The following is a 57671-nucleotide window of genomic DNA, read 5'->3' as shown; positions in this document are numbered from 1 at the left end:
GGGGCCGCCGAGGACCGATCGCCGAGAGTCGTTCACGTTCGAACGGAACGAGCAGGTCACCGACCCACGTGACGCTCGATCCAGGGGTGAGCGCTCGCTTGTCGGCGACCGAGGTCAGGAGCCTCCGGGCACCGCTCTACGATCGCCGCCATGGCCGAGTTCATCTACACCATGAAAAAGGTGCGCAAGGCGCACGGTGACAAGGTCATCCTCGATGACGTCACGATCATGTTCTACCCCGGCGCGAAGATCGGTGTGGTCGGTCCCAACGGCGCCGGCAAGTCGAGCGTGCTCAAGATCATGGCGGGGTTGGACCAGCCGAACAACGGCGAGGCGTACCTGTCGCCCGGTTACACCGTCGGGATCCTGCAGCAGGAACCGCCGCTCAACGAGGAGAAGACCGTCCTCGGCAACGTCCAGGAGGGCCTGGGCGAGATCAAGGTGAAGCTGGACCGCTTCAACGAGATCGCCGAGCTGATGGCGACCGACTACTCCGACGAGCTGATGGAGGAGATGGGCAAGCTCCAGGAGGAACTCGACCACGCCGACGCGTGGGACCTCGACTCCCAGCTGGAGCAGGCGATGGACGCCCTGCGCTGCCCGCCGGCGGACGCCGAGGTCACCAAGCTCTCCGGTGGTGAGCGCCGCCGTGTCGCGCTGTGCAAGCTGCTGCTGAGCAAGCCCGACCTGCTGCTGCTCGACGAGCCCACCAACCACCTGGACGCGGAGAGCGTCCTCTGGCTGGAGCAGCACCTCGCGCAGTACGCCGGCGCCGTGCTCGCCGTGACCCACGACCGGTACTTCCTGGACAACCTGGCCGAGTGGATCCTCGAGATCGAGCGCGGCCGCACCCACGCGTACGAGGGCAACTACTCGACGTACCTGGAGAAGAAGGCCGAGCGCCTCGCTGTCCAGGGCAAGAAGGACCAGAAGCTGCAGAAGCGCCTCAAGGACGAGCTGGACTGGGTGCGCTCCGGCGCCAAGGCCCGCCAGGCCAAGTCCAAGGCGCGTCTCGACCGCTACGAGGAGATGGCGGCCGAGGCGGAGAAGACCCGCAAGCTCGACTTCGAGGAGATCCAGGTCCCGCCGGGCCCGCGTCTGGGCAGCGTCGTGGTCGAGGTCGACAAGCTGAAGAAGGGCTTCGGCGAGCGGGTCCTGATCGACGGCCTGTCGTTCACGTTGCCGCGCAACGGCATCGTCGGCGTCATCGGTCCGAACGGTGTCGGCAAGACGACGCTGTTCAAGACCATCGTCGGTCTCGAGCAGCCCGACGCCGGCGGCGTGAAGGTCGGCGAGACGGTCCTGCTGTCCTACGTCGACCAGAACCGCGGCGGCATCGACCCCAAGAAGAACGTGTGGGAGGTCGTGTCCGGCGGACTCGACTACATCCACGTCGGCAACGTCGAGATGCCGTCCCGCGCGTACGTCAGCGCGTTCGGCTTCAAGGGCCCGGACCAGCAGAAGCCCGCCGGTGTGCTGTCCGGTGGTGAGCGCAACCGCCTGAACCTGGCGCTGACGCTCAAGATCGGCGGCAACCTGATCCTGCTGGACGAGCCGACGAACGACCTGGACGTCGAGACCCTCGGTTCGCTGGAGAACGCTCTTGAGCAGTTCCCCGGCTGCGCCGTGGTCATCTCCCACGACCGGTGGTTCCTCGACCGCGTCGCCACGCACATCCTCGCGTGGGAGGGCACGGACGAGGACCCGTCGAAGTGGTACTGGTTCGAGGGCAACTTCGAGGGCTACGAGAAGAACAAGCTCGAGCGCCTGGGTGCCGACGCCGCGAGGCCGCACCGTGTCACGTACCGCAAGCTGACACGGGACTGAGAGGGCAACGGCGACGTCGTGGCGGCGAGGGGCGAGACGCAGGCGAACGTCGAGGTGAGCACGCTGGTCGTGCCCGCCTGGATGCTGCGTTGGCGCGCACCGGAGCTCGCTCTGGTGCTGGGTGAGCGCGCTGTCGCGCTCGCCTCGACCCGCCGCGACGAGGCCGACCGCCTGAGAGCGGAGTCGCTCGTGGTCTTCGCGGGCAACCGCGTGGGCCGCGAGGTCCGCATCGCCGACAGGGCGCTCGACGCCCTGAAGGCGGCGCAGGCCGCCGGAGAGCACGAGACGGGGTGGCTGCTGCGGGTCGAACTCGCGGCGTGCGCCCGGTCCGTCGGAGCACCTCTGACGGGGTTCGCGGCGGTCACGCCGGTGCTGGAAGCGCCGGACGTGCCCGCGGAACTGCGGGCCTCGGCTCTGGTGCAGGCCAGCGAATGCCTCGTCACCGTCGGCCGCGGCGACGAACCCGCACGGGCGCTCGCCGAGGCCGATCAGCTCTACGTCGCCGACACGACGCTCGACGAGGACACGCGTCTGTTGCTGCGCGGTCACATCCGCGCGGTGCAGGCCGCCCAGCACCGGCGGTGGGGCGACCTCGCCGCCTCCATCGGTGCCGCCCGCGAGGGCCTCGACCTGCTGAGCCGGTTCTCCGATCCGTGTGCCGACAGCGGCCAGGGCGTCGGCCGGCTCACGCTGGAACTGGCGCTCGCGCTGATGGACGCGAACCGCCTGCTCGACGCGAGCGACGTCGGTGCCCCGCTGCTCGACCGCCCCGTGCGCGCGCCTTCCGCGTCCACCATCGGCTGGCTGCGCCTGGCCCTCGCCACGCGGGTGCACCTGCCCGCCGGCAGGGTCGGACTGGCCCGCGAAATGCTGCAGGAAGCCGCGGCGAGTGCCGAACGCCATCAGCTCGACACGTTGCTGGCGGAAAGCCTGCTCGCGCTCGCCCACGTGCACGAGGTGTCCGGCGACCTGGCCGACGCGCTGACGAACCTGCGCTCAGCCCACGCCGCCGAACGCCGCCGTGCCCGCGCCGTCTACGCGGTGCGCGCCCGGCTCGCCGCGGAGTTCTCCGGTGTGCACCGCCAGCCGGCAGACCTGCACCAGCAACTCGCGAGCGTGCTCCGGCCGGTCGAGGGCATGCAGGTGGTCACCGACGGCGTGTTGTCCGCCGCTCTGAAGCAACAACTCCGGCAGTGGCGTCCGGTCCACGTCCGCAAGGGCGACGGGCTGAACGTCAAGCGCGCCCGCCGCGCTGCCGAAGACATGACCGTGGAAGGTTTGTCCGCGGCACGACAACACGCCGCCGACCGGTGGCGCATGGTCCAGCCGTTCGGCGAGCCCGACGACAACACCCCGGAAGCCGTGGAACCGCCACCCGCACCCCTGCCTTCTTCCTCCCCTTCCCCCTCCGAACGCACGGTTCCCGCCTCGGGCCTGATCGCCTCCGCGGGTGCCATGGTGAGCGGCCGGCGTCGCGCCGCCCGCGTGGCCGCCGGTGAGATCGACGACCGGCCCACCACCATCGCCGAAATCCCCATCACACCAGCGGCTCCCGAGCCCGAGGCCCAGCCGGCGCCAGAGCCGCAGCTGACCGTCGAGCAGGAACGCAAGCGCAAGGTCGAGCAGCAGCTCATGGAGCTGCAGCGCGAGGCCCGCCGCCAGATCGAGGCGGAACGCCAGGTCCGCGCCGAACAACGCGCCCAGGCCGAACGCGAGGCCCAGGCCGCCGAGGAAGCCGCGCGCGAGGAGGCCGCCCGTCAGGAAGCGGCCCGTCAGGAAGCCGCGCGTCAGGAAGCGGCCCGCGAAGAGGCGGCCACGCAGGAGGCCGCACGGCAAGAGGCCGCCCGCCAGGACGCGGCGCGAGAAGCGGCCGCCCGCCAGGAGGCTGCTCGTCTGGAAGCCGCGCGAGAAGAGGCCGTCCGTCAGGAGGCCGCGCGCGAGGAGGCGGCGCGTCAGGCTGCCGCTCGTGAAGAGGCCGCCCGGCAGGAGGCCGCGCGTCAGGAAGCGGCTCGCGAGGAGGCGGCGCGCCAGGAAGCGGCCCGTCTGGACGCGGTCCGTGAAGAGGCGGCGCGGCACGAGTCCGCGTGGCAGGACGTCGCGCGCCAGGAGGCGGCTCGCCTGGAGTCCGGGCGCCAGGAGGAGGCCCGCCGCGAGGCCGCGCGTCAGGAAGCGGTGCGCAGGGACGTCGCCCGACAGGAGGCGGCGCACCAGGAAGTCGCCCGCCTGGCCGTGGAACGCGAGGAAGCTGCCCGCGCGCAGGCCGCCGCACGCGATGACGCGCCGGAATCGCAGCAGGAGAGCGTGCTGGACATGCTCAAGGCCCAGGGCCTGCGGGCAGGCGGTCGCCGCCGGGCGCGCGACGCCGAGTCGCAGTCCGACACCCCGTCGTGGCGCGTCGAACCCCCGTCGAACTCGCGCCGCGACGACCAGGCGGCGGACCCGTCGCCGAACTACTTCGGCGACTCCAGCACGCGTTCCCGCTCCGAGCGCCTGGCAGACCAGGGCATCGCGGACGGCGGGGCGCGGTCCGGTCTGGCCGCGGCGTTCTCGCGTCCGCCGGAGGCTCCGGACTTCGGTCCTCACCTCGACGAGCCCGCCTACCCGCTGCACACCCCGGCCGAGGGTTTCCCGGCGGCCGCGGCCGACCCGGACGAGCGCAGGCTCCCGAACCTCGACTTCAGCGGACTGGACTTCGGCGGCCTCGACTTCACCACCTCGAAGTCGAAGCCCACCGAATCCGTCCCGGCCTCACCGCCCGAGGAACGCCCGGACCCCGCGGAGCCGGAGAAGAAGCCGCTCCCGGACCCTGTCCCGGCCGTGCCGGTCCCGGACGAGATCCCGCAGGCCCCCGAACCGGACCTGGTGTCGACCAGCTTCCTCAGCTCGGCGGACGTCGACGACGACCCGTCGGACGTCCCCACGACGCCGACGCGCGCACAACCGCAGGCCGAGCACGCCCAGCCCGCGTTCGGCGGCCAGAGCGGCTTCGGCGCGCAGACCTCCTTCGGCACGCAGTCGAGCTTCGGCACGCAGACGTTCGGTGGCAGCCCGACGTTCGGCACGCAGCCGGGCTTCGGTGAGCAGCCGGGTGCCGGTGAACAGCCCGGCTACGGGTTCGGGGCCGCCGCGTTCGACACCGCGCCCAGCAACGGCACGGACTTCGGCCTCGACGCGAAGCCCGGTCAGCCCGCATCACCCGGCTCCGCCTCTCCCACAGACCCCACCGAGCCGAGCGGGCAGGACTCGCCGGAGTCCGCGTCGACGACCACGCAGACCGACTCGGCCGCGTCGTACGACTTCTTCGCCACCAAGCCGGAAGGCGGAGACCCGGCCACCGAGAAGATCAGCCGGCCCGATCCCGAAGACCCGGCGGGCCGCCCGAGCAGTCGCCGCAGACCGAGCGAGATGAGCCTCGCCGACCTGCTGGCCGAAGCACTGGTCGCCTACGAGACGGGCCGCCGTTCCGACGAGGAACAGCTCGACGCCTCCGACCTGGCCGCCTCGGACTGGTCGGCGGCCGAACCCGAGGCCACTTCGGCGGGCCTGTCGGAACGTGCCACCGAGGCCGCTGCGGCGGGCCAGTCGGAACTTGCCGCCGAGGCCGCGCCGGTCGACGCGGACCCGGTGTTCCGGCCGGGCGAGTCGTTCGGCGCGGGCGCGGAGCGGCAGACGGGGGTGGATCCGGCGGCGGGGACGGCGTTCAGCTCGGACGCGTTGTTCCGGACCAGCCGGCCCCCGAACGACTGGTCGGAGAATCCCGACACCTCCGCCGAGGAGATGTTCGGGTCGGGTGCCTCCTACATCGTCCAGCTGAACAGGCCCGCCGGGGTCACGTCCTCGTCGGAGGCGCTGCCTTCGCAGGAGGCCGCGCCGGGGTCGGAGGCGTTGTTCCGGTCAGGGCTGCCCTTCGGGACGCACCAGGACTCCGCGTCGTCCTCGGACGCGCTGTTCGGGGGGCCGGGGAACACCCGGCAGGACCCGGCGGCGGGGAACCCTTCGGAGGCGTTGTTCGGAACCGGCCGGCCGGAGTCGGAGCAGGAGAAGACCGGGCCGATCACCCCGGTGGCGTCGGACACCGAGACGACCGGTCCGATTCGTCCTTTCCGGGCGGGCGGGCCTCCCGGTTGGACGCTGCCGAGCATGTGAGGGTGGTCAGCGCCACACCTCAAGCCTTGCCCAACTGGGGCGGGTCGGAGATCGCGCGAGCGGCCTGGCGATGACCATTGGCGTACAGGCCGGTGAGGTTTCGACGGTTCCACGGTGGTCATGCCGTCGTGGGGCCCATGATCGGATGAACGTGTGGAGCGACGGGGTGTCGGGGCCGGCGGTGACAGCCGGCGTCCCGTCGTGTCCGCGGATGTGGAAAGCCTTGTCCCCACTGATGATGTGACTCGATTCAGCCCACGATTCAGTGGTCAGTCAGTGCCCCTCCTGTTGCCGGTGACGGCCGCCACCCCATCTATGGTGGGGCCGGACCCGGCACACAGAGGTGCCGGATAGCGTGGAGTCGCCTGAACATGACCTCGACTGGAGCCCCGACCCGAACCGACGACGTCTCCGCGGCCCCCGCCGCGGGTGATGGCAGTCGAACGGCCAGTCCTGAGCAGGTCCGTGACGAGTTGATCGAACGGGCCGCCGCCAATGCCCCTGAACTCGCTGATCTGATCCGCCTCTTCTACCGCCACGTGCCCGCCGAGGAAGTCAACGACGACGACCCGGTGGACCTGGTCGGAGCGGTGCGGTCGAACTACCAGCTCGCCGAGAGCCGCGTCCCCGGACGCGCCGCGGTGCGCATCCTCAACCCGACGCGCGGCGCCGACGGGTGGCAGTGCCCCGTCACGGTGGTCCAGGTCGTCACGGACGACATGCCCTACCTCGTCGACTCGGTCGCGTCCGAGCTCACGCGCGGTGGTCTGCAGGTGCAGCGCGTCGTGCACCCGATCGTCGTCGTGCGGCGTGACCCGGTCACGGGCGAGCGCACCGAGGTGCTGCCGACCGCCGATCCGGCCGATCCGCCAGTGGACGCGCTGGCCGAGTCGTGGATGAACATCGAGGTCGACCTCATCACCGACCCCGATCGTGCCCGCGAGCTCGAGACGCGCCTGCTGACGGTGCTGACCGACGTCCGCGAGGTCGTCGAGGACACCGACCGCATGGTCACCACGGCGCTGCAGCTGGCCGACGAGCTGGAGAAGGACTCGTCCGAGGCCACCGCGGACGGCTCGAACCTGCTCAAGTGGCTCGCGGACGGGCACTTCACGTTCATGGGCTACCGGCAGTACGAGCTGGTGCGCGAGGACGGCGAACCGGCGCTGCGGGCCGTGCTCGCGAGCGGTCTGGGCGTGCTGCGCCAGGACAGCCTCGCCGCGCGCAGCCTGACCGCCGGGCCGGACAACGGCGCGCAGGCGCTGAGCCCCGAACTGCTGGTGCTGACGCAGGCGAGCGCGCAGAGCAGCGTGCACCGCAGCATCTACCCGTACTACGTGGGCGTGAAGACGTTCGACGCCGAGGGCAACGTCACCGGCGAGCACCGCTTCCTGGGCATCTTCAGCACCACCGCGCTGCACGAGAACGTCCTCGACATCCCCGTGGTCGAGCGCCGCGTGCGCGAGGTGATCCACCGCGCCGGCTTCCCGCTGCAGTCGTACTCCGGCCAGCGGATGCTGGAGGTCATCCAGAACTACCCGCGCACCGAGCTGTTCTCGGTCGACGCGGACACGCTCTACCAGACGGTGACGGGCGTCATCGCGCTCGCGGAACGCCGCCGGCTGCGGCTGTTCCTGCGCCGCGACCCGTTCGGCCGCTTCTTCAGCTGCCTGGTCTACCTGCCGCGCGACCGCTACACGACGACGAGCCGTCTCGCGATGCAGGAGGTGCTGCTCGCCGAGCTCGGCGGCCTGAACCTCGAGTACAGCGCGCGCATCGGCGAGTCCGCGCTGGCACGCGTGCACTTCATGGTCCACACGGACCCGGCGCGCACGCTGGAGCCGGACGTCCTGGCGATCCAGGCGAACCTCGCCGAGGCCATCCGCAGCTGGGACGACCGCATGGTCGAGGCCGTCGGAGGCGACGACCTCGGCGCCGAGTCGGCCACGGAGCAGGGCCAGCGCTTCGCCTCGGTGTTCCCTGAGGCCTACAAGGAGGACTTCCCGGCCTCCACGGGCCTGGAGGACTACCGGCGCATCGAGAAGCTCGTCGAGGGCGACCTCGACATGGTCTTCTACGTGCCCGAGGGCGCCGAGCCGGGCGAGCGGCGCTTCAAGCTGTTCGTGACCGGTGAGGGCATCACCCTCTCGGACGTGCTGCCGATGCTGCAGCGCATGGGCGTCATCGTCGTCGACGAACGGCCGTACGAGATCGCGCGCGAAGACGGCGTGCAGTGCTGGATCTACGACTTCGGCCTGCGCATCGACAAGGCCGCGCTCGCGCAGCTCTCCGAGGCCGACCTCGACGGTGTGCGCGTGCGGTTCCAGGACGCGTTCGCCGCGGTCTGGCGCGGTGAGGCCGAGGTCGACAGGTTCAACTCGCTGGTGCTGCAGGCAGGGCTCACCTGGCAGCAGGCCGCGATGCTGCGCGCGTACGCGAAGTACCTGCGCCAGGCGGGCACGCCGTACTCGCAGGACTACATCGAGGACGCCGTGCTCGGCCACACGAGCGTGGCGATCGCGCTCGTCGCGTTGTACGAGGCCCGGTTCAACCCGGCGCTGAGCGACGCGAACAGGGCCGCGCACACCGAGACCATGGTCACCGAGATCGGCAAGCTGATCGACGACGTGACGAGCCTCGACGCGGACCGCATCCTGCGCAGCCTGCTCAGCCTCATCAACGCCACGCTGCGGACGAACTACTTCTTCCGCGACGCCGACGGCAACGCGCGGCCGTACCTGTCGGTCAAGCTCGACCCGCAGGCGATCCCGGACCTGCCGCAGCCGCGGCCGAAGTTCGAGATCTTCGTGTACTCGCCGCGCGTCGAGGGCGTGCACCTGCGCTTCGGCAGCGTCGCGCGCGGTGGTCTGCGCTGGTCCGACCGCCGCGAGGACTTCCGCACGGAGGTGCTGGGCCTCGTCAAGGCGCAGGCCGTGAAGAACGCCGTGATCGTGCCGGTCGGCGCGAAGGGCGGCTTCGTGGTGAAGAAGCCGATCCCGCCCACGGGTGACCCCGGCATCGACCGCGAGAACTTCATGTCCGAGGGCATCGCCTGCTACAAGATGTTCATCTCGGGCCTGCTCGACCTCACCGACAACCTGATCAACAACGAGGTCGTGCCCGCGCCGCAGGTCGTGCGCTACGACGGCGACGACACGTACCTGGTCGTGGCCGCGGACAAGGGCACCGCGACGTTCTCCGACATCGCGAACGGCGTGAGCCAGAGCTACGGCTTCTGGCTGGGCGACGCGTTCGCCTCGGGTGGCTCGATCGGCTACGACCACAAGGCCATGGGCATCACGGCCAAGGGCGCGTGGGAGAGCGTGAAGCGCTCGTTCCGCGAGCTCGGCGTGGACACGCAGACCGAGGAGTTCACGGTCGTCGGCATCGGCGACATGTCCGGTGACGTGTTCGGCAACGGCATGATGCTGTCCGAGCACATCCGGCTCGTGGCCGCGTTCGACCACCGGCACGTCTTCCTCGACCCGAACCCGGTCGCGGACTCGTCGTTCGCCGAGCGCGTGCGGTTGTTCACCGTCCCGCGCTCGTCGTGGGACGACTACGACCGCTCGCTGATCAGCGAGGGCGGCGGCGTCTACCCGCTCACGGCGAAGTCGATCCCGATCTCCGAGCAGGTTCGCGTCGCGCTGGGCCTCGACGAGGGCGTCGTGAAGCTGTCCCCGCCGGAGCTCAAGAAGGCGATCCTGCTCTCGCCGGTCGACCTGCTGTGGAACGGCGGTATCGGCACGTACGTCAAGGCGTCGACCGAGTCGCACGCCGACGTCGGCGACAAGGCCAACGACTCGATCCGCGTCAACGGCGACGAGCTGCGCGTCAAGGTCATCGGTGAGGGCGGCAACCTGGGCCTGACCCAGCGCGGCCGCATCGAGTTCGCCCGCAACGGCGGCAAGGTCAACACCGACGCGCTCGACAACTCCGCCGGCGTCGACTGCTCCGACCACGAGGTCAACATCAAGATCCTGCTGGACCACCTGGTCCGCGAGGGCTCGGTGGAGCAGCAGCAGCGCAACGAGGTCCTCGCCGAGATGACCGACGAGGTCGGCGAGCTCGTGCTGGCGGACAACTACTCGCAGAACAGCGTGCTCGGTGTCAGCCGGGCGCACGCGGCCCCGATGCTGTCGGTGCACGCGCGCCTCACGGCCGACCTGGAGGCGCGCGGTGCGCTCAACCGCAAGCTGGAGGCGATGCCGAGCGTCGCGGAGTTCAAGGCGCTGGAGAAGGCCGGTGAGGGCCTCACCTCACCGGAGCTCGCCACGCTGCTCGCGTTCACGAAGCTCACGCTGAAGGAAGAGCTGCTCGCGAGCGACATCCCGACGATCGACACGTTCACCCGCAAGCTCCCGGACTACTTCCCGAGCCTGCTGCGTGAGCGTTTCGGCGCCGAGATCCCGAACCACCCGCTGGCGCGGCAGATCATCACCACGGTCGTCGTCAACGAGGTCGTGGACGGCGGTGGCATCTCCTTCGCCTTCCGCCTGGCCGAGGAGATGAGCGCGTCGGCGACGGACGCGGTCCGCGCGTACGCCGTCGTCACCCAGGTCTTCGACCTGCCGTCGATCTGGCGTGAGATCGAGGCGCTCGACACGGTGGTGCCGACGGACGTCCAGGACAGCATGGTCCTGGAGACCCGCCGCCTGCTCGACCGCGCGTCCCGCTGGCTGCTGTCCAACCGCCCGCAGCCGCTCGCGGTGGGCTCGACGATCAACCGCTTCCGGAGCGTGGTCGAGGAGCTCAGCCCGTTCGCCTTCGACCTGTTGCAGGGCAAGGAACTGGACGTGGTCGCGGGCAAGGCCGACCGCTACGTCGAACAGGGTGTCCCGGCGGAGCTCGCCCGCAAGGTCGCGGCGCTGCTCTACATGTACGGCCTGCTCGACGTCACCGAGATCGCCGAGCTGGCCGAACGCGAGTTCGGCCCGACCGGCGGCGCGGGTCCGGAGCGCACGCACCGCGAGACGGCCGAGCTGTACTTCGCGCTGTCCGACCACCTCGACATCGACCACATGCTGGACTCGGTGACGAGCCTGGAGCGCGGCAACCGCTGGCACGCACTGGCCCGGCTGGCTCTCCGCGACGACTTCTACTCGTCGCTGCGGGCCATCTCGGTCGACGTGCTGAGGGCGAGCGACGAGGACGACACGGCGAGCGAGAAGATCGCCAAGTGGGAGCAGGCCAACGCCTCCCGCCTGGCCCGCTCGCGCGGTGCGCTGGAGGAGATCAACCGGGTGCACCAGCTGGACCTCGCGACGCTGTCCGTGGCCGCACGTCAGGTGCGGAGCATGGTCAGGTAGCACGCAGCGAAAACGGGGCGCCGCGGAATCCCCTCCGCGGCGCCCCGTGCTGTGAGAACGTCAGACGACCTGCTCAAGTTCCGCGCGCTGCGCGATCGCCCGGCCGAGCCACTTGCGCCCGACGACGACCAGCAGCGCCACACCGACCGCCGCGACCGTGCCGGCGGCGGATCCCATCCACAGCCCCAGGACCTCCATGCCGTCGGCGGGGGAGGGGATGTCCGCGAACGTCACGTAGACGAACAGGGCCGCCATGACCACGGCCCCCGCGGTGATGGCGCCGATCGCGATGTTGGTCCACGTGACCGAACCGGACTCGAACACGGTGTCGTCACCCGCCCGCTGCAGCATCGCTCCCAGCGCGATCGCCAGGACCTGCAGGCAGGCCACGAAAACGATCGCGAACACCACCAACGGCACCCGCACGGACTCGTACGGCGGGAAGAGGTCGACCTCGTTCGCCGCGGTCGCCGGGATCACCGCGACCTGGGCGAACAGCCCGGCGAGGAACGCGACGGCGAGCAGGGCCTGCAGGAAGAACACCAGTGCGCGGGTCATGAATCGAGTATCGAGCGGTGCCTATCGATTTTCAATCGGTTGGTGTGGAGGTCCTGTGAAGGTTCACGCGGTAGTGGGCGGTAGGGTCCCTTCATGGGTGTCTTCGTCACTGGTGTGCGGCCGCGATGGTCGGACATGGATGCGTTCGGCCACGTCAACCACGCGAAAACGGTGACGTTGCTCGAAGAGGCCCGGATCGAGCTGCTGTTCACCGAGGCCGCCCGCCACGGGGTCAAGGAACTGGCCGAGGGCATGGTCGTGGCGAAGCTCGTGGTCGAGTACCTCGCGCCGATCGTGTTCACCGGCGAGGACATCGTGGTGGAGATGTCGGTGCGGGAGCTGAAGTCCGCCTCGCTGACCCTCGACTACGTGGTGCGCGGCAGCCGTGACGCGAACAGCCCGGTGGTGGTCAAGGCGGAGACGCTGATGGCGCCCTTCAACGTGACGACAGCACGACCGCGCCGCCTGACTGAGGCCGAGCGCGACTTTCTCGCCGGGTGGCGGGCAGGGGGAAACGGTGCCTGAGCTGGTGTTGGCCGACGCGGCCGAGAGAGACGACCTCGGCGCGTTCGCCGCGCGGGCGGTGCGGCTCGACGCGCAGGGCGTGGTGCGGCTGCGCAACCGCAACGACGAGCTGCTCGACGCGTGGGTGGCCACGCCGTTCGACGCCCTGGCCACGCGAACCGTTGCGGGACAGGCGAATCCGGCCGACGTGACGGTGTCCGGCTCGGAGCTGCTGACGGGGCTCGCGGTCATGCGCGACGACCGCATCGACCCCGGACCGGCCAAGGACCTGATGTGGCGCTCGGCCCTGCCGCCCGCCGAGGGCTGGCTCGTGGTCGACCGGCTGCCCGTCGAGGTGGTCGCGAAGATCGCCGACGAGGGCGTTGAGGTGGCGCGGGAGAACACCGGTCCGCAGGGCACGCCGCCAGCCTCGTTGCTGGATCAGACGGTGCTGACGGTCAGCGGGTCCGGACTGGACGTCAAGATCCCGCTGCGGGTCCTGTTCGCGTTGTCCGGCATGGGTTTCCTCGGCGAGGACGGTGACGTCCGGGTCACCGCGACCGACTCGTGGGTGCGGATCGACGCCCGTTTCGGCGCGGTCGTCCGGCGCCGCCACTCCATGCTGCCGCTGATCGTCTGACCCCGGCACGAACGAGCAGCGCCCCCGGAACCTCGGTCCCGGGGGCGCTGTCACGTGCGGAACTCAGACGAGCCAGACCGCGGTGTCCGGAGGCAGCTGGTCGCCGTCCATCGGACCGGACGACAGCAGCACCTGACCGGGCGGCAACGGCACGGACGCGCCCGACGTGTTCAGGGCGCAGATCAGGCCGCCGCCCTTGCGCCGGAACGCGAAGCAGCCGGCAGGGGCGCCGTACCACTCCAGCTCCTCGCCGGCGAACGACCCGTTGGACTTCCGGTGCTCCAGCGCCTCGCGGTACAGCGAGAGCATCGAACCCGGGTCCTCCAGCTGCGCCTCGGCCGTGAGGTGGTCCCACTCGTTCGGCTGCGGCAGCCAGGTGCTCACGGCCGTCGAGAACCCGAACGGCGGGCTGGTGCCCTCCCACGGGATCGGCACGCGGCAGCCGTCACGGCCGCGCTCGGTGTGCCCCGACCGCTCCCAGGTCGGGTCCTGCAGGGCCCAGTCCGGCAGCTCCACGTTCGGCAGGCCGAGCTCTTCGCCGTTGTAGAGGTAGATGACGCCCGGCAGCGCCAGCTCGACCAGGGTCATCGCGCGGGCCCGCTGCTCGCCCGCCGTGCCGCCGCCGTAGCGGGTCACGTGGCGGACGACGTCGTGGTTGGAGAGCGTCCACGCGGCGGGGGTGCCGGTGAGGGCGACCGCCGCCAGCGAGTGCTCGATCGCCGAACGGACCGCGTCGGCGTCGAAACCGGCCTCGACCAGGCGGAAGTTGAAGCCCAGGTGCAGCTCGTCGGGGCGGACGTAGGCGGCGAAGCGCTCGTCGTCCTTCACCCAGATCTCGCCGACGGCCATCGTGCCGGGGTAGCCGTCCATGACCTTGCGGATCATGCGGTGGATCTCGTGCACGCCGTCGTTGTCGAAGCGCGGGTCGTGCGCGTCGTCGGACAGCACGCCGGGCGCCTGGGGACGGATCTCCATGTCCGGCAGGCCCTCGGGCTTGGCCATGCCGTGCGCCACGTCGATGCGGAAGCCGTCGACGCCGCGGTCGAGCCAGAACCGCAGGGTCTGCTCCAGGTCGGCGCGGACCTCCGGGTGCTCCCAGTTGAGGTCGGGCTGCTCCGGCGCGAACAGGTGCAGGTACCACTGGCCGTCGGGCACGCGCGTCCAGGCCGGGCCGCCGAAGACCGACGTCCAGTTGTTCGGCGGCTGCGAGCCGTCGAAGCCGCGGCCCTCGCGGAAGATGTAGCGGGCGCGCTCCATGCTGCCGGGGCCCGCGTGCAGCGCCTCCTGGAACCACTCGTGCAGGTCGCTCGTGTGGTTCGGGACCAGGTCGACCGTCACCCGGATGTTGTGCTCGTGCGCGTCCGCCACCAGCCGGTCGAACGCGGCCAGGTCGCCGAACAGCGGGTCCACGTCGCGCGGGTCGGCCACGTCGTAGCCGTGGTCGGCCATCGGCGAGCGGTAGAACGGGGTGAGCCACAGGGCGTCCACCCCGAGCAGCTCCAGGTAGCCGAGGCGGGACCTGATGCCGTCGAGGTCGCCGACGCCGTCGCCGTTGGAGTCGGCGAAGGAGCGCACGTACACCTGGTAGAAGACGGCGTCACGCCACCAGGCAGCCTCTTCGGCGATCTCGGGGCTGAGGTCGGAGGATCGTCGCACGGGGGGTCATCCTGCCATTCGTCTCGCTGCTAAAGGACCCGAACGGGTGATGGTCGGCTACGAGAAGCTGTTCATCAAGCTGTTCGCGGCCATCTCCATGTAGTCCCAGAGCTGCTTGCGGTGAGCCTCGTCCAGGCCGGCTTCGTCGACGGCGATCCTCATGCAGCGCAGCCACGCGTCCCGCTCGACCGGTCCGATCTTGAACGGTACGTGGCGCATCCGCAGCCTCGGGTGGCCCCGGTTGTCCGAGTAGGTGTGGGGACCGCCCCAGTACTGCATCAGGAACAGCCGCAGCCGCTCCTCCGCAGGTCCGAGATCCTCTTCCGGGTACAGGGGGAGGAGGACGTCGTCGGACTTCACCTCTTTGTAGAAGCGCGCGACGATGCGGTGGAACGTCTCCTCGCCACCGACCTGTTCGAAGAAGCTCACGGGGTTTCCCACACACCCATCCTGACTCACGCGGGCCACCGGGCGCAGGCCGCCCCGGGTGTTGGTCGTGCCATAGGGGTGTGAACTGGCAGGACGCCGAGTGATCATCGTCTCGAATGGGTGTTCTAACTCACCCGGCGTCCGAGTTTCGCGGTCACTTGGCGGTGAAGCCGGCCTCTTCCAGCGCGGGCATGAGCTGCGCGCGCAGGTTGCGCTGGACCGCCCACTGACGGCCGGGGCGCGTCTTCACGGTGACCCGCAGGGTGATGCCGTCGACGGTGAACTTCTCCACGCCGAGCACGTCGGGCTTGGCCGTGATGTCGGTCTTGAGCGGTTCCTTCTCGGCCACCTCGGCGGCCTTGCGCTCCAGCACGGCGGTGGCTTCGGCGAGGTTCGCGCCGTAGCTCAGCGGCAGGTCGACGACCGCGACCGCGAAGCCCTGCGACGAGTTGCCGACGCGCAGGATCTCGCCGTTGCGGACGTACCAGACGGTGCCGCCGGTGTCGCGGATCGTGGTGGTGCGCAGCGCGACCGCCTCGACGGTGCCGCTGATCGACGGGCCCAGGTCCACGACGTCGCCCACGCCGTACTGGTCCTCCAGCAGCATGAACATGCCGGACAGGAAGTCCTTCACCAGGTTCTGGGCGCCGAAGCCGATCGCGACGCCCAGGATGCCCGCCGAGGTCAGGACGGGCGTGATGTCGAGCCCGACCACGATCATGATCTCCAGGAACGCGATTCCGAAGATCAGGATCGTGACGATCGACTTCAGCACCGAGCCGATCGTGCGGGCGCGCTGCTCACGGCGCTCGGAGATCAGGTTTCCGAGCGCCTGCGGAGCGCGTTCCCGCAACGGCTTGAGCAGCCCCGGCTTCTTGCCTTCCTTGCCGGGGATGGTGATCCGGTCGATGACCTTGCGGAGCAGGGCCCTCAGGATGAAGGCGGCGATCAGGATCACGACGATCTTGATCGCGCCCGCCAGGATCATCGGGCCGTACTTCTCGAAGAAGCCGACCGCCTGCGCGGTCCTGTTCGAGATGTCGTCCACGGGACTGGTCACGTGGTCGTGCCCTCCTACAACTCCATGCCGGTGGCATTCGCGAGAAACGTCAGCTGGTCCACGGCGAGAGACACCGTCCGGCTGACCGACCGGCCCGCGTGACCGACCTCGGTCTCGCGGCGGATCAGCACGGGGTGCTTGGTCGGATCACTTGACGAAGCGTGCTGCAGCGCGGCGCACATCTTCCTGGCGTGGTTGGGGTCCACACGAGAATCCGACTCGAACACCGTGAACAACACAGAAGGGTACTCAACGTCCGTTACCACTTGGTGATAAGGCGAGTAGGAGAGCAACCAGCCCAGCTCCTCGGAAACGCTTGCGCTGCCGTACTCGTCGGCCCACAGCCGTCCGAGCAGGAACTTCTCGTAGCGCACCATGTCGAGCAGTGGCGCTGAGCACACCACGGCCGCGTAGAGCTCGGGCCGCTGGGTGAGCGCGGCACCCACGAGGAGGCCTCCGTTGGAGCCTCCCATGATCGACAGCTGCTGCGGCGTGGTCCACCCGTCGCGGATCAGGCGCTCCGCCGCGGAGTGGAAGTCGTCGAACACGTTCTGCTTGTTGGCGCGCATGCCGGCGACGTGCCAGTCCTCGCCCTCCTCGTCGCCGCCGCGCAACGACACGTGCACCCACACGCCGCCCGCCTCGACCCACGCGAGCGTGGTCGCGCTGTAGCCGGGGCCGCGGCCGATCGCGAAGCCGCCGTAGCCGGTGAGCAGCGCGGGACGGGGCAGGTCGGGCTTCTGCTCGCCGCTCACGACGAACATCCGGACCGTCGTGCCGTCCTTGGACTCGTACGCGATCTGCTGCGTCGTCACGGCCGGCAGCTCGACGCGACCCGGTGCGGCCTCGTGCAGCACCGTCTCGCCGGTGGCCCTGGAGTACCGGAACACCGAGGCCGGCGTCACGAAGTCCGTCCACCCGAACCACACCGCGTCCTGGTCGTGGGGCGTCTGGGAGTCCACAACGGACAGGCCGTGCAGCGAACCCGTGCCGGGCAGCGGGATCTCCCGCTTGTGAGCACCGGTCGCGGCGTCGTGCAGGTGCAGTTCGGACACCGCGTGCCGGGTGCGCAGGACGACCAGGTCGCCGTCGAGCCAGCGCACGCCGTCGAGCACCGAGTCGGGTTCCTCGCCGATCAGCTCCGTCCACTCGGTGGGGTTCGCGGGGTCGGCGACGCAGAGGCGCTGCCGGGGCGCGCCGTGGTTCGTGTGCAGGTAGAGCCTGCCGTCCCTGGCGACGGACGCCGAGCACTGGACGCCCGCCTCGCTGAGGATCACGGGCTTGAGCGCGCCGTCGCCGTGCAGGTCGGCGATCCACACGGAGTCGTGCTTCAACGTGCTGGGCGCACCGCTCACGACCAGCCACCGGCCGTCGTGCGAGACGTTGAGCGAGTAGTAGAAGGTGTGCGCCTGGCCGTCGCCGTGCACGTTGAGGTCGGTCTCCGGGTCCGTGCCGACGCGGTGACGCCACACGCGGCGGTGGAACAGCTTCTCGTCCTCGGGCAGCAGCGCCGGGTCGAGCTGGCGCACGTAGTAGAACTCCTCGCCGCCGGGCAGCCAGCCGATCGCGGAGTAGCGGCACCGGTCGACGGGACCCTCGACGAGTTCGCCCGTCCCGACGTCGATCACGTGCAGCAGCGAGTGCTCGTTGCCGCCCACGGACACCTGGTAGGCGAGGCGGGTGCCTTCGAGGCTGGGGGACCAGCCGTCCAGGGTGGTGCTGCCGGACGGGTCGAGCGCGCTCACGTCGAGCAGCACGCGTTCGGTGCCGTCGATCTCGCGCACCAGGACGACGGGGTGGTCCTGCTCGGGGCCGCGGCGGGTGAAGAACGCCCTGCCCGCGCGCCAGACCGGAGTGGACACCGAACCCGTGCGCATCAGCTCCCGGAGCCTCGCGTCGAGGCGTGCGCGGCCGGGCATCGCGTCCAGCCAGGAGCGTGCGAGCACGTCCTGCGCCTGCGACCACTCCGCGGTGCGGGGGTCCGCCGTGTCCTCGAGCCAGCGGTAGGGATCGGCGACGGTGCGCCCGTGGATCTGCTCGGCGATGTTTAGCCGCTCGGCGATCGGGTACGTGATCGTCGCAGGCAGTGGAGTGGAAGGGACCTCAGTCACCTTGTCAAGGGTAGCGGTCTCTTGAAAACCATCTTCGATAGGGAGCGGGTTCACCTCAGGTTCGATCACGCATCCGTGACGCGTCACTTATCACACGTGATTTTTTCCTGGTAAGTGTGGTCTCCTATGGCTGAACCGGTGGAGGTGGTCGCGTGCCAGACCGACAACCGACCCCTATCGGCGGCTCGCTACCAGGCGAGATGGCGCCGACGGTCCCCCCATGCCGAAATCAGCCCGAGCTGCGGGTCGTGCCGGATGGGGATCGAGATGGGGGAGGTCCCGGTCCGACGCCGGCGGTTTTCCCCTGGGGAAGACGCAAGGTCCTGCTGCTGAACGCCACGTTCGAGCCGCTCACGGCGTTGTCACTGCGCCGCGCGGTCGTCCTCGTGGTCTGCGGGAAAGCCGAAGTCGTGCACGGAGACGCCTCCGGGCTGGTGCTGCACTCGTCGAAGTCCGAGGTGCTCGTGCCGTCCGTGATCCGGCTGAGCTCCTACGTGCGCGTTCCTTATCGCGGCCGCGTGCCGATGACCCGTGCCGGGCTCATGCACCGCGACCGTTATCGCTGCGCCTACTGCGGCGGGCGGGCCGAGACGATCGACCACGTCGTGCCGCGTTCGCGTGGCGGACCTCACACCTGGACCAACTGCGTCGCCTGCTGTGCGAAGTGCAACCACCGCAAGGCGGACAAGCTGCTGTCCGAGCTGGGCTGGCGGCTGCGCGTCGTTCCGGCGGCGCCGCGCGGCCCGCACTGGCGGTTGCTCGCCGGGGTGGCCGAGGCTGATCCGCAGTGGTTGCCGTACCTGGGTGAACCCGCGGCCTGATCTGCCGCGTTCGGGCGGGGTCAGGCCGCGAGGGAGAAGTCGTCCCGGCGTGCCGTGATGCGCACGGAGTCGTCGTGCGCGGTGATGCGGACCGAGTCGTCCATCGTGATGCGCACGGAGTCCTGCCGCGCCGTGATCCGGACCGAGTCGTCGTGCGCCGTGATGCGCACCGAGTCGTCATGTGCCGTGATGCGGACGGAATCGTCGTGCGCGGTGATGCGCACGGAGTCGTCCATGGTGATGCGCACCGAGTCGTCGTGAGCCGTGATCCTGACCGAATCGCTCTGGGCGGTGATCCGCACGGAGTCGTCGAGGGCCGTGATGCGCACCGAGTCGGCGCACGTGATCCTGACCGAATCGCTCGCCGTGATGCGCACGGAGTCGCTCATGGTGATGCGGACGGAATCGCTCGCCGTGATGCGGACCGAATCGGACGCGGTGATCCGAACGGAGTCGTCCCTGGTGATCCGGACGGAGTCACTCGCGGTGATACGCACTGAATCGTCCTTGTAGCTCGGAAGAGTGAAGGTCACGGCCTGGGCGGGGGTCATCGTGAACATTTTGTGTCCTCCAACTCGTTCAGGGCGGGTGCGCAAGACCCGTATAGGTGAAAAGCTAAGAGGTGGGTGATCCGGGAACAAGACCCCAAACCGGCACCCGTTCGCCTCCGACCGGGTGAGGCCTGACCGGGTGTAACCGCTGCGCCGCACGAGAGCACTCGTTGGCCTTACTGGCCGGTATGGACACGCTCTGTAGTGTCCAATCCGATGGAAAGTGATGTGCGTCATAGGGCAAAAGGCGTGCATGAACGGGGTTTCCGAGCGCTCACCGGAGCTTGGGCGGTGTCGCTCGTGGGCGACGGCGTGCGCGTTGTCGCGCTGCCCTTGTTCGCCGCCGCGAGCACCCGCAGTCCGCTCGCCGTGTCCGCTGTGGCCGTCGCGCTCACGCTGCCCTGGTTGCTCGTCGCGCTGCCCGCCGGCGCGCTCGTGGACCGCTGGAGACCGAGAACCGTTGTCGTGGTGGCGCATTCGATGCGCGCCGGGGTGACCGGAGTGCTCGCGCTGGCGGTCCACACCGGACACGCGACGGTCGTCGTCTTGTGCGCCACGGCTTTCGTGCTGACGTCCGCGGAGACCTTCGCGGACTCGGCGTCCCAGGTGCTGCTGGTCGAACTGGCGGGCCCGGGAGACCTGGAGGCGGCGAACGGCAGGTTCGTCGCGGTCGAGACCATCGGCATGGACCTCGCCGGTCCACTGGCCGCCGCGGCGCTGTTCTGGTGGGCTCCGGCGGCCTGCTTCGCGCTCGACGCGCTCTCGTTCGTCGCCGCCGCGGTGCTCGTCTCCCGCGTGCCGGACGTCGCCGCGGAACGGTCCGGGGGTGATCTTCGGGGGCGACTGGCGGAGGGGGCGCGGTTCCTGGTGCGGACTCCGGGGCTGCGGTCACTGGTAGTTGCCGTTGCAATCACAGCTTTCTGCGCGGCCGCGATCAACGCCATGCTGGCGCTCTACTCCATCCAGGTACTCGGCCTCGCCGAACCGGTGGTTCCCGCTCTCGTCGTGGCCATGGCGGCCGGTGCTCTGCTAGGCGCCTGGCTGTCGCCGCGGCTCGCGCGGCGGTGGGGAGCGGGACGGGTCATGGTCGGGTCGCTGGGGTTGCTCGGCGCCGCGTTCGCGTTGTTCGGCCTCACCGCGTGGCTGGTGGTGGCGGTGGGCGCCTGCGTGCTGTTCGGGCTGGCGTCCGCGGGGTGGAACGTGCTGTCCGCGACCCGGCGCCAACGGCTCACGCCCGGCCCGATGATGGGGCGCGTGACCAGCGCATACCGGGTGCTCGCGTGGGGACTCTCGCCACTGGGCGCGGGCCTCGCGGGACCGCTCGCGCAGGCAACGTCGCTGGGCACCGTCTACGTCGTGGCGGGCTCGATCGTGGGAATCACCGTGATCTTGCTGGCCCGGCCGCTCGTGCGCGGCTGAGTTCGGCTACCGTACCCGCCGTGACCATCGTGGAGACCGTTCTCGTCTTCGCGCTGATCCCGCTGGCGATCTACGGCGTGATCACGCTGCTGACGGTGAGGCCAAAGGCCACCCGGATTCCCCGGTACAGGCCCGGCCAGGAGTGGGGCTACGCCCCGGTGTGGTGGAGCGCGAACCCGGCCGGGTTGAGCGCGGACCACCACAGTGCCGCCGAGTCCGGTACCGCGGACTCGACCGCCAAGGGAGGCGCACGTGGCAACTGGTAAGGCGATCGAGGCCGTCGACCCGGCGTCGCTGCCGCTCGGTGCCGTCGTGACGAACAGCGGCCGGGTGTCCGCGGCGAAGATGTACGAGCCGCACGTCCCGGAGCTGCCGTTCACGCCGGCCCAGCTCGCGCAGCTGGACGAGGCGCTGACGCTGTCCAGCCGCACCACGGGCCTCGACTTCAGCGTGTACCTGGGCGAGCTCGGCTCGAACGCCCACGAGCGCGCGCAGGAGCTGCACGGCTCCACCGAGCGCCCGTCGCACCACGTCCTCGTGGCCGTGTCGCCGGGTGAGCGCGTCGTCGAGGTCGTGACGGGCGACGAGTCCCACCGCCGTCTCGCCGACCGGGGCGCCAAGCTCGCGGTGATGAGCATGGTCGCGTCCTTCAAGGAGGGCGACCTCGCGGGCGGCCTCATCTCCGGTCTGCGCATGCTGACCGACCAGGCCGGCAACGCGCCGCGTTCCTGATCCTGCTTCTCCGAACGCCCCCGGCACCGTGCCGGGGGCGTTCGCGCGTCTAGGGACTGACGGTGTTCTGGGCGACGACGAGGTCGGAGATCTTCTCCCAGCCCAGCCTGACGTAGAGGTGCACGCCGTCGGTGGACGCGAACAGCAGTCCGGTCTCCGCCCCTGCCCGCACGGCCTCCCCGACCAGCGCACCCATCACGACACTGCCGAGACCCCGCCGCCGGTGCGCCTCCGAGGTCTCGATGCGGTGGGCGACGGCGTCGCGGCCGACGACCGCCATGAACCCACTGGCCGCCACCTCGCCGTCCGCGAGCACCCGCACGCCGATCACCGGGCCCTCGGTCACCTCCACGGCGTAGCCTGCGGGCGGTTCCGGCGCGGGGTGGCCCGCCAGCGCGCGCCGCATGAACGTCTCGTCCGGACGCGCCACGACCAGACCGGCCGCCTCCAGTTCCGCGATCACCTTCCGCGGTGCGAGCGTGGGGACGCTCAGCCAGTTCGGTTCCGCCGACGCCGCCACGATTCGCGCCATCTCGGCGGTCTCCGCGTCGTCCGTCGCGATCCACTCGTACCGCCGGTGCGGCCGGTCCACGTGGACGACCAGGTAGCCGTCGCGGCGTTCGGACGTCAGCCCGTCGGCGGCGATCCAGCCGCGGTGCCAGCGCTCCACCAGTTCACCGATCATGTCTCGTGACGTTATGCGAAAGCCCCGCGACACGCGAACGTGTTGCGGGGCTTCCACTTCAGCTCGTCAGGAGCGGTCGAACTCCTGCGCGGCGAGGGCGCGCACGATGCCCGCCCTGCCCTCGGACACCAGGCGGCGCAGGGCCGGCGGGTGCTCGTCGGCCAGCCACGCGTCGGCTGCCTCCACAGTGGACCTCGCGATCGACCACGCCGGGAACATGCCCACGACCATCGACTGCGCGCGCTCGGACGAACGACGGTCCCACACGCCCTTGACGTCGGCGAAGTAGCGCTCGACGTACGGCGCGAGCAGTTCCTTCTGACCGGGGTGCGAGATGCCCGCGATGATCGCCTCGCTGACCGCGTTGGGCAGGTCGTCGTCGTTCACGGCGCGGTCCCAGGCCTCGTCCTTCGCCGCGGTGGTCGGGCGCAGGGCGCGGGTCGACTGCGCACGGCGGTGGCCGGTGGAGGTCGGGTCGCGCTCCTCCTCGGCGTTGATCTCCGGCAGGTCCGCCTTGCCGTGGGCGACGAGCGCCTGCAGCAGGCGCCAGCGCAGGTCGGTGTCGACGTCCAGGCCGTCGAGGCCCGCCGAACCGTCGTACCAGCCGCGCAGGACGTCCGCGGTGGCGTCGTCGAGCACCGACGAGGCCAGCGCGTTCACGAACGCCAGCTGGTGGTCGGAGCCCGGCTCGGCCGCCTGCGCGAGCCCGAGGGCCTTCGCCACGAACCGGCGCCAGCCCTCGGCGCGCCACGAGTCGTCCGCGTAGGACGACAGCGAGGTCTGCGCCTGCAGCAGAAGTCGTTGCACCACACCGACCTCGGACTCGGAACCCAGGCCGCCGAGGACCAGGTTCACGAAGTCGCGGGCCTTCAGCTCGGCCTCCCGCGTCATCTCCCACGCGGCCGACCAGCACAGCGTGCGCGGCAGCGGTTCGGCGATGTCCGAGATGTGGTCGATCAGCCCGGCCAGCGAGTCGGGGTCGAGGCGCATCGTGCAGTACGTGAGGTCGTCGTCGTTGACCAGCACGATCTTGCCGCGGTGCACGCCGACCAGTTCGGGGACCTCGGTGCGGTCGCCCGTCACGTCCAGCTCGTGGCGGTGCGTGCGGACGAGCTTGCCGGAGCCGTCGTCGTCGTAGACGCCGATCGCGATGCGGTGCGTGCGCAGCTCACCGGCGCCCGGACGCGCGCCGCCCTGCAGCACGGCGAACTCGGTGAACTTCCCGTCGGCGTCCACGGTGAACTTGGGGCGCAACAGGTTCAGGCCCGTCGTCTCCAGCCACTGCGCGCTCCACCACGACAGGTCGCGGCCCGACGCCTCCTCCAGCGCGCCCAGCAGGTCCGCGAGCGTCGCGTTGCCCCAGGCGTGCTTGGCGAAGTAGACCCGCAGGCCCGCCAGGAAGTTCTCCAGCCCGACGTACGCGACGAGCTGCTTGAGCACCGAGGCGCCCTTGGCGTACGTGATGCCGTCGAAGTTGACCTCGACAGCCTGCACGTCGGAGATGTCCGCGGCGACCGGGTGCGTGGACGGCAGCTGGTCTTGCCGGTAGGCCCACGACTTCTCGATCTTCGCGAACGTCGTCCAAGCCTGGCGGTACTCGGTGGCCTCGGCCTGCGCGAGCACGGACGCCCAGGTGGCGAACGACTCGTTCAGCCACAGGTCGTCCCACCAGCGCATGGTGACCAGGTCGCCGAACCACATGTGCGCCATCTCGTGCAGCACGGTCTCGGCGCGGCGCTCGTAGAGGTAGCGCGTGACGCGGCTGCGGAAGACGTAGTCCTCCAGGAACGTGACGCAGCCCGCGTTCTCCATCGCACCCGCGTTGAACTCCGGCACGAAGCACTGGTCGTACTTGCCGAACGGGTACTGCACCCCGAACGCCTTGTGGAAGAACCCGAAGCCCTGCTTGGTCTCGGTGAACAGCCGCTCGTGGTCCATGTGGGGAGCGAGCGAGGCGCGGCAGTAGATGCCCAGCGGGATCGTGAAGTCGCCCTCGACGAACTCGTCGCGCCACTCCGCGTACGGGCCGGCGACGAGAGCCACGATGTAGGTCGACATCGGCTTGGTGGTGGCGAACGTGTGCACGTCCGCGCCGCCCTCGCCGGGCTCGGTGGCGGTGATCTCGCCGTTCGAGATGACCTTCCAGTCGTGCGGTGCCGTCACCTTCATGGAGTAGACGGACTTGAGGTCGGGCTGGTCGAAGCACGCGAACATGCGCTTGGCGTCCGCGGTCTCGAACTGCGAGTACAGGTACACGCCGCCGTCGACCGGGTCGACGAACCGGTGCAGGCCCTCGCCGGTGTTCATGTACCGGCAGTCGGCCTCGATCGTGAGCTCGTTGGTCTCCGCGAGGTCCGGCAGCCTGACGCCGTCCTCCTCGCGGTACTCGGAGACGTCGATCTCGCTACCGTTGAGCACAGCGCGGTGCACGGTCGCCGCCACGATGTCGATCCACGAGGAAGCACCCGGAGTCCGGCTGCGGAACACCACGGTGGTGGTGGAGCGGAACGTGTCCGAACCCGGCTTTCCGCCGCCGTCGGTCAGGTCCAGCTCGATCCGGTAGGACTCCACTTCCAGCAGCTCAGCACGGTCCTGAGCCTGGTCGCGGGTGAGGTTGGGCGCGGCCACTGGTCACCTCGTCTGCCACGCGTTTGGTTACGCGCTGACGTCGTCGGGAATGGTTATGACTCCCGCATCCAATCACGGAACCGGCGTACGGGAAGAGATGACAGGGTGATCTGGTTGGGCTGATGGGGCGATAACGCCACCTACCGTCACCTAAGGGGCTCGCATGACCGACAAGGCGAAGGTCGACTTCTACTTCGACCCTCTCTGCCCGTTCGCCTGGATCTCCTCCCGCTGGATCCTCGAGGTCGAGAAGGTCCGCGACATCGACCTGAGCTTCCACGTCATGAGCCTGTCCGTGCTGAACGAGGGCCGTGACCTGCCCGACCAGTACAAGGAGCTCATGACCAAGGGCTGGGGCCCTGTGCGCGTCGCCATCGCCGCCGAGCAGAAGTTCGGCAACGAGGTGCTGCCGAAGCTGTACACCGCGATGGGCACGCGCATCCACAACGAGGGCAACAAGGACTTCGACGAGATCATCAAGCTCTCGCTGGCCGACGCCGACCTCCCGGCCGAGCTGGCGGAGGCCGCCACCTCGACCGAGTACGACGAGGCGCTGCGGGCGTCGCACCACCGCGGCATGGACCCGGTCGGCATGGACGTCGGCACGCCGACCATCCACATCGACGGCGTCGCGTTCTTCGGCCCGGTGCTGACGAAGATCCCGAAGGGCGAGGAGGCGGGCAAGATCTACGACGGCGCCCAGCTGCTCGCGAGCTACCCGTACTTCTTCGAGCTCAAGCGCACCCGGACGGGTGACCTGGACTTCAGCTGAGCTGAGTTTTCTGTCAGGGGTGCTCGCTAGCGTCTCCTGACATGGCAGATCACCGCGTCGAAGTCGCAGTCCAGGGCCCCTGGTCCCTGTCCACCTCCCGCGCCTTCTGGGAGGGCTTCACCCCGTCCGCGCTCCCGAAGCGCGCGGACGAGGCGCTGGAGGCGACGTTCCTCGTAGAGGGTGAGTGGCGTCGTGCTTCGGTCTCCGTGACCCAGCACGGCGCCACTGCCGTCCTGGCCCTGTCCGGCGCCGGTGACCTCGACCGGGCGGCAGCGCAGGTGTGCCGCTTCCTGTCGCTGGACGTCGATGGACGCGCGTGGCAGGACGTCGGCGCACGCGATCCGGTCATCGGCGAGGCCCAGTCCGCGCTGCCAGGCCTGCGCCCGTGCGGCTTCTACTCGCCGTACGAGGCAGCGGCGTGGTCGGTGCTGGCACAACGGATCCGCATGTCCCAGGCGGCGTCGCTGAAGGCGTCCCTGCTCCGCGACGGCGTGTTCCCGGCACCCACCGAGCTGCTGGCCCTGGACCTGCCCTTACCCGGCCGCAAGCCCGAGTACCTGCGCGCCGTGGCCGAGGCGGCGTTGGACGGCCTCCTCGACGCCGCGACCCTGCGCGCCATGAAACCCGCGGCCGCCGTGCTGGCGGTGCAGCAGGTCAAGGGCCTGGGCCCGTTCGCGGCCGAGCTGGTGGTGCTGCGCGGTGCGAACGCGCCGGACGCCGTGCCGCACAACGAGTCCCGGCTCACCGACGAGGTGGCGGAGCGGTACGGCAGACCGCTGGCCGAGGTGTCGGAGGCTTGGCGGCCGTACCGGACCTGGGCCTCGGTGCACCTGCGGGTGCTGAGGGAGCGCCGACTGGCAGGTGAGCCGGCCCAGCCGGTGCCGCACTGAGCCGCGCTGGGGCGGGCCCGCGCACCACTGACCCGCGCCGACCGGCACGCGCACCACTGCCTGCTGCCACTGCCTGCCTGCCTGCCGCTGCCTGCCTGCCGCCGCTGCCCGCCCGCCACCGCTGCCCGCCCGCCACCGACCACTGCCCCGCCACACCGCCGCTCCCATCCACCCGCCGACCACCGTCCCTGCCGTACCGCCCCCGATCACCGCTCCCGCCCACCCGCCTCTCCTCCCTCCCCACGCCCACACACTCCGACATGACCACCGCCACCCATGTGACAGGCTGGCCCACAACAAGCGCAGCGGTGTCACATCCACCTGGAGGGCTCTCGTGATCGAGGTCGTCAACCCCGCCACCGAGGAAGTCATCGGCACGCTCGCCGAAGGCACCCCGGCCGACGTAGACGCGGCCGTGGCCAAGGCCGTCCAGGCCTTCCCGGCGTGGTCGCAGACCTCGGCGAACGAGCGCACCAAAGCCGTCCACGCGATCATCGACGGCCTCAAGGAACGCGCGGACGAACTCGCGAGCACCATGACCCGCGAGATGGGCACACCCCTCACGTTCAGCCAGAAGGTGCAGGTCGCGAACCCCATCTCCATCGCGGAGGGCGTCGCGAAGGTGCTGGAGGCCGGCTACTTCGAGCCGGAGGAGATCGCCAACTCGCTGGTCTTCCGCGAGCCGGTCGGGGTTGTCGCGGCCATCACGCCGTGGAACTTCCCGCTGCAGCAGATGGTCGCGAAGGTCGTCCCGGCGCTCGCCGCGGGCAACACCGTGGTGCTCAAGCCGAGCGAGCTCGCGCCGAAGACGGCCGACCTGCTCGCCGAGATCATCACCCAGGCCACTCCGGAGAACGTGTTCCAGCTCGTCCACGGCACCGGCCCCGTGGTGGGCGAGGCGCTGGCCGCGCACGCGGACGTCGACATGGTGTCGTTCACCGGCTCGACGAAGGCCGGCAGGCGGGTGTCCGCCGTGGCCGCCGAGACGGTCAAGCGGGTCGCGCTCGAACTGGGCGGCAAGTCCGCCTGCGTCGTGCTCGACGACGCCGACCTCGGGCGGGCGGTGAAGATCGCGGTCGCGAACTCGTTCATGAACAACGGCCAGGCGTGCAGCGCGTGGACCCGGCTGCTGGTGCCCGCCGAACGTCACGACGAAGCCGTCGAACTCGCTGCTCAGGCGGCGAAGAAGTACACCTCGGCCGACCCCGCGGAGCCGACGACCCGCATCGGGCCTGCGGTGTCGAAGGCGCAGCGCGACCGGGTCGTCGGGTACATCCGCAAGGGTGTCGAGGAGGGCGCGACGCTCGCCGCCGGTGGGCCGGAAGCCCCGTTGCCGCAGGGTTTCTACGTCACGCCGACGGTGTTCGGTGGTGTGACGCCGGAGATGACGATCGCCCAGGAGGAGATCTTCGGGCCCGTGCTGTCGGTCATGCCGTACACCGACGAGGACGACGCGGTGCGGATCGCGAACTCCACCATCTACGGCCTGGCGGGTGCCGTGTTCTCCGCGGACACCGACCGCGCCCTGCGGATCGCGAGGAAACTCCGCACCGGGCAGGTCGACATCAACGCCGCCGCGTTCAACACGAGCGCGCCCTTCGGCGGGTACCGGCAGTCGGGCAACGGCCGTGAGTTCGGGCGGTTCGGGCTGGACGAGTTCTGCGAGGTCAAGTCGGTCCAGCGGTAAATGAGCTGCGAGCCACGCCACACCCGCGTATCACTGCGGGCATGGCTGACTCGGCGCTGAGCATCCGGACCCTCACCGAAGCCGACCTCCCGGCGTTCCAGGAGGTGATGGCCTGGGCGTTCCTCGGCGACCCGACGGGAGAGGACAGCAAGTGGCTCAAGGTCCTCGAACCGGACCGGGCGCACGCGGTGTTCGACGGCGACGAGATGATCGGCACCGCCGGGATCCTGAGCCGGCAGATCACCGTTCCCGGTGACCGTCAAGTACCGGCCGGTGCGGTGACGGTGGTGTCCGTGAAGCCCGGCCACAGGCGCCGTGGCGTCGCGTCGTTGCTGATGAGGACGCAGCTGCACGGCCTGCACGAGAACGGTGAGGCGCTCGCGATGCTGTGGGCGTCCGAGGGCGGGATCTACCGCAGGTACGGGTACGGCGAGTACTCGACGAGCATCGCCATGCTGAAGATGCCGACGCGTATGCCGTTCCATCGCAACGTTCACGTGAGCGACGCACGGATCCGACAGGTGCTGCGAGAGGAAGCGCTGCCGGTCATGCGCGAGTTCTACGAACGCGTGTGGCGCACGCGTGTCGGCTGGCTGAGCCGCGTCGAGCACACGTGGGACGTGCAGCTCGCGGACCGCGAGGTCGACCGCGGCGGGCTCACCTCGTACCGCTACGCCCTGCACCCCGAGGGTTACGTGGTGTTCCGGGTCAAGGGGAAGGGCGATGCGAGCGGGCCGCAGGACGAACTGCACGTGCGCGAGCTGGTCTGCACGACCGAACAGGCCTACGCCGACCTCTACCGGTTCCTGCTCGACATGGACCTGGCGTCGGAGATCTCCTTCTACACCGCCTGGGACGACCCGATCCTGCACATGGTCGACAACCCGAGGAAGGTCCGCCGCGAGGCGAGCGACGCGCTGTGGATCAGGATCGTCGACATCGACCGCGCACTGCCGCTGCGCACGTACTCGTCCGATGTGGACAGTGTGCTGGAGGTCGAGGACCCGTTCTGCCCCTGGAACTCCGGTCGTTGGCGCTTCACGGTGAAGAACGGTGAGGCGACGGTCACGCGCACCGAGGACCCGGCGGACGTGTCGCTGGACATCGCCGCGCTCGGCAGTGTTTTCCTCGGCGGGCCACGGCTTTCCGTGCTCAAGCGCGCACACCGCGTGGTCGAGCACACGGCCGGACACGTGGACACGCTGACGATGGCGTTCCTCGGCACACGTGAGCCACATTGCCCCGAGGTGTTCTGACGGAACTCACGGCCGTGGTCGCTCGTTGACCGATTACCTGCTGTGGGAGGTAAAGCCGTGGGCACCGTCGTGTGGGTCGTAGTGCTGGTACTGCTGGTCGCTGGTGTGTTCTACCTGGTCAGTCAGAGCAACGCGCGCAAGGCGCGGGAGCTCGACGACGCCAAGGCGGAGGCACGCCGCTGGGTCGAGCGGCTCGGCGGGCAGGTGATGAGCCTCACCGGCAGCAACGCCGCGGCGACGCAGGCGATGGCCGACGCGTCCGAGCGCTTCACGGCCGCCGGTTCCCAGATGGAGCAGGCCCGCACGATCCCGCAGGCCAAGCTGGTCACCGAGACCGCGATGGAAGGCCTGCACTACGTGCGCGCGGCACGGCAGGCCATGGACATGGACCCCGGTCCCGCGCTGCCCGAGAGCGCCGGTCAGAAGCAGGCGGGCGCCGTCAGCGAGGACCGTCAGGTCAGCGTCGAGGGCCACCAGTACGCCGCGTCGCCCAACTCCGGTCAGGGCACGCCCTACTACTACCCCGGTGGCATGGTCGCCGGCCGCCCGGTGCCGCGTGGCTGGTACTCCGAGCCGTGGTGGAAGCCCGCGCTCGTGGCCGGCGCATGGGGCGTGGGCACGTTCCTGCTGATGGACGCCATGTTCTCCGGCATGCACGGCGTCGGCGACTACGGCATGGGCGACATGGGCATGGGTGACGCCGGCATGGGCGACATGGGTGACGTGGGCGCCGCCGACATGGGCGACACCGGCGGCTTCGACTTCGGCGACATGGGCGGCGGCTTCGACTTCTAGCCCTGGAAAGTGCTCACGAACTGAGCACTTTCCAGCCGCACCCCACCCGAACTACCCGACCCTTTTTCCAGTTGATCTTCAGGGCTGGCAGACCGGGCACCAGAAGAGGTTCCGCGCCGCCAGTTCGGTGGTCAGGACCTCGGTGCCGCAGACCAGGCACGGCTCCCCGGCACGGCGGTAGACGTACACCTCACCGCCGTGCCGATCCACGCGTGGCGCGCGGCCCATGGCACGGGGCATGTGCTCGCGGCGCACGGTGTTGATCTGCCCGACCTTCACGCCGTCCTTCATCAGCACGACGAGGTCGGCCCAGATCGCGTCCCACAGCTCGCGGCTGACCTTGTTGCCGACCAGCAGCGGGTTCACGTTGTGCCGGAACAGCACCTCGGCGCGGTAGACGTTGCCGACGCCCGCGAGGACGCTCTGGTCCATCAGCAGCACGGCCAGCGACTGCTTCGACCGGATGATCCGCTCGTAGGCGCGGTCGGAGTCGGCGTCGCGGCGCAACGGGTCGGGCCCGAGCCGGTCGCGGATCGCCTTGACCTCGGCCTTGTTCAGCACCTCGCACGCCGTCGGGCCGCGCAGGTCGGTCCAGTGCGTCTCGCCGGCCATCCGCATGCGGACCTGACCCACGGGCAGCAGGACCGGCAGCGGCGACTCGGTGAACGTGCCGTACAGGCCGAGGTGGACGTGCACGATCGCGTCCGGGCCGTACACGTGGAACAGGTGCTTGCCGTGCGCCTCGGCGCGGACGAGCTTCCGCCCGTCCACCAGGGACGCCGCGAAGCGTCCCTGCGGACTGGTGACGGTGACGGGCTTGCCCGCGTACCGGCGCTGGTGCAGCCGCGCGAGGCGGTGCAGCGTGTGGCCCTCGGGCATCAGGCCTTGGTCTCGTACGCGCTCACCTGGTCGATGCGGCGCTGGTGGCGCGGCTCGCCCGAGAACGGGGTCTTGAGGAACGCCGACACGATCTCGGTCGCCTCCTCGGTCGTGTGCTGGCGGGCGCCGATGCCGACCAGCAGGGCGTCGTTGTGCTGGCGGGCGAGCTGCGCGGTGTCGACGTTCCACGCCAGCGCGGCGCGGGCGCCCTTCACCTTGTTCGCGGCGATCTGCTCGCCGTTGCCGGAGCCGCCGATCACGACACCCAGGCTGCCGGGGTCGGCGACGACCTGCTCGGCGGCGTCGACGCAGAACGACACGTAGTCGTCCTGGGCGTCGTACTCGTGGGCGCCGACGTCGACGACCTCGTAGCCCTGCTCGGTGAGAGCCTTGGACAGGTGGGACTTCAGCTCGAAGCCAGCGTGGTCTGCTGCCAGATAAACGCGCACGTCAAGGAGTCTGACACGCTGGGGGATGTGTTCAGCCAAGAGGGGTACCAGCTGCGGCTGGAATGGGGGCCCGAGGGTGTTGAGGCTCTGAGGGACTGCGACGTGCTGGTGGTGGTCGACGTGCTGTCGTTCACGACGTCCGTCGACCTGGTGGTCGGCAACGGCGGGCAGGTGCGGCCGTCCCGGTGGGCGCCCGCCTCCGGCCGGACGCTGCGGCCGGCGTCACTCGTCGACGCGGCGGGACTGGTCGAGTTGCCGTCGCCGAACGGTTCGAACCTCTGCACGCTCGCGGGTGAGACGGGTGCCCACGTGCTCGCGGCGTGCCTGCGCAACGCCGCGGCGGTGGCCAAGTGGGCGCAGCGGCTGGGGACGACCATCGGCGTGATCCCCGGTGGTGAGCGGTGGGGGCTCGACATCCTCAAGTCGGGGCCGCGGGAGTTCGGGCCGTTGCGGCCGTGCGTCGAGGACTACCTGGGTGCCGGGGCGGTGCTGGCCGCGCTGGAGGGCAAGGCGTCGCCGGAGGCTCGGCTGGCGGCCACCGCGTTCCGGACCACCGATGTCCCGGCCGCCGTGAGGGAGTGCGGGTCGGGCCGGGAACTGGTCGAGAACGGTCACGCCGCGGACGTCGACCTCGCCGTGCGGATCAACGTCAGCACCGCCGTTCCCGTGCTGGTGGACGGGGTGCTGCGGTGATCGAGATCGCTCCGGGCGTGTTCGTCCGCCGGCACGCCGAGCTGGACCTGACGCTCGGCCTCGTCGTGGGATCCGGAGACGCGCTGCTCGTGGACTCGGGCATGGATCCGGCGTTCGCGCGCGACGTCCGTCCGTCGCGGATCGTGTTGACGCACAACCACTTCGACCACGTGCTGGCGACCGAGGCGTTCCTGCCGTGCGAGGTGTGGGCGCACGAGGACTGCGTCGTCGACTCCAGCCTGCTCGACGACCGCGCGAAGCACTACGACGAACCGTTCGAGGGCAGGCTCGTCGCGCCCACGCACACGTTCCGCGACTCGGTCACGCTGGACGTCGGCGGCCGCCGGGTCGACCTGCGCCACTTCGGTCCAGCGCACACCTCGCACGACGTCGTCGTGCACGTGCCGGACTGCGGTGTGGTGTTCGCCGGTGACCTGGTGGAGCAGGGCGCTCCCGCTCAGGCGGGCCCGGACGCCACGCCGTCCAACTGGCGGCACGTCCTCGACCGGCTGCTGGAGCTCGACCCGCGCGTCGTCGTGCCGGGCCACGGGGACCCGGTCGACGCCGCGTTCGTGCGGGGGATGGCTATCCCGGAGGCCAGGTGAGGCCGCGCCCGCCGAGGACGTGGCAGTGCACGTGGAAGACGGTCTGGCCGCCGTCCCTGCCGGTGTTGAAGACGAGCCGGTAGCCGGACTCGTCGATCCCCTCGGCCTTCGCGACCTGGTGCGCGGTGGCGAGGATCTGCCCCGCGAGCACCGCGTCGACGTCGCCGATCGCCGTGTGGTGCTCCTTGGGGATCACCAGGACGTGCGTGGGCGCCTTGGGGTCGATGTCGCGGAACGCGAGCGTCGTGTCGGTCTCCGTCACGACGGTCGCCGGGATCTCGCCCGCGACGATGCGGCAGAACAGGCAGTCGGTCACGCCCGCATCGTATTGGTACCGATGGGCCCTGTCGTTCATGCCCGCCGACCGTGAATCATGGCCGCGTGAAAGGCACCAAACTGCTGGTGATCGTGCGGTGCCTCATCAGTTTCGCGATCGGCGTGCTGCTCGTGGTCCTCGCGATCCGCTTCGGTGAGGCGCTCTGGCGCGCTTTCCACTAGTCCTCTGATCGTTCAGCGCACGAAGCAGAACTCGTTGCCCTCCGGGTCGCGCATGACCTGGAAGCTGCCCTTCTCGTCGGTGTGCACGACACCGTCGCGGGTGGCGCCCAGGCTGACCGCCTTCACCACGGCGGCCTCGATGTCGTCGACCTCGAAGTCGAGGTGGAACCGGTTCTTCACGTCCTTGCGCTCCGGCACGGGCTGGAACGACATCCGCACGCCACCGGGCGGTTCGACGTGCGCCCACCCGAGCTCGCGGTTCACCGGCTCACCGCCGAGCAGCTCAGCCCAGAACCGGACGAGCCTGCCAGGGTCGTTGCTGTCGATGACGATCTGTTCCAGCCTCACGTCTCCACCAGGTTCTCTCGGGCCCAGTCACAACAGAGGTCGAGCAGTCCGAGCACCTTGCGCCCGTGGGCCGTCAGCTCGTACTCGACCCGCGGCGGGTTCTCCACGAACGCCTCGCGCGAAACAGTCCCGTCGCGCTCCATCGCCCGCAACGTCTCGGCGAGCACCTTGGGCGTCACCCACGGCATCTCGGCACGTAACTGCGTGAACCGCCGCCGCCCGTCCTGCAACGCCCGCAACACGTGCGCGGTCCACTTGTCACCGATGCGGTACGGCAGGTCGTGCGTGCATTCCACCTGCTCACCCCCGATATCGTTGCGGAAACCGGCTGTCCGCACCCTACCTTCGCGCTCATGGCGAAGATCGTTGTTTTCGGAGCGTCCGGCAGAGCAGGCAGCCAGATCGTCACCGCTGCGGAGGCCCGCGGCCACGAGGTGACCAGGGTCGGCCGCGACCCCGGCGTCCGCCCGGATCTGGCAGCGGGCCACGACGTGGCGGTGAGCGCCGTGGTGGACCTGGCTCGCGACCCGGCGGAGTTCTACCCGGAGGTCTCCCGCGCACTAGTGGCGTCCGGCGCCGGCCGCATCGTCGTGGTCGGCATCTACACCCTCCTGGAGACCGCGCCGGGCGTGCGCGTGGTCGACGCCCCGGACTTCCCGGCGGAGTTCAGGCCGTTCTGCCTGGGCCACGCGGCAGGCGTCGAGGTGCTGGCGGAGTCCGGCGTGGACTGGCTGGTGATGAGCCCGGCGGGCAACTTCGGCGGCACCCCCACCGGCCGCTACCGCCTCAGCGAGGCCGACCCGTCCGACACCCTGACCTACGAGGACTTCGCCCTGGCCGTGGCGGACGAGATCGACCACCCCACCCACCGCCACACCCAGGTGGGCGTGGCCTCGGCCTGACCGACCTCACGACGGGCACGCCTGACCGTCACATCGGTTTGGTAGACCTGTCACGACAGGCACGCCCGACCGCGGCATCGGCTCGGTCGACCTCACGACAGGCACGCCCGACCGCGGCATCGGCTCGGTCGACCTCACGACGGGCACGCCTGCCCGTGGCCTGACCGCGGTGATGGGGGTCCGGGGGCGGGCCCCCAGCGTGGGGGTCTGGGGGGCTCGGCCCCCAGAAAGAAATGCAAGAGGCCGACCAGGTCTGCGCATTCCGCAGACACGAGTCGGCCTCGGTCACGAGCGGGCGACGGGAATCGAACCCGCGTAGCTAGTTTGGAAGACTAGGGCTCTACCATTGAGCTACGCCCGCGCTGCGTCCCCCTGAGGGGCTGCGGTCATTACCTTAGCGGGTGGCGGTAAGCTGGTTGCAACCGGGGCGTGGCGCAGCTTGGTAGCGCACCCGCTTTGGGAGCGGGGGGTCGCAGGTTCAAATCCTGTCGCCCCGATCGGTTGACGAAAGCCCTCGATGACCTGCGTCGTCGAGGGCTTTCGGCTTCTCCGGTGACCTCGACCTCGGCTGGCGTCACTCGAAGGAGTGACCTCGCGTAATGCCCCTCGGCTGCCTCCGATGAGGACTGGTAACACCACGCTGCCGAGGAGTCCGCCATGCTGCCGAAAGTCGCCGGCGCCGCCCTGCCCCTGGTCGTCCTGCTCGTTTCGTGCACGGGTCCGTCCGCCGAGACCAGCAGCCCGGCGCCCAGCCCGACGCCGAGCAGCAGCGCGTCCGCGGCGACCACTGCTCCTGCGACGACGAGGAACCTGACGGCGCAGGGCTTCCTGCCGAAGAAGGTCGGTGAGCTGAGCGGGACGGAGTGCACGACCTCCATCGACACGTGCGCGATCAAGTTCACCGTCGACAAGATCGATGTGAATCCGAAGTGCTACCAGTACGGAACGCCAGCCGCTTCGGGGCGCAAGACTCTGCTGCTGCACGTGTCGCTGACGACGGGGAACCTCAGTCCCGACGGGCAGCTCGGGGCGCCGACCATCTTCAACCCGTTCTCCCTCAAGGGCCTCAGCGCGGACGGGTTCGTGCACGACGCGCAGCCGGGCTTGTGCGCGGACAACAAGAGCAGCCTCTCCAGCACGATCCTGCCCAACTCGAAGTACGCGGGAACGGTGGAGGTCGACGTGCCCGAGTCCGCGGTCTCCGTCGCGTCCGCCTGGTCGGCGCCGGCGAAGGACGGGGGCCGCGGCTGGGTCTGGTCGATCGGGTGACGATCTAGACCAGGTAGCGGCTCGCCCACGCCGCGAGCACCTCCGCCACGTACGCGGCGTCCGCGCGGTCGGTCAGCAGGTGGTCGGCGCCGTCCAGAGAGATGAACGACTTGGGGTGCCGGGCCGAGTCGTAGACGAGCCGCGCGTTGTCGATGCCCACCGTGTCGTCCTGCGGCGAGTGCATGACGAGCAGCGCGCGGCCGAGGCCCGAGATGCACGCCGTCTGGTTCTGCTGGTTGATGTCGAGCAGGAAGTCGTTGCTGATCCGGAACGGGCGGCCGGCCAGCAGCACCTCGGCCACGCCGTCGGCCTCGATCCGCGATCTGGACGGTCCGAGTAGGTGCTCGACGTGCGAGGTGTCGAACGGGGCGCCGATCGTGACCACCGCGCGCACCTCCGGGATCTGGTGTGCGGCGGAGAGGACGGCCGCGCCGCCCAGTGAGTGTCCGATGAGGACGCTGGGGGCGCCGATGGTGTCGCGCAGGTGACCTGCGGCACAGACCAGGTCGTCTACGTTCGAGGTGAAGGTGGTGTTGGCGAAGTCCCCGTCGGACTGGCCGAGTCCGGTGAAGTCGAACCGCAGCACCGCCACGCCTCGTTCGGCGAGCCTTCGGGCGATGCGGCTGGCCGCCACCGAGTCCTTGCCGCAGGTGAAGCAGTGCGCGAACACGGCTGTGGCGACCACGTCCCCTGCGGGCAGTTCCAGCCGGCCCGCCAGTGCCTGGCCGTGGGCGCCCTCGAAGACCGCTTTCCGGTTGTCCATGACCTCTATGGTGCGTCACGTGCGGTACCAGTACCTCGACGGCCGGTTGCGGCAGGCGTTCGACGCCGCCGGGCTCGATCGCGGGCAACGGGCGTTGTTGCAGGGCGTGTTGCGGGCGCTGGACCCCGACGCGCACCTCGGTGAGCACGTCGCGGGGCTCAACAGTGCTGTGCTCGCGGTCACTCGTGCGCGGACGGCGTTGGAGAGTCACGCTGCGGAGGACCAGCCGCGGTGGAACCTGTTGCGCCGCATCGTCACGACCTCGCTGGCGTGCGTGGACGCGGCCAGGCCTGCGTTCGTGCACGGTGGGACTGATGAGCTCGCCGCGGCGCGCAAGGTCCTCAAGAGCGTTGACGCGGCCATCGCCAAGGACGGGCAGAAGCTCGATCCGCAGGTGACGGCCGCTGCCGCCGCGAAGCTCGACCCGGAGGTGCTCGCGCGGGCCGTCCGGGGGTGGATCACTTCACTGTGGAACGGGGTCGCGCTTCCGTTGCGCGCCAGGATGATCGCCGAGGTCGCCGTGGTCGTGGCGATGCGCGGGCGCGATGGCAGGCACCTGCGCACGGACCTGTTGCGGTGGCTCAAGAAGTCCGGCGATCTGGGCGACGTGCTGTGGCCGCGGGAGCAACGGCACGTCGTGGCGCTCGTGGTGCGGGGTGCACGCGTGCTCAGGCACCTGGACGAGCTGTTGCCCGAGGCGCGGCAGGAGCCGTTGCACCGCAACAGGTTGCCGAAGGACGACTTCCTGAAGGGCGCTGTCGACGGGTCGTCGGTGCTGGTGCGGCTGCCGGTCGAGGCCGCGGACGCGCACACGGCGGCGCTCAAGGGTCGCAGGGTGCTGAGCGAGGTGCTCGACCAGTACGCGGCGGGGGAGCGGCTCACCGAGTTGCGCGTCGCGCCGCTCTGGCAGGTCAGCGGGCCGGGTGGGCGGGTCACGCGGGGCACCGAGCACCAGCGGACCGTCAGCAACGCCTACCCGCTCACCGCGTACTGGCCTGAGGAGCTGCGCAGTGCGATGCGGGTGGCGAACCTGGCGCGGCAGGTCGACGCGCCGATGGCCAGCGCCGGGCTGGCGTGGAGCGCGCTGGAGGCGACGGGGCTGGACCCGAGCAAGATCGCGTGGCTGGCCAAGGGCTGTGCGCTGCAGATGCTGCGGCAGCACCTCGTCAGCCTGCACGTCGTGGTCACCAACCACGACACCGAGTTGCGCGGGCCGCTCGACGCGCAGGTGCCGACCACCGGTGTGAAGCACCACCTGAGGTCCGTGGACGCGTGGCTGGAGGTGCTGATCCCGCACAACCGTCCGAACGCGCAGGTCGACGCCGCGCAGAAGGCCATCACCGCGCTGGCCGGGAGCGAGGGAGGTCTCGTCCAGGACCTCGTTGAAGTGTGGCGCGGCAGGCTCGCGGACTCGAAGGTCCTCGCGGCCTGGTTGCGGGAGCAGGAGGACACCGCCGCCGCACTGCTGGAGTGGCTCTACGTCACCAGGAACCTGGCGTTCCACGCGGGACGGTTCGCCTCGCCGGCCGACACGCTCACCGCGCACGCAGGACAGGCAGTGGCGGATCTCACGCTGGAGTTCCTCGGCAACTGGAGAACTGTCGAAAGGCGTGCCCAGGATCAGAACCAGCAGAGCCGGCAGGAGACCTCCGCCGTGGAGATCTACCGCCGGCTCGCGCAACGACAGGACCAGCTGGTCGCCCGGCTCAAGCGGGCGGGATCGGTCCGGAGGCTCAGCGTCGAGGACATCTCCGGGCCGGACGAGAAGTGGTGGTCGCGGGGCAGGAACTGAGGACGGAAGTTACGGCTTGGCCTTCGTGAGCCAGTCCTCGACCCGGTCCGGGTTCGCCTCGACCCACCGCTTCGCCGCCTCGTCGGGCGACATCTTGTACTTCGCGATGAAGGACGCGACCGTGTCCTGCTCGTCGTTGCTCCACTGGAAGTTCTGGACGAGCCGGGCGGCGGGGCCGCCCTTGTCCACGAACTTCTTGGACGCGATCTTGTCGAGCTCGTAGCGCGGGTAGTCGCAGGCGACCTTGGCCGCGTCCGCGTCGCATCCCGCCTGGTACTCGGGCAGGTCGACCTTGACCAGCTCGATGTCGAGGTGCAGCCACTGCGGCTCGAAGAAGTAGCCGATCAGCGGCGTCTTCTTCTCCTGGGCCTGGCGGAACGCCTTGATCAGCGCTTCCTCGCTGCCCGCGTAGACGACCTTGTAGTTGAGGTTCAGGTTCTTGACCAGAGCCTCGTCGTTGGTCACGAACGACGGGTCGCCGTCGAGCACCTGGCCCTTGCCGTCGGACTGCGCGGTCTTGAACTTCTCGGCGTACTTGTTGAGGTTCTGCCAGTTCGTGATGTCCGGGAACTCCTTCTTCATCCACGGAGGCACGTACCAGCCGATCGCGCCCTTGTTGCCGGACGGGCCGACCCGCACGGCGGAGCGCTTCTCGTCGATGTACTTCTGCTTCAGGTCCTCGTGTCCCCAGTTCTCGAGGATCACGTCGATCTCGCCGGAGTCGAGGCCCTGCCAGGCAGTCTGTTCGTCGACCTCCTTCTTCGTCACCTTGCAGCCGAGCCTTTTCTCGGCGAGGTAGGCGACCACGGCGGCGTTCGCCTCGTAGCCGACCCACGGGTTCACCGCGATGGTGATGGAGTCACAGGGCTCGGTGGGGGCTGCCGAACTGGAGCGCGGTGATGCCGTTGAACCACCGCCACAACCGGCAATCGTCAACACGAGCGTCATTGCCAGAGCGATTCTGGGCGCTTGCACGAACAACAGCTCCTCATCGGGAGGGAAGAGCGGTGCAGGGGACCGCTCAGTTCAGCTTTTCCCCATCGCTCAGATCGAGTCAAGTCATGGGATGACCGGTTGTCCACAAAGGAGCAGATTTGTATCAGCCCTTGACCGTACTCGTGCGAAGGTCAATGCTGTCGCGCATCGAGAAACGGTGTGCGCAGTCCGCAACAGGTCGGAGTGATTTGGCGTGGATCCCGTGATTTCGGTCAGGGACCTGTGGAAGGTGTTCGGCTCCAACGCGGCTCGTGTGGCGGCATCGGACGAGCTCAAAGCGTTGTCACGACAGGAGTTGATGGACAGCACCGGTGCTGTCGCCGCTGTGCGCGGGGTCGACTTCGACGTCGCTCCCGGTGAGATGTTCGTGGTCATGGGATTGTCCGGTTCGGGCAAGTCCACACTGGTCCGTTGTCTCACGAGACTCGTGGAACCGACCGCGGGCACGATCCTGTTCGAGGGCGAGAACATTCTCGAGGCGGACGCGAAACGCCTGCGCGACCTGCGCAGGAACAAGTTCTCCATGGTGTTCCAGCACTTCGGTCTGCTTCCTCACAGGACCGTTGCCGACAACGTCGGTTACGGACTGGAAATCCGCGGGGTACCACGCGCGAAACGCGGGGAGCGTTCCCAGGAAGTGATCGATCTAGTAGGTCTGACCGGCTATGAGAAGTCCTATCCGGACCAACTCTCCGGCGGTATGCAACAACGCGTCGGCCTCGCGCGCGCACTGGCGGGCGACCCCGACGTCCTGTTCTTCGACGAGCCGTTCTCCGCGCTCGACCCGCTGATCCGGCGCGACATGCAGTCCGAGGTCATCAGGCTGCACCGCGAGGTCGGCAAGACGATGGTCTTCATCACCCACGACCTGAGCGAGGCGCTCAAGCTGGGCGACCGCATCCTGATCATGCGCGACGGCAAGGTCGTGCAGGTCGGCACCGGTGACGAGCTGGTCGGCGCGCCCGCGGACGACTACGTGCGCGACTTCGTGAAGGACGTGTCGCGCTCGAACGTGCTGACGTTGAAGTGGATCATGCGGCCGCCGCGTCCCGACGACGACCTCGACGGGCCCGAACTGGCGCCGGAAACCGTTGTGCGGGAAGCGGTGCGCAGCGTGCTGACCGCCCACAAGCCGGTCAAGGTCGTGCGGGACGGCGAACTGCTCGGTGTGGTCGCGGACGAGGAGATCCTCGGGGTCGTGGCCGGGGAGGCGTGACATGGTCGCCGTCGCCGCCCCTCAACAACAGCAACCTCGGCTGCTCCAGCACCGCAAGGCGCTGATCTTCGGCGGGATCGTGCTGGCCTGGCTCGTGCTGTGGCTGGTCTTCCGCAACGTCGGGACGCTGGCGCTCGGCGCCGCCGACCTGACCCCGTTGCACCGCTGGATCAACGAGATCAACGACGCCGTCGGCGCGTCCAGGAACTCGAACCCGCTGTTCCTGTACTTCTTCAACGAGATCCGGCTCGTCATCGACGAGTTCGTGACCTTCGTCCAGGCCCTGATCGCGCAGCCGTCGTTCGGCAGGCCCGTGCCGGTGATCGGCTGGCTCGGCGTGGTCGCGATCGCCGGCTTCGTCAGTCTCGCGGTCGCCGGCTGGCGGATCGCGCTGCTCGCCGTCGCGGGCTTCGTGTTCCTCGGACTGCAAGGTTTGTGGCAGGAGAGCATGGACACGCTCTCGCTGACCCTCGCGGCGGTCGTGATCTCGTTGCTCATCGGCATTCCACTGGGGATCTGGGCGGGGCTGTCCGACCGGGCCCACCGCGTTCTCACCCCGGTGCTCGACTTCATGCAGACGATGCCGACGTTCGTCTACCTGGCACCGCTGACGTTGTTCTTCCTGATCGGCCCGGCGTCGGCCACCATCGCGACGCTGATCTACGCGGCGCCGCCGGCGATCCGGATCACCGCGCACGCCATCCGCTCGGTGCCGCGCAACACCGTCGAGGCGAGCGAGTCCCTGGGCGCGACGCGGAACCAGACGCTCGTGAAGGTGCTGCTGCCGTCCGCACGCAAGACGATCGTGCTCGGCATCAACCAGACGATCATGGCGGCACTGGCCATGGTCACGATCGCCGCGCTGATCGACGCGCCCGGTCTCGGCAAGACCGTCGTGAAGGCGTTGCAGACCCTCGACGTCGGCACGGCGTTCAACGCGGGCCTCGCGATCGTGGTGCTGGCCATCGTGCTGGACCGCGTCACGACCGCCGCCGCGAGCGAACGCCGTGAGCTTCCGCGCTGGGCGTTGTTCGGCGGTGCCGGCGTGACGGCCGTCTGCGTCTACCTCTCCTACACCTACCTGTGGGCGGCGGAGTTCCAGTCGGACGTGGAGATCGGCAGCTCGATCAACAAGGGCGCGACGGCCGTGACGGAGTGGGCGCAGGACTCGCTTCCGGTGCTCACCAACGGTTTCAAGGACTTCGTCACGTTCGCGCTGATCAACCCGCTGCAGGCGTTGCTGGCCGAGTCGCCGTGGTTCCTGGTGGCGCTGGTGATCGTCGCGCTGTCGTTCCTGATCGGCGGTGTCCGGTCCGCGATCGTCTCGGCCGTGTGCGTGGCCCTGCTGATCGCCACCGGCCTGTGGCAGGACTCGATGATCACGCTGGCGTCCACGCTGGTCGCCACGATCCTGGTGATGGCGCTGGGGATCGTCGTCGGTGTCTGGATGGGACGCAGCAGGCGGGCCGACAGGGTCATCCGGCCGGTCCTCGACGCGGCGCAGGTCATGCCCGCGTTCGTCTACCTGGTGCCGTTCCTGGCGCTGTTCTCCGCATCGCGCTTCACGGCGATCATCGCCGCCGTGGTGTTCGCGGCGCCGGTGGCCATCAAGATCATCGCGGACGGCATCCGCGCGGTCTCGCCCGCCACGGTCGAGGCGTCCACGGCGCTCGGGTCGAGCTCGTGGCAGACGATCGTGAAGGTGCAGCTGCCCATGGCGCGCGGGGCGCTGACCCTCGCCGCGAACCAGGGCCTGATCTACGTGCTCTCGATGGTCGTCGTCGGCGGTCTCGTCGGCGCCGGCGCGCTCGGTTACGACGTGGTGGCCGGGTTCTCGCAGGGCCAGTTGTACGGCAAGGGGCTCGCGGCCGGTGTCGCGATCGTCGTGCTCGGCGTCATGCTCGACCGCCTCACCCAGGCGGCCGCCAAGCGGTGGACCAACTAGGAGGTCTGGACAGTGGCAAGGCACAGCGTGCTGGGAGCGGTGCTCGTCGGAGCGCTCGCTTTGGCTGGTTGCGGTGGCGCCAAGGTCGGTGACACCTCCTCGGGTGCGACCGGTGACTGCGGCACGTTCAACCTCGCGATCAACCCCTGGGTCGGTTACGAGGCGAACGCGGCCGTCCTCGCCCACGTGGCCGAGAAGGAGCTCAAGTGCAAGGTCACGAAGAAGGAGCTCAAGGAAGAGGTCGCCTGGCAGGGCTTCGGCACCGGTGAGGTCGACGCCGTGGTCGAGAACTGGGGCCACGACGACCTGCGCAAGAAGTACATCGACGAGCAGAAGACGGCCGTCAGCGCGGGTTCCACGGGCGTGAAGGGGCAGATCGGCTGGTACGTGCCGCCGTGGCTCGCCAAGGAGCACCCCGACATCCTGGACTGGAACAACCTCAACAAGTACGCCGACCAGTTCAAGACCTCGGAGTCCGGCGACAAGGGCCAGCTGCTCGACGGCGACCCGTCGTTCGTGACCAACGACGAGGCTCTGGTGAAGAACCTGAACCTCAACTACAAGGTCGTCTACGGCGGCAGCGAGACCGCGCTGATCCAGGCCTTCCGCCAGGCGGAGAAGGACAAGAAGTGGGTCATCGGCTACTTCTACTCGCCGCAGTGGCTGCTCAACGAGATCAAGCTGGAGAAGGTGAAGCTGCCCGCGTACGCGGCGGGCTGTGACGCCGACGCCGAGAAGATCGCCTGCGACTACCCCGACTACGACCTCGACAAGATCGTGTCGAAGAAGTTCGCCGACGCCAACGGCCCCGCGGCCCAGCTGGTCAAGAACTTCAAGTGGACCAACGAGGACCAGAACACCGTGGCGAAGTACATCGCCGAGGACAAGATGAAGCCCGAGGACGCCGCCAAGAAGTGGGCGGACGCCAACGCCGACAAGGTCAAGGCGTGGCTCCCCAAGGCCTAGTCAGAGCCTGAGCACAGCAGCGGGGTGTGGTTCCTGGACGAGAGGAACCACACCCCGCTGCTCTTGTGACATCACGCGGCCTGGGGACCGGCGGGCACCTCAGGCTCGTGGCGGTGCGTCATCCGGTGCCACCACGACCGCGGCTTCCCGCCGTTGCGGTAGTACTCCTGGACGCGGCGGGCGTCCTCCCGCAGGGCCTCCTGCCGGTAGTCCATCTCCGCCTTGATCGCCTCGGGCGTCCATTCCATCTCACTCACTCCTCAGTTCGTCTTCCTGATGACGATGAGATTGCTCCTGAGGGGTGGGCTCCTACATCGGACGATCACCTAAGGTCGCCTGGTGAGACCCCTTACGCAGCACTGCGGTAGCCGGATCAGCGGATCCCGGCGGTACGGGTAAGGGGCCACGATCGAGGGCATGACCGCCGCCCACCTGCCCGCCCGGCCTGCGAAGTTCTTCGATCCCGCCACCGAGGTGCACTTCGATCCGGAGCTCGGCTCCTGGCACGTCTTCTCCCTCGCCGACGTCCAGCGCGTTCTGTCCGACGTCGAGTGCTTCTCGTCGAGCTACGGCCTCACCGACGAGACCAGGCCGCTCGCCAACCCCGTGCTGAGCGGTATGTGGGCCGCGGACGGGCAACGTCACCGCGACCTGAGGGCCGCCGTCGCCGACCCGTTCAGCCCGCGGGTGATGTCACTGCTGGAAGACCGGATCCGTGCGATCGCGACCGAACTGGTCGACGGCCTCGACCCCGGCGGCTTCGACGTCGTGACCGCTCTCGGCAAACCGCTTCCCACCAGGGTGGTCTGCCACCTGCTCGGCCTCGGCCTCAGCGCCGAGACGCGGATGACCGAGTGGCTGGAGCAGTGGTACCAGGAGGCCGTCACGACGAACACCGTGCCGCGGCAGGCCGAGATGGCGGAGTTCTTCGCCGCCGAGATCGAGCGCCAGCGCGCCGAACCGGGGGACGGGCTGATCGCCGAGCTGCTGGCCGTGCAGGCCGCGGGTTACCTCGTCGACGGCAGGCCGATGTCGGACTGGGACCTCGTCGGCTACTGCGCGATGCTGCTCGGCGCCGGCGTGGACACGACGGCCGCGACGATCCCGAACGCCGTGCTGTTCCTCACCGAGTTCGGCTGCTGGGAGGAGTTGGGCGCGGACCCGTCGCTGATCCCGGGCGCGATCGAGGAGACCATGCGCTGGTACCCGGTCTTCCCCGGCCCGCGCCGGCAGGTGACGCGCGACGTCACGATCGGCGGGCAGCGGATGGAGGCGGGGCAGTGGGTCAGCGGGTGGCTCGGCGCGGCCAACCGCGATCCCGCACGCTACGCCGACCCGGACACGTTCGACATCCGGCGCAGGACGCGGATCATGACGTTCGGGCACGGGCCGCACCACTGCCTGGGCGCCGGCCTCGCACGGCTGGAGAAACGTGTGCTGCTGGAGGAGATGGTGCGCCGGCTTCCCTTGCTGCGCAGGGAAACCGGCGCACCGGTCGTGCGACGTCAGTGGATGCTCGACAACCTCGAGACAGCCACCTTCCGCTTCGACTAGTCGATCACGGCGTTCGCCGCGGCCGCCTTGCGCACGCTCGTGGTCGTGGCGCGCGCCTGGTTGTCGTCGGGCTTGGCATCCGATCCCCAGCCGCGGTCGGGCATCGTGGCCTCCACCCGGAACTCCACCGTGCCCTTCGCGGCGTCCTCCGCCGAGTAGGTGTAGGCGAACGGGAAGTCCGTCCGGCGGGTTCCGGACGCCGGGACCCACTGCGTGGTGTGGCCGATCTCCAGGTCGTAGCCGCCACCGGCCGCGCCGACCTTGTAGAGCGTCACGCGGACGTTCTCGTCGTGCCGGGTGTTGGCGACGGTCGCCTTGAACTGCTTGGTCTGGCCCGCCCGTGCCGATGCCGCGACGGTGAACGCGGTGACCGACACGTCGTGCGTGTCGACCTTCAGCACCTCCGAACCGGTACCGGTGCGGCCGTCCTTCGTCGCGCCGGTCACCGTGATCGTGTAGTCGCCGTCGGCCGCGTACCGGTGCTTGATCGTCTCGCCGGGCACGATCTGCGCCGAGCCGCCGTCACCGAACTGCACCGTGCCGCTGACGAACGGCCGCTGCTCACCCGTGTACGGCGCGATCGTCACGTCCGTGAAGACCGTGGGGTTGTTGGGGTAGGCGTTGACGGACGGGCTCAGCGGGGCGGCCTCGACGAGCTCGACGAAGAACGGCCCCGCGTCCTCCACCGAGTCCGCCACCCGGATCAGGTAGGACTCGCCGGGCGTCGCCGAGAAAACGTTGTGCTGGTAGTTGCTCTCGCCGGACGGCTCGCAGTCCACTTCGGACAGATCGGAGGCGCGGTACACGCTCACCGCAGTCCGGTCGGACAGCACCTGCACGAACTTCGCCTTGGCCGGCGTGTAGCGGTACCAGACCGACTGCGTCGCACGGGCGTCACAGCTCGCCACCGGTTCGCCCGCCTCCGCGGACGCGCGCCGCAGGTCGCCGTCGTACCGCTCGGAGAGCTCCGCCGCAGCCGCGGCCGCGCGGTCGTCGTTCGGCGACGCGGGGACCGGGGAGATGCTCACGCTGACCGGCCCGGCGTACCACGAGTAGTACTCGACGACCATGACGTGGTACGTCACGCCCGCCTGGACGCGGAAGGTGTCGTCGTGCGGGCTGTTGGAGTCGCAGGCACCCGGCACCGGCGTGAGCGCGCCGCGTTCTCCGGTGAACACGCCGAAGAACGGCCCGAAACGCGTGGACTCCGTCTTCAGCCGGACGATGGCGTCGGCCGGGGCGGTGTAGCGCAGCCAGACCGAGCTCTCACCCCAGTGGTTGCAGGCGCTCGGGTCGTCGGTGGCCTTGGTGGCACCGGTCGTGTCGACCGTCTGCTGGAACGGCAGTGCCATGACGTCGACCGCGGTGTCGAAGTCGTCGCCGGGCGCGGCGGCCAGCGCCACCGCGGGCGCGCACGTCGCGAGCACCGCCGCGGCGAACGCGGACACGAGAATTCTCCTGGACAGTCTCATGATCTCCCCCGGATCAGTTCGCGACGGCGGCGGCGGACTGAAGCGCCGGCCGGACGGTCGTGGCGATGGTGATGACCTCGTTGTCGGACGGGATCGCGTCCCGCACCGGGTACTCCAGCTGCGGTTCGACGACCGCGCGGAACGAGACCTTGCCGGTCACCGCGTCCTGCGGGGTGAAGGTGTAGGCGAAGGGGAACTTCACCTTGCGGGTCGGGTGCGCCGGCACGTCGATCGTGAGCGTCCCGACCTCCTGCCAGCCGTTGCCGTTGCCGTTGTCGCGGTAGACGGTGGTCTTCACCTTCTCCAGGTAGCGCGTGTTCGACACCTGGACGGTGATCGGCTTCTGGTCACCGGCCCGCGCGCTGGCCGGCGCGGAGAACTTCGAGATGCCGACGTCGTGCGTCTTCACCGTGACCGTCGTCGTGTCCGTCGCCGTGCGGCCGTCTCCGGTCTTCGAGCGCACGGTCACCGTGTAGACGCCGTCCGCGGCATAGCGGTGCGACTGGTGGTCCTCCGTGCTCGCCGGAGCGGTCGTGCCGTCCCCGAAGTCCCACTCGGTCGTGACGGGGTCGTTGTAGTCGTTCGTGTGGTCGAGGGAGAAGCCGATGGTCTCGAAGAGCGACCGGTCGTGGTCGTATCCGGTGTAGACGCTCGTCCGCAGCGGCTCCGCCTCGGTCAGTTCGAGCGTCGAGGGATAGCTGTAGTAACCGCCGCCGGACCACTGGAAGTAGTACGTCTTGCCGGCGGTCACCGCGACGGACTTGCCGTTGTAGTGCTGCGAGCCCTCACAGCCGAGGAAGGTCAGGTCGTCGATCGAGGTGCCCTCGTAGACGGACGCGGTGGGACCGGAGCCCCAGCCCTCGACGTGCAGGACCACCGAGTGGTTCCGCGTGGGCGTGTAGGCGTACCAGACCGACGGCGCACCTGAGCCGGAGCACTGGTTCGTGCTCGGCTCGTCCGCTTCGCGGGACGCTCGGGTGTAGTCGGGCTGCGGCGCGCTGAACGGCAGCGTCGCCACCTGCTCGGCACCCGCGAGGTCGTCGTTGGGCAGGCGGGAGATCCTGTCCAGCGCGAGCTTCGCCTGGCCGCTGCTCACCATGAAGTGGTAGGTCGTGCCCGCCCGCACCGGGAACGTGAGCGGCGTGGCCCGCTCGGTGGTGCAGCCGTCGTAGTAGGCGTTCCAGAGCTGCACCAGGTCGCCGCGCTCACCGGTGAACGTCGTGAGGTTCAGATCGCGGTCGCTGCCCTCGGTCTTCAGTCGCAGCAGGCCGTCCTCGGTCGCGGTGTAGCGGAACCAGGCGGACCCCGCGACCGAGTAGCCGCGGCAGCCGGCGGGGTCGTCCACGGACTTGGTCGACTCGGTCGTGTCCTGCGCGACCGAGTACGGCAGGGCCCCGATGACGGTGGCCGAGTCGAAGTCGTCGTTGGCGGGTGGTGCCGCGTGCGCGACACCGGGTGTGACCATCCCCAGCGCGACCGCGGCGACCACCGCGATCGATCTCCAAGAAGGCATGCGAAAGCTCCCCCAAAGTCCCCAGACCTCCAGTCCCCAGCGGCCGGAGGTTCCCCGGCGCCTTAATCGCGACGGGTGGGGTGTTCGTTGCACACCCCACCCGAAGTTGCTCCGAACGGCCTACTTCTGCATGGCCGTCACGTCAGCCGCCCACCGCCACGGCTCCGCGGTGCCACCGGGCAGCGAGTTGAAGTACTCCCAGCCCGCCACACCACCGAAGTCGGTGTACTTGGTCTTCAGACTGGTCACGGTGTTCTTCAGGGTCGTCATGTTCACGTAGCCCGACCCGCCGTTGGCCGTGCTGGTGAGGGTGCCGAGCACGACCTTGTTCGCCGGGATCACCCGGCGGTTGACGATCTGGTCGTAGTTCGAGGTGCTGCCCGCGTTGCCCCAGCCGTTGTAGAACTGGCCGTTGAACCACGCGATCTTCGAGCCGTGGCTGCGGTACAGGTCCTCGTAGTTGAAGCCGGACAGGTTGCCGCCGCCCCAGAGCGCGCTCGCCACCGGGGAGAGCGTGACGAGGAAGTTCGCGCCGAAGTCGGTCTTGAGCTGGTCGATCACACGCCGGATGCCCGCGATCGACATCCGCTCCTCGACGTCGAGGTCGACGCCGTTGAGCTTGTAGGTGCGGATCGTGTCGCGCAGCAACGGGTAGTAGGTGTCGAACTGGGTGTCGAGCCGTTGGAACGAGCCCTGTGCGGCGCCGCCGACCATGCCGATCACGTTGACGCCGCGGGCCTGCATCGCGGCGAGGTCCTGCCACATCTGGGTGTACCGCGAGTGCGACGGCGGGTGGTCGTTGAGGTGGACGATCCTGTTGTCGTTGAGGTGGATGGCGGCGACGAGGACGTCCGTGACGCCGGTGCCCCGGTCGAGCAGGGGCTTGGGCGAGACGTACGTTCCGGTCGCGCCGTTGCTGTACTGGGTCTGGTAGTAGACGACGGTTCGCTTCTGGGCGGCCGCCTGGGCCGGTGGCGCGGCGAGCGCCACCAGCAGCAGGGCGAGGAACAGCTTCTTCATGCGCTACCTCGTAATCCGCAGGGTGATCACTTGGAACGGGCGCAGCACCACCTCTGCCGACGCGTCGGCCAGGGGCCGTTCGAGCAGGTCGGTCTCCTGGATCCGGGTGTGGGCGAAGGAGGTGCTGATCGAGGCGCGGGCACGGCCGCCGTGCGCCTCGTAGAGCCGGACGACGACGTCGCCCGACCGGTCGTCGGCCAGCTTCACGGCCTCGACCCTCACCGCCGGGTTGTCCGTGCGCACCAACGGTTCCAGCGCGTTCGAACCCCGGACGGTCTGCGGCGGCAGGTTGATGCGGTAGCCGGCGTCGATGGCGGCCGGCAGGTCCCCGATCACGAGGGCGTAGCGGAAGCGGTGCTCGCCCTGGTCGGTCTCGGGGTCGGGGAACCTCGGCGCGCGCAGCAGGGACAGGCGCACGGTCGTGGTGGTTCCGCCGTCGTCACGGGTGGTGCGGGTGACCTCGTGGCCGTAGGTCGAGTCGTTGACCACCGCGACGCCGTAGCCGGGTTCGCCGACGTGCAGGAAGCGGTGGGCGCAGATCTCGAACTTCGCCGCCTCCCACGAGGTGTTGGTGTGCACCGGGCGGTGCAGGTGGCCGAACTGGGTCTCGGCCGTGGAGACCTCGGCGCGCAGGTCGAGCGGGAACGCGATCTTGAGCAGCTTCTCCCGTTCCTGCCAGTCGACCTCGGTGTCGAAGTCGACCTGCCTGGCGCCTTCGCGGAGCCGGATGGTCTGGGTGAGGACGGAGTCGCCGAACTTCGCGCGCACCACGACACCGTCGGAGGTGTCCACGCGTTCGGACGGGATCAGGTCGGCTTTCCAGTTGCGGTAGAACGGGTCGATGTCCCAGGCGTCCCACTGGTTCGGGTTGTCGCGGTGCAGCTGGGGCATGCCCGCGAAGCCGTGCGGTGGCAGGACTTCGCGGTCCTCTTCGAGGTCGAGGATCGAGGTGACGATGCCCTCGGCGTCGATCGTGACGCGCAGCCTGCCGTTGTCGAGGACGCCGTCCACCGGTGCGACGAACGCGCGAGGCGCCTCCCCGCCGAGCACGTCGAACGTCAGCTCGTCGTCGCCGTCGCCCTTGAGAGCGTCGATCGCGATTGCTGTCAGGTCCTTTAGTTCGGACGCCACGCGCGCGTAGGTCGCCTCGGCCTCGCGGTGCACCCAGGCGATCGAGCTGCCGGGCAGGATGTCGTGGAACTGGTGCAGCAGCACGGTCTTCCACAGCCGGTCGAGCTCGTCGTACGGGTAGTCGTGACCGGCAAGGGCGGCCGCCGTGGACCAGTGCTCGGCCTCACGCAGCAGGTGTTCGCTGCGGCGGTTGCCCTGCTTGGTCTTGGCCTGGGTGGTGTAGGTGGCGCGGTGCTTCTCCAGGTACAGCTCGCCCGCCCACACCGGCGCGTCCGGGTATTCGTCCTGCGCGGCCTGGAAGAAGTCGCGCGGCGGTTCGACGCGCACGGTCGGCGAGCCTTCGAGGTTCGCGACGCGGTGCGCGGTCTCCATCATCTCGCGGGTGGGGCCGCCACCGCCGTCGCCGTAGCCGAACGGGACGAGCGAGCGCGAGGCCTTGGCGTGCTCGGCGAACTGGCGTGAGGCGCGGGCCAGTTCCTGGCCCGACAGCGACGAGTTGTAGGTGTCGACGGGCGGGAAGTGCGTGAAGATCCGCGTGCCGTCGATGCCCTCCCACCAGAACGTGTGGTGCGGGAACTTGTTGATCTGGTTCCACGACAGCTTCTGGGTGAGGAACCAGCGCGAACCGCTCAGCTTGATCAGCTGGGGGAGAGCGGCGCTGTAGCCGAACGAGTCGGGCAGCCACACCTCCTCGGTCTCGACGCCGAAGTTGTCGAGGAAGAAGCGCTTGCCGTGCACGAGTTGGCGTGCCATCGCCTCGCCGCCGGGCATGTTCGTGTCCGACTCGACCCACATGCCGCCGACCGGCACGAACTGTCCACTCCGGACCTTCTCGCGGACGCGGTCCCAGACGTGCGGGTGGTGGTCCTTCATCCACGCGTACTGCTGGGCCTGCGAGCACGCGAAGTAGAAGTCCGGGTACTCGTCCATCAGCTTGGTGACGTTCGAGAACGTGCGCGCGCACTTGCGGACGGTCTCGCGCAGCGGCCACAGCCAGGCGGAGTCGATGTGCGCGTGGCCGATCGCGGAGACCTTGTGCGCGGAGGCGTTGGCTGGCAGCGCCAGCACGCCGGCCAGCTCCTCGCGGGCCAGGTCGGCGGTCGCGGCGACCTCGTTCAGGTCGAGCGCGTCCATCGCCCGGTCCAGGGCGTGCAGGACCTTGTGACGGCGCGGGTCATGGTCCGGCAGTTCCTTCATCAGGCCCTGGAGCACCTCGATGTCGAGCATCAGGTGCCACACCTGCGGCTGGAACACCGCGAGCTCGGCCTTGAGGATCTTGTACAGCGGTTCGGTGCCCGCTGTGTCCTTGTCACCGAGCTGGGTCGGCAGGAACGGGTGGAAGTCGAGGATCGTCGGGTTGCCGGCGGCTTCGAGGTAGAACAGCACCTCGGAGCCGTCCACGGGCAGGTAGGTGTTGCGCGGCTCGATGCCCTTGATGGGCAGGCCGTCCGCCGTGTACGCGAGGCCCTCCGACTGGAAGCCGGGGCCGGGGTGGGTGAAGCCGAGGTCCAGCACGACCTCGACCTGCCTGCCCTTCCACGACTCCGGCACGGTGCCGGTCAGCCGGAACCAGCTCGTGCTCCACGGCGCACCCCAGGCGTCGCCGACGCTCGCCGGTGCGTAGGTGGCGTTCAGCGCCTCGTCGACCGGGACGGGCTCGTCCGGCACCGTCCAGACGGCGAGCTCCAGCGGCGCGGTCTCGCCGTAGACGGCCGGGCGGATGCGTTCCTTCAGCGTGCGGTTGAGTCGTTCTTCCAGCAGCGCGCGTTCGTCGTGCACGTGTTCACCCCAGCTCGATCGAAGCCCGCACGCCCTGCCGCGCGAGGCTCATCCACTCGTCGAAGAAAGCGCCGCCCGGACCCCACGTGGGCCGGTCGCCGTGCAGCTTGATCGGCGTGCGCCCAACCGGCTCGTGCACTGCCTCGCGCACGATCCGGGCGATCGCCGCGCCGAGCGGCTTGACCTCGCGTTCCGTCGTCAACAACCCCAACTCGTACTCGCGTTCGGGGAAGTCCACCAACGCACGGTCGACGTCGTGCGAGCACCACCACGTGACGCCCCACAGGTTGGAGCAGGTCAGCACGTTCGCAAGCGTTTGCTCGGCGAACTCCGGTGCCTGCTCGGCGCTGATCTCGGGCTGGGCGGCGCCGACTTCTTGCAGCCACACGGGCCGTTGCGGGTCCCTGGCGTGCGCCTTCGCCAGCTCGACCAGGTACTCGGCGTGGTGGACGCTCTCCACGGACAGGGGTCCGTAGCGCTGCGCGGTGCCGTTGAAGACCCACGAGTGCACGGTCGTCATCGCGCCCTTGTTGGCCGCGTGCTCCGGCAGGAACGCGTGCTCGCTCTCATACCAGACGGCGTCGTACTCGGAGTGGACGTGCGGGTGGCCCGGCGCTGCCTTCTCGCACTCGTCGAGCAGCGCGTCGATCCACTCACCGGCCTGCTCGGGCACGCACGGGTTCGACTCGGTGAGCAGGTTGACCTCGTTGCCCAGGGTGAAGCCGAGGAAGTTCGGCTTGTCCCGCAACGCCTCGGCGAGGGTGCGGACGTAGAACCGCTGCCCGTCGATCACGTCGGGGTCGGTGAAGATGTTGCGGCGGTGCCAGGTCTGCACCCACGACGGGTAGAAGTCGAAGCTCGACAGGTGTCCCTGCAGGACGTCGACCTGGACGTCGAGCCCTGTCTCGTGAGCCGCGTCGAGCATCTGCGCGAGCTGCTCGACGGCCTGCGGACGGACGAGCCCTCTGTTGGGCTGGAAGACCGGCCACAACGGGAACACCCGCACGTGGTCGAGGCCAAGACCCGCGATGGACTCGAAGTCGCGCTTGACGTCGTCGAGGGAGAAGTCGAGCCAGTGGTGGAACCAGCCGTGGGAAGGGGTGTAGTTCACGCCGAAACGCAATGGATCATCCCTTGATCGCGCCTTCTCCCACTCCGCGGAAGAAGTGCTTCTGCAGCAACAGGAACAGCAGGATCAGCGGGACGACGGCGATGATCGTGCCCGCCGCCACCAGCCGCTGGTTCTGCACGAACGTGCCCTGGAGGTACGCCAGGCCGATGGTGAGCGTGTACTTCTCCTGATCGCTCAGGACGATGAGCGGCCAGAGGAAGTCGTCCCAGCTGAACATGAACGAGAACAGCGCCACCACGACCAGCGTGCCCTTGACCGACGGCAGCGCGAGGCGGGTGAAGCGCTGCCACGCGTTGGCGCCGTCGATGACCGCGGCTTCCTCGACTTCGGCGGGGAGTGCGAGGAAGGCGTTGCGCAGCAACAGGACGTTGAGCGCGGCGATCGCGCCGGGCAGCACGACCGCGGTGAGCGTGTTGGTGAGGCCGAACCCGCGCATCACCAGGAACAGCGAGATCATGATCGCCTCGAACGGCACCAGGATGCTGCTCGCGAAGATCACGGCGGCGAACCTGCGTCCCCGGAACCTGAGCCGTGCCAACGCGTAGCCGGCCATGGCCGCGCCGAGGCAGTTCGTGACGACGTTGACGCTCGCCACGCCGAGCGAGTTGAGCGCGAACGACCAGACCGGCACGACGTCGGCCACGGCCGCGTAGTTGCCGAACGTCGGGTCGTCGGGGATGAAGTCGGGGACGAAGACGTCCTCGTTCGGTCCCTTGACGCTCGTGACGAACTGCCACAGGAACGGCCCGATGCTGATCGCGAGGATGGCGAGCAGCCCGAGGTAGCGCAGTGCCAGGTAGGCGTGGGCGCGCGTCACAGCTGGTCCTCCCTGCGGTTGAGCTTGAGGGTGACCAGCAGCAGGCCCAGCAGGACGACGAACAGGACCATGCTCAGCGCCGACGCGTACCCGACCTCGCCGGTGAGGCCGCGGCCGACCGACTGGATGAGCATCACCAGCGTGGTGCTCGCCCCGCCCGGCCCGCCGGTGCCGCCCGACAGCAGGTAGATCTCGGAGAACACGCGGAACCCGTTGACCGCGCTCAGCGCCGCGACCAGCACCATCGTCGGCCGCAGCGCGGGCGCCGTGACCGAGAAGAAGCGGCGGACCGGTCCCGCGCCGTCGACCATCGCGGCCTCGTGCAGGTCCTTCGGCACGTTCGCCAGCGCGGCCAGGTAGATCACCATGTAGTAGCCCAGGCCGCGCCAGACCGTCACCACCATCGAGCTGATCAGCAGCAGCGTCGAGTCGGTCAGGAACCCGATCCTGGTGCCGCCCAACGCCTCCACCACGTTGTTCACCAGGCCGCGGCTGTCGAGCAGCCACGTCCAGATGAGCCCGACCACGACCGTGGACGCGATCACCGGCGTGAAGAACGCCGTCCGGAAGATCCCGATGCCCGGCACGATCTTCTGCGCGAGCATCGCGATCAGCAGCGGCAACAGCACCAGCGGCGGGACGACGCCCACCATGTAGAGCAGGCTGTTGCGCGCCGAGGCCCAGAACTTGGGGTCCTGGAACATCCGCACGAAGTTGTCCACGCCGGTGAACTGACCGCCGCCCAGCGCGCTCGCGTCGGTGAACGCGAGCACGATCATGTTCAGGAACGGGAAGATCGTGAACACGAGGCAGATGGCCAGTCCTGGAGCCAGGAACAGCCACGGCGTGTACGGGCGGTGGGTCACTTCAGCAGCCGGTTGCACTCGTTGACGGCGTCGTCCAGTGCCTGCTTCGGCGACTTCTTGCCGAGCATCGCGTCGGCCAGTTGCTGCAGAAGAGCTTCGCGCATCTGGTCGCTGAACTGCACGGGCGTGTAGTTCACCGCGGTCTTCAGCTGCTTGGCCGCGGCCACCCTGACGCGTGCCTCGTCCGTCCCGTCCTCCGTCGTGAAGTACGGGTCGTCGCCACCCTTGCTGGTGCTGGGGAAGATCGAGGCGAGCTTGGCGAACTTCACCTGGTTCTCGGCGTTGGTGAGGAAACGGCCGAACGCGAGCGCCGTCGCCTGGTTCTTGCTGCTCTTCGGCACGCTCACGCCGTGCAGGAACATGTTGGCGCTGCCCGTGTTCGTGATGGGCGTCGTGATGCCGATGTTGGCGTAGAGGCTGGGCGCGTCGGTCTTGAACTTGCCGAGGTCGTACGCGCTGCCGGGGTTGAGCGCCGTCTGCTGCGCCATGAACTTCGCGCCGGCGCCGGTGTAGTTCTGCGTGAGCGCCTCGGGGATGAGCGCGCCCGCGTCGTACATCCGCTTGTAGGTCTCGACGAACTCGACGCCCTTGGGCTCGTTGAACGTGAACTTGTCGTTGCTGAGGAGGGTGACGCCGTACAGGCCGAAGTCGGCGATGCTCGGCGTCTGGCCGAGGATGGCGACCTTCTTCTCGGCGAGCTTGAGTGCTTGGGCTTCCAGCTCTTTGAAGTTCGTCGGTGGCTTGTTGGGGTCGAGACCCGCCTGCTGGAACAGGGCCTTGTTGTAGAAGATCGGGCCGGTGTTGAGGTACCAGGGGAAGCCGTAGCAGCCGCCCTTGCCGGGGATCTCGAACGCCTGCCAGGCGTTGTCGAGGTACTCGGGCTTGGCGTCCTTCAGGCTCTCGTCGAGGTTGACGAGCTGGCCGGCCTTGGCGAGCGGGAAGCTCAGGTCCGGCGGCACGTTGATGACGTCGGGCAGGCTGCCCGCGCTCGCGTCCGCCATGACCTTGGCCAGGTACCCGTCCGCGGGCTGGTCGACCCACTTCACCGTGGTGCCCTGGTGCTGCTTCTGGAAAGCGTCGACGACACCGTTGACGTAGTCGGTGTACTTGGGCTTGAGGGACCAGGTCTGGAACGTGATCTCACCCGTGACCTGGCCCGTTGCGGATGATGACGTGTTGGACGTGCCGGACAGTCCACAGCCCGCCACGGGCACCGCCGCCAGGCCCGCGAGGAACGTGCGCCTCTTCATTGACACCCACCTCCTTGGTCGCGGACCCTAGCTAAACCGGTTTATCTCCGGCTAGCCTCCGAACGTCTTGTTGTCTTGTTCCGGACAGGGTGCGCGTGTGAAGAGGCCAACGATCAAGGACATCGCGGCGGCGGCCGGGGTCTCCAAAGGTGCCGTCTCGTTGGCGTTGAACGGCCGCTCCGGCGTGTCGGAGTCGACCCGTGCGCGCGTGCTGGAGGTCGCGTCGGGGTTGGGGTACCGGCCTTCGGTCACCGCCCGCGCCCTGTCGTCCGCCTCTGCCGACGCGGTGGGGCTGGTGCTGGTGCGCCCGCCTCGCGCGTTGGGGGACGAGGCGTTCTTCTTCCAGCTGATCGCCGGGATGCAGTCCGAGATGTCGTGCGCCCTGTTGCTGCAGGTCGTGTCGTCCCGTGAGGAGGAGATCGCGCTCTACCAGCGGTGGTGGGCCGAGCACCGGGTCGACGGGGTGTTCCTGGTGGACCTGCTGGTGTCCGATCCGCGGGTTGCGCTGATGTCCTCGTTGGGGTTGCCGGCTGTTGTGGTGGGTGGAGCCGGGCACCACGGTTCGCTGGCGTCTGTCTGGGCTGATGACTACGCGGCCATGACCTCGGTGGTGGAGTACCTGAAGTCGTTGGGGCATCGGCGGATCGCTCGGGTGGCCGGGTTGTCTTCCTTGTTGCACACGGTTCGGCGGGATGCGGCTTTTGCTTCGTCCGTTGTGGACGGTGTGGTGGTTGCCGGGGACTACACGGCTGAGTCTGGTGCTGTTGCCACTCGGGCGTTGCTGTCTTCGGCTGAGCCGCCTACTGCGATCGTTTACGACAACGATGTTATGGCTGTGGCCGGGGCTGAGGTCGCTGCCTCGCTTGGGGTTGCCGTGCCTGGTGAGTTGTCGCTTGTTGCTTGGGACGACTCGGTTTTGTGTCAGCACGGGCGGTTGACGGCGTTGGCTCGGGACACGTTTGCGTTTGGGGGGCGGGCGGCTCGGGCCTTGGTGGCGGTGATCGGTGGGGCTTCGCCTTCCGATGTTGAGGACGTGTTGCCCGAGTTGGTGGTTCGGGGGAGTACTGGGGCGCCTTCGGCTCGTGTCTCCGGTGCGTAGGTGGTCGGGTTGAGTGAGTAGGCGGCGGTTTTTTCCTGGGGCTCCGCCCCAGACCCCGCCAATCTGATCAAAAGCCGGGGCCAGCGCCGATCGCGGGTTGATGGCACGCCTGTTGGTTTGGGCGGCTGCGCGTTGCGTTGGTTGGTTGCGGTGGTGGGGTGGCTTCGTCACGAGCCGAGCCAAGAGCGGGCCACATCAGAGGAGGGGTGTCAAACCGCCGAAGAGCGTGGCGGTTTGACAC

At 69.2% G+C, this 57671-nt stretch carries 48 protein-coding genes and 2 tRNA genes; 25 read left to right on the top strand and 25 right to left on the bottom strand.

Going from position 1 to position 57671, the window contains the following annotated elements; all coding sequences use genetic code 11:
* Positions 1-150 precede the first annotated feature (150 nt).
* The 3 genes from ettA (at position 151) to ACFWN2_RS18825 (ending at position 11282) form a co-directional block, all read left to right on the top strand.
* Positions 151-1827, top strand: coding sequence for an energy-dependent translational throttle protein EttA (ettA, locus tag ACFWN2_RS18835; RefSeq protein WP_382428804.1), 1677 nt, complete (start codon positions 151-153; stop codon positions 1825-1827).
* A gap of 18 nt (positions 1828-1845) precedes the next feature.
* A complete protein-coding gene (locus ACFWN2_RS18830) occupies positions 1846-5973 on the top strand; it encodes a hypothetical protein (RefSeq protein WP_382428802.1) in 4128 nt (1375 codons plus the stop codon).
* A 371-nt stretch (positions 5974-6344) separates the two neighbouring features.
* Positions 6345-11282, top strand: coding sequence for an NAD-glutamate dehydrogenase (locus ACFWN2_RS18825; protein ID WP_382428800.1), 4938 nt, complete (start codon positions 6345-6347; stop codon positions 11280-11282).
* A 60-nt stretch (positions 11283-11342) separates the two neighbouring features.
* On the opposite strand, the gene ACFWN2_RS18820 is transcribed toward ACFWN2_RS18825, so the two are convergent.
* The gene (locus ACFWN2_RS18820; protein WP_382428798.1) at positions 11343-11840 is read right to left on the bottom strand and encodes a DUF2975 domain-containing protein; all 498 of its coding nucleotides are present in this window, start codon (positions 11838-11840) and stop codon (positions 11343-11345) included.
* A 93-nt stretch (positions 11841-11933) separates the two neighbouring features.
* On the opposite strand from ACFWN2_RS18820, the gene ACFWN2_RS18815 reads away from it, so the two are divergent.
* Together ACFWN2_RS18815 and ACFWN2_RS18810 are read left to right on the top strand one after the other, a co-directional pair.
* Positions 11934-12365, top strand: a complete 432-nt coding sequence (locus ACFWN2_RS18815) for an acyl-CoA thioesterase (RefSeq protein WP_382428796.1) — start codon at positions 11934-11936, stop codon at positions 12363-12365.
* A complete protein-coding gene (locus tag ACFWN2_RS18810) occupies positions 12358-12984 on the top strand; it encodes a hypothetical protein (protein WP_382428794.1) in 627 nt (208 codons plus the stop codon). Before ACFWN2_RS18815 ends, ACFWN2_RS18810 begins: the two co-directional genes overlap by 8 nt.
* Before the next feature lie 63 nt (positions 12985-13047).
* Here ACFWN2_RS18810 and ACFWN2_RS18805 read toward each other — a convergent pair whose 3' ends face one another.
* The 4 genes from ACFWN2_RS18805 to ACFWN2_RS18790 form a co-directional block, all read right to left on the bottom strand.
* Complete coding sequence (locus ACFWN2_RS18805; RefSeq protein WP_382428792.1) at positions 13048-14640, bottom strand: alpha-amylase family glycosyl hydrolase; 1593 nt, start codon at positions 14638-14640, stop codon at positions 13048-13050.
* 57 nt (positions 14641-14697) lie between these two features.
* Positions 14698-15081 (bottom strand): globin, encoded by a 384-nt coding sequence (locus ACFWN2_RS18800; protein WP_382428790.1) that lies wholly within the window; start codon positions 15079-15081, stop codon positions 14698-14700.
* Positions 15082-15223: 142 nt separating this feature from the next.
* Positions 15224-16057, bottom strand: a complete 834-nt coding sequence (locus tag ACFWN2_RS18795; RefSeq protein ID WP_382429648.1) for a mechanosensitive ion channel family protein — start codon at positions 16055-16057, stop codon at positions 15224-15226.
* An 86-nt stretch (positions 16058-16143) separates the two neighbouring features.
* The gene (locus tag ACFWN2_RS18790; RefSeq protein WP_382428788.1) at positions 16144-18240 is read right to left on the bottom strand and encodes a prolyl oligopeptidase family protein; all 2097 of its coding nucleotides are present in this window, start codon (positions 18238-18240) and stop codon (positions 16144-16146) included.
* A 152-nt stretch (positions 18241-18392) separates the two neighbouring features.
* Between ACFWN2_RS18790 and ACFWN2_RS18785 the strand changes: the two genes are divergently transcribed.
* Positions 18393-19061, top strand: a complete 669-nt coding sequence (locus ACFWN2_RS18785; protein ID WP_382428786.1) for an HNH endonuclease — start codon at positions 18393-18395, stop codon at positions 19059-19061.
* 20 nt (positions 19062-19081) lie between these two features.
* Here the strand turns inward: ACFWN2_RS18785 and ACFWN2_RS18780 are convergent, their stop codons facing one another.
* Positions 19082-19621 (bottom strand): DUF2345 domain-containing protein, encoded by a 540-nt coding sequence (locus ACFWN2_RS18780; RefSeq protein ID WP_382428785.1) that lies wholly within the window; start codon positions 19619-19621, stop codon positions 19082-19084.
* A 207-nt stretch (positions 19622-19828) separates the two neighbouring features.
* Here ACFWN2_RS18780 and ACFWN2_RS18775 point away from each other — a divergent pair, with 207 nt between their 5' ends.
* Genes ACFWN2_RS18775 through ACFWN2_RS18765 form a run of 3 tightly spaced genes read left to right on the top strand, consistent with a single transcriptional unit; the run spans position 19829 to position 21763 of the window.
* Positions 19829-21031 (top strand): MFS transporter, encoded by a 1203-nt coding sequence (locus tag ACFWN2_RS18775; RefSeq protein WP_382428784.1) that lies wholly within the window; start codon positions 19829-19831, stop codon positions 21029-21031.
* A gap of 20 nt (positions 21032-21051) precedes the next feature.
* Complete coding sequence (locus tag ACFWN2_RS18770) at positions 21052-21297, top strand: hypothetical protein (RefSeq protein WP_382428783.1); 246 nt, start codon at positions 21052-21054, stop codon at positions 21295-21297.
* Positions 21284-21763: a DUF5130 family protein gene (locus tag ACFWN2_RS18765; RefSeq protein WP_382428782.1), complete on the top strand. Its 480-nt coding sequence runs from the start codon at positions 21284-21286 to the stop codon at positions 21761-21763. Before ACFWN2_RS18770 ends, ACFWN2_RS18765 begins: the two co-directional genes overlap by 14 nt.
* 49 nt (positions 21764-21812) lie before the next feature.
* On the opposite strand, the gene ACFWN2_RS18760 is transcribed toward ACFWN2_RS18765, so the two are convergent.
* Positions 21813-22448 carry a GNAT family N-acetyltransferase gene (locus ACFWN2_RS18760; protein WP_382428781.1) on the bottom strand — a complete coding sequence of 212 codons (636 nt, stop codon included), beginning with the start codon at positions 22446-22448 and terminating at the stop codon, positions 21813-21815.
* A 66-nt stretch (positions 22449-22514) separates the two neighbouring features.
* A complete protein-coding gene (gene pepN / locus ACFWN2_RS18755) occupies positions 22515-25076 on the bottom strand; it encodes an aminopeptidase N (protein WP_382428780.1) in 2562 nt (853 codons plus the stop codon).
* A gap of 163 nt (positions 25077-25239) precedes the next feature.
* On the opposite strand from pepN, the gene ACFWN2_RS18750 reads away from it, so the two are divergent.
* From ACFWN2_RS18750 to ACFWN2_RS18730, 5 genes are all read left to right on the top strand, one after another.
* A complete protein-coding gene (locus ACFWN2_RS18750) occupies positions 25240-25848 on the top strand; it encodes a disulfide bond formation protein DsbA (RefSeq protein WP_382428779.1) in 609 nt (202 codons plus the stop codon).
* 41 nt (positions 25849-25889) lie between these two features.
* Positions 25890-26738 carry a DNA-3-methyladenine glycosylase family protein gene (locus ACFWN2_RS18745; protein ID WP_382428778.1) on the top strand — a complete coding sequence of 283 codons (849 nt, stop codon included), beginning with the start codon at positions 25890-25892 and terminating at the stop codon, positions 26736-26738.
* A gap of 334 nt (positions 26739-27072) precedes the next feature.
* Positions 27073-28425 (top strand): aldehyde dehydrogenase family protein, encoded by a 1353-nt coding sequence (locus tag ACFWN2_RS18740; RefSeq protein ID WP_382428777.1) that lies wholly within the window; start codon positions 27073-27075, stop codon positions 28423-28425.
* Positions 28426-28466: 41 nt separating this feature from the next.
* Positions 28467-29681 (top strand): GNAT family N-acetyltransferase, encoded by a 1215-nt coding sequence (locus ACFWN2_RS18735; protein ID WP_382428776.1) that lies wholly within the window; start codon positions 28467-28469, stop codon positions 29679-29681.
* Positions 29682-29738: 57 nt separating this feature from the next.
* Complete coding sequence (locus tag ACFWN2_RS18730) at positions 29739-30476, top strand: hypothetical protein (RefSeq protein ID WP_382428775.1); 738 nt, start codon at positions 29739-29741, stop codon at positions 30474-30476.
* Positions 30477-30554: 78 nt separating this feature from the next.
* On the opposite strand, the gene ACFWN2_RS18725 is transcribed toward ACFWN2_RS18730, so the two are convergent.
* Together ACFWN2_RS18725 and ACFWN2_RS18720 are read right to left on the bottom strand one after the other, a co-directional pair.
* Positions 30555-31355: an Fpg/Nei family DNA glycosylase gene (locus tag ACFWN2_RS18725; RefSeq protein WP_382428774.1), complete on the bottom strand. Its 801-nt coding sequence runs from the start codon at positions 31353-31355 to the stop codon at positions 30555-30557.
* Complete coding sequence (locus ACFWN2_RS18720; protein ID WP_382428773.1) at positions 31355-31804, bottom strand: ribose-5-phosphate isomerase; 450 nt, start codon at positions 31802-31804, stop codon at positions 31355-31357. The genes ACFWN2_RS18725 and ACFWN2_RS18720 overlap by 1 nt, the downstream gene beginning before the upstream one ends.
* A 27-nt stretch (positions 31805-31831) precedes the next feature.
* Between ACFWN2_RS18720 and ACFWN2_RS18715 the strand changes: the two genes are divergently transcribed.
* Together ACFWN2_RS18715 and ACFWN2_RS18710 are read left to right on the top strand one after the other, a co-directional pair.
* A complete protein-coding gene (locus ACFWN2_RS18715; protein ID WP_382428772.1) occupies positions 31832-32497 on the top strand; it encodes a 2-phosphosulfolactate phosphatase in 666 nt (221 codons plus the stop codon).
* Positions 32494-33102 (top strand): MBL fold metallo-hydrolase, encoded by a 609-nt coding sequence (locus ACFWN2_RS18710; protein ID WP_382428771.1) that lies wholly within the window; start codon positions 32494-32496, stop codon positions 33100-33102. Before ACFWN2_RS18715 ends, ACFWN2_RS18710 begins: the two co-directional genes overlap by 4 nt.
* Here the strand turns inward: ACFWN2_RS18710 and ACFWN2_RS18705 are convergent.
* The 3 genes from ACFWN2_RS18705 to ACFWN2_RS18695 all read right to left on the bottom strand — a co-directional run bounded on the left by ACFWN2_RS18705 (position 33083) and on the right by ACFWN2_RS18695 (position 34244).
* Positions 33083-33457 carry a histidine triad nucleotide-binding protein gene (locus ACFWN2_RS18705; RefSeq protein WP_382428770.1) on the bottom strand — a complete coding sequence of 125 codons (375 nt, stop codon included), beginning with the start codon at positions 33455-33457 and terminating at the stop codon, positions 33083-33085. The genes ACFWN2_RS18710 and ACFWN2_RS18705 overlap by 20 nt on opposite strands.
* A gap of 155 nt (positions 33458-33612) precedes the next feature.
* Positions 33613-33948, bottom strand: coding sequence for a VOC family protein (locus ACFWN2_RS18700; RefSeq protein ID WP_382428769.1), 336 nt, complete (start codon positions 33946-33948; stop codon positions 33613-33615).
* On the bottom strand, positions 33945-34244 hold the full coding sequence (locus ACFWN2_RS18695) for a winged helix-turn-helix transcriptional regulator (protein WP_382428768.1): 300 nt from the start codon (positions 34242-34244) through the stop codon (positions 33945-33947). Before ACFWN2_RS18695 ends, ACFWN2_RS18700 begins: the two co-directional genes overlap by 4 nt.
* Before the next feature lie 57 nt (positions 34245-34301).
* On the opposite strand from ACFWN2_RS18695, the gene ACFWN2_RS18690 reads away from it, so the two are divergent.
* A complete protein-coding gene (locus ACFWN2_RS18690) occupies positions 34302-34850 on the top strand; it encodes an NAD(P)-dependent oxidoreductase (RefSeq protein WP_382428767.1) in 549 nt (182 codons plus the stop codon).
* Positions 34851-35140: 290 nt separating this feature from the next.
* Here ACFWN2_RS18690 and ACFWN2_RS18685 read toward each other — a convergent pair.
* Positions 35141-35211 (bottom strand) — tRNA-Gly (locus tag ACFWN2_RS18685).
* 62 nt (positions 35212-35273) lie between these two features.
* Here ACFWN2_RS18685 and ACFWN2_RS18680 point away from each other — a divergent pair.
* Positions 35274-35347 (top strand) — tRNA-Pro (locus tag ACFWN2_RS18680).
* Positions 35348-35507: 160 nt separating this feature from the next.
* Positions 35508-36119, top strand: coding sequence for a hypothetical protein (locus tag ACFWN2_RS18675; protein ID WP_382428766.1), 612 nt, complete (start codon positions 35508-35510; stop codon positions 36117-36119).
* Between the two features lie 4 nt (positions 36120-36123).
* Here ACFWN2_RS18675 and ACFWN2_RS18670 read toward each other — a convergent pair whose 3' ends face one another.
* The gene (locus ACFWN2_RS18670; RefSeq protein WP_382428765.1) at positions 36124-36882 is read right to left on the bottom strand and encodes an alpha/beta hydrolase family protein; all 759 of its coding nucleotides are present in this window, start codon (positions 36880-36882) and stop codon (positions 36124-36126) included.
* Positions 36883-36901: 19 nt separating this feature from the next.
* Between ACFWN2_RS18670 and ACFWN2_RS18665 the strand changes: the two genes are divergently transcribed.
* Positions 36902-38674: a hypothetical protein gene (locus tag ACFWN2_RS18665; RefSeq protein WP_382428764.1), complete on the top strand. Its 1773-nt coding sequence runs from the start codon at positions 36902-36904 to the stop codon at positions 38672-38674.
* Between the two features lie 9 nt (positions 38675-38683).
* Here ACFWN2_RS18665 and ACFWN2_RS18660 read toward each other — a convergent pair whose 3' ends face one another.
* Positions 38684-39622, bottom strand: a complete 939-nt coding sequence (locus ACFWN2_RS18660; RefSeq protein WP_382428763.1) for an ABC transporter substrate-binding protein — start codon at positions 39620-39622, stop codon at positions 38684-38686.
* Between the two features lie 250 nt (positions 39623-39872).
* Between ACFWN2_RS18660 and ACFWN2_RS18655 the strand changes: the two genes are divergently transcribed.
* From ACFWN2_RS18655 to ACFWN2_RS18645, 3 genes are read left to right on the top strand one after another with little or no spacing between them, the layout of a single operon-like run.
* Entirely contained in the window at positions 39873-40886 is a 1014-nt protein-coding gene (locus ACFWN2_RS18655) for a glycine betaine/L-proline ABC transporter ATP-binding protein (protein ID WP_382428762.1), read from the top strand.
* 1 nt (position 40887) lies between these two features.
* Positions 40888-42831, top strand: coding sequence for an ABC transporter permease (locus tag ACFWN2_RS18650; RefSeq protein WP_382428761.1), 1944 nt, complete (start codon positions 40888-40890; stop codon positions 42829-42831).
* A gap of 12 nt (positions 42832-42843) precedes the next feature.
* Complete coding sequence (locus ACFWN2_RS18645) at positions 42844-43797, top strand: ABC transporter substrate-binding protein (protein WP_382428760.1); 954 nt, start codon at positions 42844-42846, stop codon at positions 43795-43797.
* 71 nt (positions 43798-43868) lie between these two features.
* Here ACFWN2_RS18645 and ACFWN2_RS18640 read toward each other — a convergent pair whose 3' ends face one another.
* On the bottom strand, positions 43869-44045 hold the full coding sequence (locus tag ACFWN2_RS18640; protein ID WP_176946758.1) for a hypothetical protein: 177 nt from the start codon (positions 44043-44045) through the stop codon (positions 43869-43871).
* A 169-nt stretch (positions 44046-44214) separates the two neighbouring features.
* Here ACFWN2_RS18640 and ACFWN2_RS18635 point away from each other — a divergent pair, with 169 nt between their 5' ends.
* Entirely contained in the window at positions 44215-45351 is a 1137-nt protein-coding gene (locus tag ACFWN2_RS18635; protein WP_382428759.1) for a cytochrome P450, read from the top strand.
* Here ACFWN2_RS18635 and ACFWN2_RS18630 read toward each other — a convergent pair.
* From ACFWN2_RS18630 to ACFWN2_RS18595, 8 genes are all read right to left on the bottom strand, one after another.
* Entirely contained in the window at positions 45348-46823 is a 1476-nt protein-coding gene (locus ACFWN2_RS18630) for a PKD domain-containing protein (RefSeq protein WP_382428758.1), read from the bottom strand. The genes ACFWN2_RS18635 and ACFWN2_RS18630 overlap by 4 nt on opposite strands.
* Positions 46824-46836: 13 nt before the next feature.
* Positions 46837-48336, bottom strand: a complete 1500-nt coding sequence (locus ACFWN2_RS18625) for a PKD domain-containing protein (RefSeq protein WP_382428757.1) — start codon at positions 48334-48336, stop codon at positions 46837-46839.
* A 120-nt stretch (positions 48337-48456) separates the two neighbouring features.
* On the bottom strand, positions 48457-49356 hold the full coding sequence (locus tag ACFWN2_RS18620; protein WP_382428756.1) for a chitinase: 900 nt from the start codon (positions 49354-49356) through the stop codon (positions 48457-48459).
* A gap of 3 nt (positions 49357-49359) precedes the next feature.
* On the bottom strand, positions 49360-52266 hold the full coding sequence (locus ACFWN2_RS18615; RefSeq protein ID WP_382428755.1) for an alpha-mannosidase: 2907 nt from the start codon (positions 52264-52266) through the stop codon (positions 49360-49362).
* A 4-nt stretch (positions 52267-52270) separates the two neighbouring features.
* Positions 52271-53377, bottom strand: a complete 1107-nt coding sequence (locus tag ACFWN2_RS18610) for a glycosyl hydrolase (protein ID WP_382428754.1) — start codon at positions 53375-53377, stop codon at positions 52271-52273.
* A gap of 16 nt (positions 53378-53393) precedes the next feature.
* Complete coding sequence (locus ACFWN2_RS18605) at positions 53394-54215, bottom strand: carbohydrate ABC transporter permease (RefSeq protein ID WP_382428753.1); 822 nt, start codon at positions 54213-54215, stop codon at positions 53394-53396.
* Positions 54212-55081 carry a carbohydrate ABC transporter permease gene (locus tag ACFWN2_RS18600; RefSeq protein ID WP_382428752.1) on the bottom strand — a complete coding sequence of 290 codons (870 nt, stop codon included), beginning with the start codon at positions 55079-55081 and terminating at the stop codon, positions 54212-54214. Before ACFWN2_RS18600 ends, ACFWN2_RS18605 begins: the two co-directional genes overlap by 4 nt.
* A complete protein-coding gene (locus ACFWN2_RS18595) occupies positions 55078-56331 on the bottom strand; it encodes an ABC transporter substrate-binding protein (protein WP_382428751.1) in 1254 nt (417 codons plus the stop codon). The genes ACFWN2_RS18600 and ACFWN2_RS18595 overlap by 4 nt, the downstream gene beginning before the upstream one ends.
* A 97-nt stretch (positions 56332-56428) precedes the next feature.
* Here ACFWN2_RS18595 and ACFWN2_RS18590 point away from each other — a divergent pair, with 97 nt between their 5' ends.
* The gene (locus ACFWN2_RS18590) at positions 56429-57430 is read left to right on the top strand and encodes a LacI family DNA-binding transcriptional regulator (protein WP_382428750.1); all 1002 of its coding nucleotides are present in this window, start codon (positions 56429-56431) and stop codon (positions 57428-57430) included.
* Positions 57431-57671 lie beyond the last annotated feature (241 nt).

Source organism: Lentzea sp. NPDC058436, assembly GCF_042721515.1.
Classification (GTDB): Bacteria; Actinomycetota; Actinomycetes; order Mycobacteriales; family Pseudonocardiaceae; genus Lentzea.
This window is presented reverse-complemented; position numbering and strand designations above follow the sequence as displayed.

What these genes read in the sequence shown, in the direction of transcription:
- ACFWN2_RS18780 (WP_382428785.1), bottom strand. Translation starts at nt 19,621, where the DNA reads ATGTTCACGATGACCCCCGCCCAGGCCGTGACCTTCACTCTTCCGAGC.
- ACFWN2_RS18650 (WP_382428761.1), top strand. Translation starts at nt 40,888, where the DNA reads ATGGTCGCCGTCGCCGCCCCTCAACAACAGCAACCTCGGCTGCTCCAG.
- ACFWN2_RS18815 (WP_382428796.1), top strand. Translation starts at nt 11,934, where the DNA reads ATGGGTGTCTTCGTCACTGGTGTGCGGCCGCGATGGTCGGACATGGAT.
- ACFWN2_RS18690 (WP_382428767.1), top strand. Translation starts at nt 34,302, where the DNA reads ATGGCGAAGATCGTTGTTTTCGGAGCGTCCGGCAGAGCAGGCAGCCAG.
- ACFWN2_RS18630 (WP_382428758.1), bottom strand. Translation starts at nt 46,823, where the DNA reads ATGAGACTGTCCAGGAGAATTCTCGTGTCCGCGTTCGCCGCGGCGGTG.
- ACFWN2_RS18825 (WP_382428800.1), top strand. Translation starts at nt 6,345, where the DNA reads ATGACCTCGACTGGAGCCCCGACCCGAACCGACGACGTCTCCGCGGCC.
- ACFWN2_RS18635 (WP_382428759.1), top strand. Translation starts at nt 44,215, where the DNA reads ATGACCGCCGCCCACCTGCCCGCCCGGCCTGCGAAGTTCTTCGATCCC.
- ACFWN2_RS18660 (WP_382428763.1), bottom strand. Translation starts at nt 39,622, where the DNA reads ATGACGCTCGTGTTGACGATTGCCGGTTGTGGCGGTGGTTCAACGGCA.
- ACFWN2_RS18640 (WP_176946758.1), bottom strand. Translation starts at nt 44,045, where the DNA reads ATGGAATGGACGCCCGAGGCGATCAAGGCGGAGATGGACTACCGGCAG.
- ACFWN2_RS18820 (WP_382428798.1), bottom strand. Translation starts at nt 11,840, where the DNA reads ATGACCCGCGCACTGGTGTTCTTCCTGCAGGCCCTGCTCGCCGTCGCG.
- ACFWN2_RS18735 (WP_382428776.1), top strand. Translation starts at nt 28,467, where the DNA reads ATGGCTGACTCGGCGCTGAGCATCCGGACCCTCACCGAAGCCGACCTC.
- ACFWN2_RS18675 (WP_382428766.1), top strand. Translation starts at nt 35,508, where the DNA reads ATGCTGCCGAAAGTCGCCGGCGCCGCCCTGCCCCTGGTCGTCCTGCTC.
- ACFWN2_RS18750 (WP_382428779.1), top strand. Translation starts at nt 25,240, where the DNA reads ATGACCGACAAGGCGAAGGTCGACTTCTACTTCGACCCTCTCTGCCCG.
- ACFWN2_RS18775 (WP_382428784.1), top strand. Translation starts at nt 19,829, where the DNA reads ATGGAAAGTGATGTGCGTCATAGGGCAAAAGGCGTGCATGAACGGGGT.
- ACFWN2_RS18625 (WP_382428757.1), bottom strand. Translation starts at nt 48,336, where the DNA reads ATGCCTTCTTGGAGATCGATCGCGGTGGTCGCCGCGGTCGCGCTGGGG.
- ACFWN2_RS18595 (WP_382428751.1), bottom strand. Translation starts at nt 56,331, where the DNA reads ATGAAGAGGCGCACGTTCCTCGCGGGCCTGGCGGCGGTGCCCGTGGCG.
- ACFWN2_RS18620 (WP_382428756.1), bottom strand. Translation starts at nt 49,356, where the DNA reads ATGAAGAAGCTGTTCCTCGCCCTGCTGCTGGTGGCGCTCGCCGCGCCA.
- ettA (WP_382428804.1), top strand. Translation starts at nt 151, where the DNA reads ATGGCCGAGTTCATCTACACCATGAAAAAGGTGCGCAAGGCGCACGGT.
- ACFWN2_RS18745 (WP_382428778.1), top strand. Translation starts at nt 25,890, where the DNA reads ATGGCAGATCACCGCGTCGAAGTCGCAGTCCAGGGCCCCTGGTCCCTG.
- ACFWN2_RS18760 (WP_382428781.1), bottom strand. Translation starts at nt 22,448, where the DNA reads ATGATCGGTGAACTGGTGGAGCGCTGGCACCGCGGCTGGATCGCCGCC.
- ACFWN2_RS18725 (WP_382428774.1), bottom strand. Translation starts at nt 31,355, where the DNA reads ATGCCCGAGGGCCACACGCTGCACCGCCTCGCGCGGCTGCACCAGCGC.
- ACFWN2_RS18795 (WP_382429648.1), bottom strand. Translation starts at nt 16,057, where the DNA reads ATGATCCTGGCGGGCGCGATCAAGATCGTCGTGATCCTGATCGCCGCC.
- ACFWN2_RS18670 (WP_382428765.1), bottom strand. Translation starts at nt 36,882, where the DNA reads ATGGACAACCGGAAAGCGGTCTTCGAGGGCGCCCACGGCCAGGCACTG.
- ACFWN2_RS18705 (WP_382428770.1), bottom strand. Translation starts at nt 33,457, where the DNA reads ATGAACGACAGGGCCCATCGGTACCAATACGATGCGGGCGTGACCGAC.